The following is a 57671-nucleotide window of genomic DNA, read 5'->3' as shown; positions in this document are numbered from 1 at the left end:
CAGGAGGCCGACCGGCTCGGATACGCCGTGTGCTGGGCCGCCGAGGCCTACGGCTCCGACGCGGCCACCGTGCTGACCTGGGTCGCCGCCCAGACCGAGCGCATCGACGTGGGCTCGGCGATCTTCCAGATCCCGGCCCGCCAGCCCGCGATGACCGCGATGACCGCCGCCACCCTGGACTCCCTGTCCAAGGGCCGCTTCCGCCTCGGCCTCGGCGTGTCGGGACCGCAGGTCTCCGAGGGCTGGTACGGCGTCAAGTTCGACAAGCCGCTCGCCCGCACCCGCGAGTACGTCGAGATCGTCCGCAAGGCGATGACCCGGGAACGGCTGTCCTACGAAGGACAGCACTGGACGCTGCCGCTGCCCGGCGGCCCCGGCAAGCCGATCAAGCTGACCGTGCACCCGCAGCGCGAGCACATCCCGCTGTACGTCGCGGCCATCGGCCCGAAGAACCTGGAGCAGACCGGCGAGATCGCCGACGGCGCCCTGCTCATCTTCCCCTCCGCCGACCACCTGGAGGAGACCGCGGTCAAGCACCTGCGCGCCGGACGCGAGAAGGCGGGCAAGACCCTCGACGGGTTCGACATCTGCCCGACGCTGCCGCTCGCCCTGGGTGAAGACAAGGACGTCACCGCACTCGCCGACACCTTCCGGCCGTACACCGCGCTCTACGTCGGCGGCATGGGCAGCCGCAAGCAGAACTTCTACAACCAGCTCGCCCAGCGCATGGGCTACGAGCGGGCGGCCGCCGACATCCAGGACAAGTACCTCTCCGGCGACAAGCAGGGCGCCGCCGAGGCCGTACCGCACGAGCTGATCGACCGGACGACGCTGCTCGGCTCCGTCGACCGCATCGCCGACCGGATGAAGGCCTACGCCGCGGCCGGTGTCACCACCCTGACCCTCGCCCCCGCGGGCTTCACCCTGGACGAGCGGCTCGCCGCCCTGCGCGCCGGCACCGAGGCCCTGGAGCGCGCCGGACTGGCGTAGCACCGCGGAGAAGTTCTGCGGCCGTGGTGGGGGCTCGGGGGTCTTCCCCGCCACGGCCGTCACGAAGAACAACGCGCCCACGCGCGCGTGGTTACGCCCCCGCGCGCGCCCGGCGTCCTTCGTTCGGCGGAGCCGTCCACCGCACCTGTTGCCGCGCCCCCTGCCCCGCAGTTGACTCGTGCATCGCGGAGTGTGCGGAACCTGCGGACCACGCAGCGGCAGAGAGGTGCCCCCCGATGCTTTCGGCCAAGAGCCTTTTCCAGGAGATCCTCGACAACGACGAGTCGTTCCGGCTCTTCTGCTCCATCGCGGCCAGCGGCGAGTCCCAGGGAGGCTGGGAGAACGCGCGCATCGCGGAACTGGTGCCCGAGAGCGAACGCGACCTCGCCCCCAAGATCACCCGGCACGGCGCCGACGAGGACAAGCACGGCCGGATCTTCAACGCCCTGCTCAAAAAGCGCGGCCTCGAACCCGTCGACGTACCGCCCCAGACCGACTACACCGCCCTCCTGGAGCGGCACGGCATCGGCCTCGCCCACGAGAAGCTCAGGGCCGACCGGCCCCTCACCGTGCGGGACGTCATCACCTACCTCGCCCACAGCAGGGTCACCGAGCAGCGCGCCGCCGAGCAGATGGCGATGCTCCTCAGGCACTTCGCCGACCACCCGGACCTGGGCCGTGCGATCCGGATGATCTCGGCCGACGAGGACAACCACCTCGCCTACTCCCACGAGGAACTGCTGCGCTACGCCGCCGCCGGACACGGCCCGTACATCCGGCGGACGCTGCGCGAGTGCGCGCACGCCGAGATCCGCGTCCACCGCGACGTCAGCCTCGCGGTGATGGCCCGCATGGGGCGCATCCTCGGCTGGTCTCGCCCCCGGTCGGTGCTGCTCGCGGCGGGCATCCACGCGATGTACGCCGCGGAGCGGCTGGCCGGCTGGCGCCGCATGGTGACCCTGCGGGCACCCGAACGGCGCGACGCGCTCGGCGGACCCCCCGCCGTGGCCCCCGAGGTCGCCTGACCCGCCCGGCCCGTCGGCCCTACAACCAGCCGCGGCGCTTGAACTGCCGGTACAGCAGCACCTCCAGGACGGCCATCAGCGCGATCACCGCCGGGTAGCCCCCCACCCAGTGCAACTCCGGCATGTGGTCGAAGTTCATGCCGTAGACCCCCGCGAGCATCGTGGGGACCGCCGCCATCGCCGCCCACGCGGAGATCTTCCGCATGTCGTCGTTCTGCCGGACACTCGTCTGCGCCAGATGCGCCGACAGGATGTCCGACACCAGCCGGTCCAGGCCCTCCACCGACTCGTTCACGCGCGTCAGGTGGTCGCTCACGTCCCGGAAGAACGGCCGCGCCCTGTCGTTCACGAACGGCACCGTGCCCCCGTACGCCCCCGTCCCGGCCAGCCGGGCCAGCGGCGGCGCCAGCGGGCCGGTCGCCCGGCGGAACTCCAGTACCTGCCGCTTGAAGGTGTAGATGCGGGACGCGGTGTGCCGGGACCCGCCGCCCTCCGGCGAGAAGACCTCGGCCTCCAGCTCCTCCAGGTCGGTCTGCAGTTCGACCGCCACCTCCAGATAGTGGTCGACGGCGGCGTCGGCGATCGCGTACAGCACCGCCGTGGGGCCCTTGCCGAGCAGTTCGGGCTCGTGCTCCAGACGCCGCCGTACGGCCTTGAGCGGGGCCCCCTCCCCGTGCCGGACGACGACCGCGAACGCGTCACCCAGGAAGATCATGAGTTCGCCGGTGGAGACGGCGTCGCTGTCCGGCTCGTACACGACCGGCTTGAGGACGGCGAAGAGCGAGTCGTCGTACACCTCCAGCTTGGGCCGCTGGTGCGCCTTGAGGGCGTCCTCCACCGCCAGCGGGTGCAGCGCGAACTCCTGGCTGACCAGCGCGAACTCCTCCTCCGTCGGCTCGTGCAGGCCGATCCAGACGAAGCCGCCCGCCCCCCGGGCCTCACCGAGCGCGTCGGAGAGGTCCTCGGGCCCGTCCGTGCGGTGCCCGTCCCGGTAGATGGCGCAGTCGACGATCACCGAACCCATTCTCCCCTCGTCCCGGCGCCCCGGCGCCGCGCCGTACGCCTACCCTGGCCGCATGCCCACGCTGATCCTGGTTAGGCACGGACGTTCCACCGCCAACACCGAGGGGCTGCTCGCCGGCTGGACGCCCGGCGTCGCCCTCGACGAACGCGGGGCCGCGCAGGCCGCCGCGCTCCCCGGGCGGCTCGCCGGCCTGCCACTCTCCGAGATCGTCACCAGCCCCCTGCAGCGCTGCCAGGAGACCCTCCGGCCGCTGCTCGACGCCCGGCCCGAACTGCGGGTACACACCGACGAACGGATCGGGGAGTGCCACTACGGCGACTGGTCCGGCCGCAAACTCGCCGAACTCCAGGACGAACCCCTGATGCAGGTCGTCCAGGCGCACCCGTCCGCCGCGGCCTTCCCCGGCGGCGAGTCGATGCGCGCCATGCAGACCCGCGCCGCCGAGGCGGTACGCGAGTGGAACGCGCGCGTGGAGCGCGACCACGGCGCCGACGCCGTCTACCTCATGTGCTCCCACGGCGACATCATCAAGTCCCTCGTCGCCGAGGCACTCGGCCTCCACCTCGACCTCTTCCAGCGGATCTCCGTCGAGCCCTGCTCCGTCACCGCCATCCGCTACACCCGGCTGCGCCCCTTCCTCGTCCGCCTCGGCGACACCGGCGACTTCGCCTCCCTCGCCCCGCGCGAGGAGCCGCACGGCGACGAAGCCCCGGTCGGGGGTGGTGCGGGCGCACCGTGATCGTCCGCCGCAGTAGGGTGAACCGGTCGCGGCAGCACTGCCCCCGATCTTCCGCCTTCCCCGACTCCCATGGAGACAGGACGTGTCCCGTCAGGTGTTCCTCTACGACCAACCGGAACGTTTCGTGGCCGGTACGGTCGGGCTGCCCGGGCGCCGTACGTTCTTCCTCCAGGCCATCGCCGGCTCCCGGGTGACCAGCGTGGCCCTGGAGAAGACCCAGGTCGCCGCCCTCGCCGAGCGCATGGACGAGCTTCTGGACGAAGTCGTACGGCGCAGCGGCGGCAGCACCGTCGTCCCCGCCGCCGCGCCCACCGGACCCGCCGACACGGCGCCGCTCGACACCCCCGTCGAGGAGGAGTTCCGGGTCGGCACCATGGCACTGGCCTGGGACGGCGAGGACCAGCGCATGATCGTCGAGGCGCAGGCCCTCGTGGAGCTGGACGCCGAGTCCGAGGAGGACCTGGCCGAGGCCGAGGAGAAGCTCCTCCAGGACGAGGAGAACGGCCCGCCCATGCTCCGGGTCCGCCTCACCGGCGCGCAGGCCAGGGCCTTCGCCAAGCGCGCCCTCGACGTCGTCAACGCCGGGCGGCCGCCGTGCCCGCTGTGCAGCCTCCCGCTCGACCCGGAAGGACACGTATGTCCGCGCCAGAACGGATACCGCCGCGGAGCGTGACCACCGACGCGGCGTCCGCCGAACTGCTCGCCCGGGGCGAGCTGACCGTGCGCGGGCGCATCCGTGACGCCTCCAACGCCGCCCTGTACTGCGCGGTGACCCACGAGGGACGCGAGGCGGCCTGCGTCTACAAGCCGGTCGCCGGGGAGCGGCCCCTGTGGGACTTCCCCGACGGCACCCTCGCCCAGCGCGAGGTCGCCGCCTACGAGGTCTCCGAGGCCACCGGCTGGGGCCTGGTCCCGCCCACCGTGCTGCGCGACGGCCCGTACGGCGAGGGCATGGTCCAGCTGTGGATCGAGACGGTCCCGGAGACGGAACTCCTCGCCCTGGTCGACGAGGAGGAGCCCGGTCCCGGCTGGAAGGGGATCGCGCTCGCCGAGGTCGGCGAGGGCCGCACCGCGCTGCTCGTGCACGCCGACGACGAACGGCTGCGCCGGCTCGCCGTCCTGGACGCCGTGATCAACAACGCCGACCGCAAGGGCGGCCACCTGCTGCCCGCGGCGGGGGAGCGGCTCTACGGCATCGACCACGGCGTCACCTTCAACGCCGAGAACAAGCTCCGCACCCTCCTGTGGGGCTGGGCGGGCGACCCCCTCACCGGGGAGGCCCTGGCGGTGCTCGACGCCCTCAAGGAGGGCCTCGAGGACGGCGGCGCCCTGGCGATCCGGCTCGCCGCGCTCATCACCCCCGCCGAACTCGACGCCACGCGCGCGCGGGTCGGCGCCCTGCTCACCTCCGGGAAGCACCCCGAACCGAGCGGCGAGTGGCCGGCCATCCCCTGGCCGCCCGTGTAGCCGCGCCCCCGCACAGCGGCCGGTGTCGCGCAAGAGCGCCTTACCGGCCATCCGGACCGGTCCGGTTCGTGTACGGAACACCCGTCCGGTTAGGCTCATGACATGCATGCCTGGCCCGCTTCCGAGGTCCCCGCCCTGCCTGGTCAGGGCCGCGACCTGAGGATCCACGACACCGCGACCGGCGGCCCGGTCACCCTCGACCCCGGTCCCGTCGCCCGTATCTACGTCTGCGGCATCACGCCGTACGACGCCACCCACATGGGGCACGCGGCGACCTACAACGCGTTCGACCTCGTGCAGCGCGTGTGGCTCGACACCAAGCGGCAGGTCCACTACGTCCAGAACGTCACCGACGTCGACGACCCGCTCCTCGAGCGCGCCGTGCGCGACGGCGTCGACTGGACCGCCCTCGCCGAGCAGGAGACCGCCCTCTTCCGCGAGGACATGACGGCGCTGCGGATGCTGCCGCCGCGCCACTACATAGGCGCCGTGGAGGCCATACCCGGCATCGTCCCGCTCGTGGAGCGGCTGCGCGACGCCGGCGCGGCCTACGAGCTCGAGGGCGACGTCTACTTCTCCGTCGAGGCGGACCCCCACTTCGGCGGCGTCTCCCACCTCGACGCCGCCACCATGCGGCTGCTCTCCGCCGAACGGGGCGGCGATCCGGACCGGCCCGGCAAGAAGAACCCGCTCGACCCGATGCTGTGGATGGCCGCCCGCGAGGGCGAACCCAGCTGGGACGGCGGCACCCTCGGCCGCGGGCGCCCCGGCTGGCACATCGAGTGCGTCGCCATCGCCCTCGACCACCTCGGCATGGGCTTCGACGTCCAGGGCGGCGGCTCCGACCTCGCCTTCCCGCACCACGAGATGGGCGCCTCGCACGCCCAGGCCCTCACCGGCGAGTTCCCCATGGCCAAGGCGTACGTCCACGCCGGCATGGTCGGTCTCGACGGCGAGAAGATGTCCAAGTCCAAGGGCAACCTCGTCTTCGTCTCCCAGCTGCGCCGCGAAGGCGTCGACCCGGCCGCCATCCGGCTCACCCTCCTCGCGCACCACTACCGCTCCGACTGGGAGTGGACCGACCAGGTGCTCCGGGACGCCCTCGCCCGGCTGGAGCGCTGGCGTGCCGCCGTCTCCCGCCCCGACGGCCCGCCCGCCGAGGCCCTGGTGGAGCAGATCCGCGAAGCCCTCGCGAACGACCTGGACTCACCGGCCGCCCTCGCCGCGGTCGACCGCTGGGCCGCCCTCCAGCAGGAGACCGGCGGCACGGACATCGGCGCCCCGGGCGTCGTCTCGCGGACGGTGGACGCCCTGCTGGGCGTTGCGCTGTAACGGACGCGGACGCCAACGAGCCAGGGGGCGCTTCCCGGGAAGCGCCCCCTGGCTCGTTCGTTCGGCTCGTTCGTTCAGTCCTCCGAGGACTCCTCGTCGTCCCCGCCCGTCTTCGGGGGCTTCGGCGGCCGCGCCCGCCCGCTCGGGTTGTCCCGCAGGAACGGCGTACCGGTCGGCCCGTCACCGCCGTCCGCCGTGGCATGCCCACCAGGTGCCCCGGGCCCGCCCGGCCCCGCCCCGTCCCTCCGCCGCAGATACCGCTCGAACTCGCGCGCGATGGCCTCGCCCGACGCCTCCGGCAGCTCCGCGGTGTCCCGGGCCTCCTCCAGCGACTGGACGTACTCGGCGACCTCGGTGTCCTCGGCGGCCAGCTGGTCCACGCCCACCTGCCAGGCACGTGCGTCCTCGGGCAGCTCGCCCAGCGGGACGCGCACCCCGATCAGGTCCTCCAGCCGGTTCAGCAGGGCCAGCGTGGCCTTCGGGTTGGGCGGCTGCGACACGTAGTGCGGCACCGCGGCCCACAGGGACACGGCCGGTACGCCCGCGTGCGTGCACGCCTCCTGGAGGATGCCGACGATGCCCGTGGGGCCCTCGTACTTGGTCTCCTCCAGGTCCATGCGCCGGGCCAGGTCGGCGTCCGACGTGGTACCGCTCACCGGGACCGGACGGGTGTGCGGGGTGTCGCCCAGCAGGGCGCCCAGGACGACGACCATCTCGACGCCCAGCTCGTGGGCGAAGCCGAGCAGCTCGTTGCAGAACGAGCGCCAGCGCATGGACGGTTCGATGCCCCGGACGAGCACGAGGTCGCGCGGTTTGTCGCCGCCGACCCGGACCACCGAGAGTCTCGTCGTCGGCCACGTGACCTTGCGGACGCCGTCCTCGATGAAGACCGTCGGACGGTTGACCTGGAAGTCGTAGTAGTCCTCGGCGTCCAGCGCCGCGAACACCTCGCCCTTCCACTCCTTGTCCAGATGCGCGACCGCGGTGGAGGCGGCGTCACCGGCATCGTTCCAGCCCTCGAACGCGGCCACCATGACCGGGTCGACCAGCTCGGGAACCCCCTCGAGCTCGATCACCCAGTGCCTCCTTCCGACGTGCCCTCGCGTACCCCCCAACCTTACGGCGTGTCGAAGGGCCGCCCGCAGCCCCCGGGTACGGGGCAGTGAACGGATCACTGCCCCGTACCCGGGGTCCGGACACCCGCCGCGGGCGGGCCCGGTCCTACTTCTTGTCGAGCACGTCCTGGACCCGTGCCCGGACGTCGTCCGTGGCGAGGCCGCGGATCGTCAGCGTCGTACGGCGGCGCAGCACGTCGTCCGCCGTCTCGGCCCACTCGTTGTCCCGCGCCCACACGACCTGCGCCCAGATCTCCGGGGCGTCCGGGTGGACGCGCTGCGCCAGCTCAGGGCTCTCGTTGGCGAGCCGGGCGATGTCGAAGGCCAGCGAACCGTAGTGCGTGGCCAGGTGCCGGGCGGTGTCCGCCGCCATGCGCGGGCCGGGCGCCGGGCCGTCCACCAGCAGCCGGTGGGCGACCGCGCGCGGGTTGGCGACACCGGGCAGCGGCAGCTTCTTCGGCAGCGACGCGATCGGCTCGAAGTCGTCGCCCAGCGGGTGCCCGGGCAGGGCCTCCAGCTTCCTCATGACCGTACGGCCGATGTGGCGGAAGGTCGTCCACTTGCCGCCCGCGACGGACAGCATGCCGCCCCTGCCCTCGGTGACGACCGTCTCGCGCTTGGCCTTCGAGGTGTCGCCGGGGCCACCCGGCAGCACGCGCAGGCCCGCGAAGGAGTACGTGATCAGGTCCCGGTCGAGCTGCTGGTCGCGGATGGAGAACGCGGCCTCGTCGAGGATCTGCGTCATGTCCTTGTCGTTGACCGCGACGTCCGCCGGGTCGCCCTCGAACTCCTCGTCGGTCGTGCCGAGCAGCAGCATGTCCTCCCAGGGGAGGGCGAAGGTGATCCGGTACTTGTCGATCGGCGTGGCCAGCGCCGCCTTCCAGGGCGCGGTGCGCTTGAGCACCAGGTGCGCACCCTTCGACAGGCGGATGGACGGAGCCGCGTCCGGGTTCTCCATGCGGCGCAGGTGGTCGACCCAGGGACCGGTGGCGTTGAGCACCAGGCGGGCGTTCACCCCGAACTCGTCGCCGCTCAGCCGGTCCTTCAGTTCGGCACCGGTCACCCGGCCCTTGGTGAAACGCAGGCCGGTGACCTCGGCGTGGTTGAGGACGACCGCACCGGAGTCGACCGCCGCGCGGACGGTCATCAGGGCCATGCGGGCGTCGTTCATCTGGTCGTCGCCGTACACGGCCACGGCCTTCAGGTTGTCGGTGCGCAGCTCCGGCACGTCCTGCGCGGCCTTGGCCGGGGAGAGCAGGTGGCCGACGCCGTCACCGAAGGCGGACAGCGCCGAGTACGCGAAGACGCCCGCCCCGAGCTTCGCCGCGCCGTGCGGCCCGCCCTTGTACACGGGGAGGTAGAAGGTGAGCGGGTTCGCCAGGTGCGGGGCCACCTGGCGGGAGACCGCACGGCGCTCGAAGTGGTTCTCCGCCACCAGCTTCACCGCGCCGGTCTGCAGGTAGCGCAGTCCGCCGTGGAGCAGCTTGGAGGAGGCGGAGGAGGTGGCGCCGGCGAAGTCGCCGGCGTCGACCACGGCCACCCTGAGACCGGACTGCGCGGCGTGCCAGGCGGTGGAGATGCCCAGGATGCCGCCGCCGATCACGAGAAGGTCGTACGACGCCTTGGAGAGCTGCTCCCGGGTCTCGGCCCGGCTCGGGTTCGAGCCGGAGGCCGGGTGCGTACCCAGGGCAGGCACGGACTGCAGGGTGGACTGAGTGGTCATGGTGTTTCTTACTCCTCGTCCTCGAGCCAGCCCATGGTCCGCTCGACGGCCTTGAGCCAGCTCTTGTACTCACGGTCGCGGATCTCCGCGTCCATGCGGGGGGTCCACTCGGCGGCCCGCCGCCAGTTGGCGCGCAGGTCGTCGGTGCTGTTCCAGAAGCCGACGGCCAGGCCGGCGGCGTAGGCGGCGCCGAGGCAGGTGGTCTCGGCGACCATCGGGCGCACCACGGGGGCGTCCACGAAGTCGGCGAGGGTCTGCATCAGCAGGTTGTTGGAGGTCATGCCGCCGTCGACCTTGAGGGCGGTCAGCTCCACGCCGGAGTCCTTCGTCATGGCGTCCGCGATCTCGCGGGTCTGCCAGGCGGTGGCCTCCAGTACGGCGCGCGCGAGGTGCGCCTTGGTCACGTACCGGGTGAGGCCGGCGATCACACCGCGGGCGTCGGAGCGCCAGTACGGGGCGAACAGGCCCGAGAAGGCCGGCACGAAGTAGGCGCCGCCGTTGTCCTCGACGGTCAGGGCGAGGGTCTCGATCTCGGCGGCGGTGGAGATCAGGCCCATCTGGTCGCGCATCCACTGCACCAGCGAACCGGTGACGGCGATCGAGCCCTCCAGGGCGTAGACCGTGTCCTGGTCGCCGATCTTGTAGCCGACCGTGGTCAGCAGGCCCGAGTAGGAGTTGATCAGCTTGTCACCGGTGTTCATCACCATGAAGGTGCCGGTGCCGTACGTCGACTTGGTCTCGCCCTCGGAGAAGCAGGTCTGGCCGAACAGGGCCGCCTGCTGGTCGCCGAGCGCGGAGGCCACCGGGATGCCGCCGAGCAGCTCGCCGAGGCGGCCGCCGGTGATCTCGCCGTAGACCTCGGCGGAGGAGCGGATCTCGGGCAGCATCTGCGTCGGCACGCCGATGGACTCGGCGATCTTCTCGTCCCACGCCATGGTGTGCAGGTTCATCAGCATGGTGCGGGAGGCGTTGGTGACGTCGGTGACGTGCTTGCCGCCGTTCACCCCACCGGTCAGGTTCCAGATGACCCAGGTGTCCATGGTGCCGAAGAGCAGGTCGCCCGCCTCGGCGCGCTCGCGCACACCGTCGACGTTGTCGAGCAGCCAGCGGGCCTTGGGACCGGCGAAGTAGGACGCGAGGGGGAGGCCGGTCTCGCGGCGGAAGCGGTCCTGGCCGACGTTGCGGCCGAGCTCCTTGCACAGGGCGTCGGTGCGGGTGTCCTGCCAGACGATGGCGTTGTGGACGGGCTCACCGGTGTTCTTGTCCCAGACGAGGGTGGTCTCGCGCTGGTTGGTGATGCCGATGGCCTTGATGTCGTCGCGGGTGATGCCGGCCTTCTCGACGGCCGAGGCGACGACCTCCTGGACGTTGGTCCAGATCTCGGTGGCGTCGTGCTCGACCCAGCCCGGCTTGGGGAAGATCTGCTCGTGCTCCTTCTGGTCGACGGAGACGATGCGGCCGTCGCGGTCGAAGACGATGCAGCGCGAGGAGGTCGTGCCCTGGTCGATCGCGGCGATGAACGGCCCGTGGCCGTGGGAGGCGATGCCTGCGGTGTGGGAGTCGGTCACTGTGTGCTCCTGGGATTCCGTGGTGGGTGGCCGGTGCGTACGGTGCGTGGTCTGCGGCTCGATGATCGCCGAGCGGGGGCCCGCTCAGGCGAACGCGAGGTTGTAGACACCTCCGGCGATCGCACCGCCGATCAGCGGACCGACGACCGGGATCCAGGCGTAGGACCAGTCGGATCCGCCCTTGTTGGGCAGGGGCAGCAGGGCGTGCACGATGCGCGGGCCGAGGTCGCGGACCGGGTTGATCGCGTATCCCGTCGGACCGCCGAGCGACAGGCCGATCGAGACGACCACGAAGCCGGTGATCAGGGCGCCCAGGACGCCGAGGCCGTTGCCCTCGTCGTTCAGGCCCTGGGTCAGGATGGCGAGCAGCAGCACGAAGGTGCCGATGATCTCCGTGGCGAGGTTCTGGACCGTGTGCCGGATCTCGGGACCGGTGGAGAAGACGCCCAGGACGGGGCCCGCACCCTTCTCCTGCGCCTCGACGGACTTGGCCGTCGTGTCCTGTGCGCCGGGACCGCCGACGATCTCCCGATCGGTGAGGTGGGCCTGGAACTGGCCGTAGTAGGCGACCCAGACCAGGACCGCGCCGATCATGGCACCGAGGATCTGGCCCGCGAAGTAGGTCGGGACGTTGCCCCAGTCGCCGTCCTTGATCGCGATGCCGACCGTCACGGCCGGGTTGAGGTGGGCGCCGGAGAGCGGACCCGATATGTAGGCCGCCGTCATGACGGCGAAGCCCCACCCGAAGGCGATGGCGACCCAGCCGGCGTTGCGTGCCTTGGAGGCCTTGAGCGTGACGGCGGCACACACGCCGCCGCCGAGCAGGATGAGCAGGGCGGTACCGATGGTCTCGCCGATGAAGATGTCGGAGCTGGACACCCGCGACTCCTTTGTCCTTCGTCCAGGGAAAGCCGAACCCCCGGGTCCCTCCGGGTGTTCCGGCGCCCTCGGTGTGAGAGCGATGGCGGCCCTTGGCACTGTCACACTCTAACGCGTATTGCCGGTAGGTGTTCGACAATGCCGACCGATGGACGCGAGTCTCGTTCGGCGTCCGGCGCGCGTCAAGAGCTGTGTAATCGAAAACACGATCGTTATTGATCGTCGTGGGTTATCGGTCCGTCCGTCCGTCGGGGCGCGTCGGGGGCCGGGCCCGGGTACGCCGAGGGCCGGGACACCCTCGGTGCCCCGGCCCGTGACCGCTCGTGTCCGCCCGTACGGTCCTAGAACCGCCCGGCGCCCAGGTCCCGCGACACCGCGCGGGCGCAGTCCCGTACCGCCGCGACCAGCTCGGGCCGCAGCTCACCCTCCCGGCGCAGCCGCTCCACGGCCCCGGTGATGCCGACCGCGCCGACCGGCATGCGCCTGCGGTCGTGGATGGGGGCGGCGATGGAGGCGATGCCCTCCCAGGTCTCCTCGACGTCGGCGGCGTAGCCACGTGCGCGCGTGATGTCCAGGATGTGCTCGAACCGGTCCGGTTCGCAGACGGTCCGGTCCGTGAACGCCGTGCGGTCGGCCTCCAGCGCCTCGCTGTGCGCGACCGGGTCGTACGCCGACAGCACCTTGCCCAGCGCCGTCGAGTGCAGCGGCTGCATGGCCCCGATCTCCAGGACCTGCCGGCTGTCGTCGGGCCGGAAGACGTGGTGCACGATCAGGACGCCCTGCTGGTGCAGGACGCCCAGGTGGACGCTCTCGCCGCTGGAGCGGGCCAGGTCGTCCGTCCACACCAGGGCGCGGGCCCGCAACTCGTGCACGTCCAGGTAGGTCGTGCCCAGGCGCAGCAGCTCGGCGCCCAGCTGGTAGCGCCCGGAGGTGTCGTCCTGCTCGACGAAGCCCTCCTGCTGGAGGGTGCGCAGGATGCCGTGCGCGGTGCCTTTGGCCAGACCCAGCGACGAGGCGATGTCCGACAGGCCGAGCCGCCGCTCGCCGCCCGCGAGCAGGCGCAGCATCGCGGCCGCCCGCTCGAGCGACTGGATGTTCCGTGCCATCGACGTACTGCCTCCGTCCCCTTCGACTGCCGACCTCGGCGTCGCTGACGTCGTTCGGCAATGCCGAACACTACCGGTCCATGCCGACCTCCCGCCAATGGTCGGCGGGCAACTGTTGCACTTCGGCCACGTCGGGTGACCGCGGCCGCCCTCCGCGACCCGCCCGGGAACGGGCACGCACGGCCGCCTCCCAAGAGCGCGGGCTCATCCGTTCGGCGGGTATTCGCCCCGCCATACTCGTCCGTCTCGTGGACGCCCTGACCATCGGGCCCCGGTCCCGGCTACCCTGGCGGCGTGCGTTCTCCCCGGGGGCGTCCACGACGGACGGCACGGGGCGAGGCGCAAAGCCGACAGCCGTCGCATCCTAGGGAGCCCTTACATGGCCTCGTCGCCATCCACCCCGCCCGCCGACACCCGTACCCGCGTGTCCGCCCTCCGAGAGGCCCTGGCCACCCGCGTGGTGGTCGCCGACGGCGCCATGGGCACCATGCTCCAGGCCCAGAACCCCTCGCTGGACGACTTCCAGCAGCTGGAGGGGTGCAACGAGGTCCTCAACCTCACCCGGCCCGACATCGTCCGCTCGGTCCACGAGGAGTACTTCGCCGTCGGCGTCGACGCCGTCGAGACCAACACCTTCGGCGCCAACCACTCCGCCCTCGGCGAGTACGACATCCCCGAGCGCGTCCACGAACTGTCCGAGGCCGGCGCGCGCGTCGCCCGCGAGGTGGCCGACGAGTTCGCCGCCCGCGACGGCCGGCAGCGCTGGGTGCTGGGCTCCATGGGCCCCGGCACCAAGCTCCCCACCCTCGGCCACGCCCCGTACCCCGTCCTGCGCGACGCCTACCAGCGCAACGCCGAGGGCCTGGTCGCCGGCGGCGCCGACGCCCTGCTCGTGGAGACCACTCAGGACCTGCTCCAGACCAAGGCCTCCGTGCTCGGCGCCCGGCGTGCCCTGGACGCCCTGGGCCTGGACCTCCCCGTCATCGTGTCCGTCACCGTCGAGACCACCGGCACCATGCTCCTCGGCTCCGAGATCGGCGCCGCGCTCACCGCGCTGGAGCCCCTCGGCATCGACATGATCGGCCTGAACTGCGCCACCGGCCCGGCCGAGATGAGCGAGCACCTGCGCTACCTCGCCCGCCACTCCCGCGTCCCGCTGTCCTGCATGCCCAACGCCGGTCTGCCCGTCCTCGGCAAGGACGGCGCCCACTACCCGCTCACCGCGCCCGAGCTGGCCGACGCGCAGGAGACCTTCGTCCGCGAGTACGGCCTGTCCCTGGTCGGCGGCTGCTGCGGCACCACCCCCGAGCACCTGCGCCAGGTCGTCGAGCGCGTCCGGGGCGCCGCCCCCACCGAGCGGCACCCGCGGCCCGAGCCCGGCGCCGCCTCGCTCTACCAGACGGTGCCCTTCCGCCAGGACACCTCCTACCTGGCCATCGGCGAGCGGACCAACGCCAACGGCTCCAAGAAGTTCCGCGAGGCCATGCTGGACGGCCGCTGGGACGACTGCGTCGAGATGGCCCGCGACCAGATCCGCGAGGGCGCGCACATGCTCGACCTGTGCGTGGACTACGTCGGCCGGGACGGCGTCGCCGACATGGAGGAACTGGCCGGCCGGTTCGCCACCGCCTCCACGCTGCCGATCGTGCTGGACTCCACCGAGGTCGACGTTCTCCAGGCCGGCCTGGAGAAGCTCGGCGGCCGCGCGGTCATCAACTCGGTGAACTACGAGGACGGCGCCGGCCCCGAGTCCCGGTTCGCGCGCGTCACGAAGCTCGCCCGGGAGCACGGCGCCGCGCTGATCGCCCTGACCATCGACGAGGTGGGCCAGGCGCGCACCGCCGAGAAGAAGGTCGAGATCGCCGAACGGCTCATCGACGACCTCACCGGCAACTGGGGCATCCACGAGTCCGACATCCTAGTCGACTGCCTGACCTTCACCATCTGCACCGGCCAGGAGGAGTCCCGCAAGGACGGCCTGGCCACCATCGAGGGCATCCGCGAGCTGAAGCGGCGCCACCCCGACGTGCAGACCACCCTCGGCCTGTCCAACATCTCCTTCGGCCTCAACCCGGCCGCCCGCATCCTGCTCAACTCCGTCTTCCTCGACGAGTGCGTCAAGGCGGGCCTGGACTCGGCGATCGTGCACGCCAGCAAGATCCTGCCGATCGCCCGCTTCGACGAGGAGCAGGTCACCACCGCCCTCGACCTGATCCACGACCGCCGCCGCGAGGGCTACGACCCGCTGCAGAAGCTGATGGCGCTCTTCGAGGGCGCCACCGCCAAGTCGCTGCGGGCCTCCAAGGCCGAGGAACTCGCCGCCCTCCCGCTGGAGGAGCGCCTCAAGCGACGCATCATCGACGGCGAGAAGAACGGCCTGGAACGGGATCTGGACGACGCCCTCCAGGAGCGCCCCGCCCTCGACATCGTCAACGAGACCCTGCTCGACGGCATGAAGGTCGTCGGCGAACTGTTCGGCTCCGGTCAGATGCAGCTGCCGTTCGTGCTCCAGTCCGCCGAGGTCATGAAGACCGCGGTGGCCCACCTCGAACCGCACATGGAGAAGACCGACGACGCGGGCAAGGGCACCATCGTGCTGGCCACCGTCCGCGGCGACGTCCACGACATCGGCAAGAACCTCGTCGACATCATCCTGTCCAACAACGGCTACACCGTCGTCAACCTCGGCATCAAGCAGCCGGTCTCCGCGATCCTGGAGGCGGCCGACGAGCACAGGGCCGACGTCATCGGCATGTCCGGGCTCCTGGTCAAGTCCACGGTGATCATGAAGGAGAACCTGGAGGAGCTGAACCAGCGGGGGCTGGCGGCCGACTACCCCGTCATCCTCGGCGGCGCCGCCCTCACCAGGGCCTACGTCGAACAGGACCTCCACGAGGTCTACGACGGCGAGGTCCGCTACGCCCGCGACGCCTTCGAGGGTCTGCGCCTCATGGACGCCCTCATCGGCATCAAGCGCGGCGTGCCCGGCGCCAAGCTGCCCGAGCTGAAGCAGCGCCGGGTGCGGGCCGCCACCGTCGAGATCGACGAGCGGCCCGAGGAGGGCAGCGTCCGCTCCGACGTCGCCACCGACAACCCCGTCCCCGAGCCCCCCTTCCGCGGCACCCGCGTCGTCAAGGGCATCCAGCTCAAGGAGTACGCCTCCTGGCTCGACGAGGGCGCCCTCTTCAAGGGCCAGTGGGGCCTCAAGCAGGCCCGCACCGGCGAGGGACCCTCCTACGAGGAACTCGTCGAGTCCGAGGGACGGCCGCGGCTGCGGGGCCTGCTCGACCGGCTCCAGACGGAGAACCTGCTGGAGGCGGCCGTCGTCTACGGCTACTTCCCCTGCGTCTCCAAGGACGACGACCTGATCGTCCTCGACGACGACGGCAACGAGCGCACCCGGTTCACCTTCCCCCGCCAGCGCCGCGGCCGGCGCCTGTGCCTGGCCGACTTCTTCCGCCCGGAGGAGTCCGGCGAGAGGGACGTCGTCGGCTTCCAGGTCGTCACCGTCGGCTCCCGCATCGGCGAGGAGACGGCCCGCATGTTCGAGGCCAACGCCTACCGCGACTACCTCGAACTGCACGGCCTGTCCGTCCAGCTCGCCGAGGCCCTCGCCGAGTACTGGCACGCGCGCGTGCGCTCCGAACTCGGCTTCGCCGGAGAGGACCCGGCCGGGATGGAGGACATGTTCGCCCTCAAGTACCGGGGCGCCCGCTTCTCCCTCGGCTACGGCGCCTGCCCCGACCTGGAGGACCGCGCCAAGATCGCCGCCCTCCTGGAGCCGGAGCGCATCGGCGTCCACCTCTCCGAGGAGTTCCAGCTCCACCCCGAGCAGTCCACCGACGCCATCGTCATCCACCACCCGGAGGCGAAGTACTTCAACGCCCGCTGAGGCCCCGCACCGCCTCCGGGGCCACACCAGGCGTTCGCGTCCCGCACGACGTACACTGGTCGGTCCACCGCAGGCCGGCTCCCTTCGTGGGAGCCGGCCTGATCGTCCCTCAAGGAGGTACGTGGATGACCAGTACGGTCCCCGCACTCGGAACCCGTACGGCCGAAGGCTCCGCCCTGCAGGCCGTGCTGCTCGACATGGACGGCACCCTGGTGGACACCGAGGGCTTCTGGTGGGACGTCGAGACGGAGGTCTTCGCCTCCCTCGGCCACACCCTCGACGACTCCTGGCGCCACGTGGTGGTCGGCGGCCCCATGACCCGCAGCGCGGGCTTCCTGATCGAGGCCACCGGCGCCGACATCACCCTCGCCGAACTCAGCGTCCTGCTCAACGACGGCTTCGAGCAGCGCATCGGCCGCGACCTGCCGCTCATGCCCGGCGCCGCCCGGCTGCTCGCGGAGCTGTCCGCGCACGAGATCCCCACGGCCCTGGTCTCCGCCTCGCACCGGCGCATCATCGACCGCGTGCTGAAGACGCTGGGCCCCCAGAACTTCGCCCTCACCGTCGCGGGCGACGAGGTGCCCCGCACCAAGCCCCACCCCGACCCGTACCTGGCCGCCGCGGCCGGACTCGGCGCGGACCCGGCCCGCTGCGCCGTCGTCGAGGACACCGCGACCGGCGTCGCCGCCGCCGAGTCGGCCGGCTGCCACGTCGTGGCGGTCCCCTCGGTCGCCCCCATCACCCCGGCCGCCCGGCGCACGGTGGTCGCCTCTCTGGAAGAAGTCGACCTGACATTTCTGCGCGGCCTGATGACACAAATGCGCTAGGCGTTCACCGAGCGTGCGGCGGCCTTACCACGGCAATTCCGGGAAGGGCCGCGCAGAGTGCACCGAAGGGCTGCCACACGCCGTTTTCCGCCACCTCGAACAGTCGATTTCCAGGACGCCCGACCGGAGACCAACTGTGACGTTCACCACGCCCCGAGGGGTCGACAGGGGGGTACGGGTGTGCTGCCCGCCGCCTGGCGAACGTTGTCGGGGAGTCCTTGTGTCCTGATTGGTGAAACCCTGCACTAATCCTTCCACTGTCGGGTTTTCGGTGTGTCCACACCCGGTTTCACTCCGTGATGAGCCCTCAACTCCGGTGGCTGCGAGAGCCCGTGCGGACGCGGACTAATCTCGTCGCGAGAACATCGGCCACTACCCCCGTGATCCGCCGCGACACCCCTGCATGCCGGATACACGGACCAACAGCTCTGGAGAAACTCGAGCATGAACCGCAAGACTTTGGTGCTGCCGGCCGTCGTCGGCGTGCTCGCGCCGGTGCTCGCCGCCTGCGGCGGCTCGGACAGCGGCAGCGGCGGAGACGCGATCGTCGTCGGCACCACGGACCGGTTCAGCGTCTCGAAGGAGGCGCCCGCACCGCTCGACCCGGCATACGCCTACGACGTCGGCCTCTGGAACGTCCTGCGCCAGACCCAGCAGACCCTCATGGTGCAGCCCCGCGGCGACGGCGAGCCGGTGCCCGAGGCCGCCGAGAAGTGCGGCTTCACGGACACCGGAAACGAACGGTACGCGTGCACCCTGCGGGACGGTCTGAAGTTCGCCAACGGTGACCCGATCACCGCGGAGGACGTCAAGTACTCCATCGAGCGTGCCCTGGCCATCAAGGCCGACACCGAGGTCGCCTCGCTGCTCAGCACCGTGGACACCGTCGAGACGCAGGGCGACCGCGAGGTCATCTTCCACCTCAAGACGGCCGACGCCACCTTCCCCTTCAAGCTGTCGACCCCCGTCGCGGGCATCGTCAACCCCGACGACTACCCCAAGGACAAGCTGCGCGACGGCTGGGAACTGGACGGCTCCGGCCCGTACACCATGAAGGCCGAGGTCAAGGACGACATACTGACCAAGGCCGTGTTCACCAAGAACCCCAACTACAAGGGGAGCCTCAAGGTGAACAACGACAAGGTGGAGATGGTCTTCTTCGACGACGCGGAGACCATGGGCGCCGCGATCGACAAGGGCGACATCGACGTGATGACCCGCGCGATGACGCCCGAACAGGTCCAGAAGCTCTCCCGTGCCACGGACGGGGACGTCAACCTGGTCGAGGTCTCCGGCCTCGAGATCCGCTACCTGGCCTTCAACACGGAAGCGTCGACGGTGAAGGACAAGGCCGTCCGCCAGGCGATGGCCCAGCTCATCAACCGCAACGAGCTGGTCTCCGCGGTCTACGGCTCGCAGGCCCAGCCGCTGTACTCGATGGTTCCGGCCGGCATCACCGGCCACTCCAACTCGTTCTTCAACAAGTACGGCGACGCGAGCGTCGACAAGGCGAAGGCCATGCTGGAGGACGCGGACATCACCACGCCGGTCAAGCTGACGCTGAACTACACGACCGACCACTACGGCGCCGCGACCAAGCAGGAGTTCGAGCAGCTTCAGAAGCAGCTGAACGACAGCGGCCTGTTCAAGGTGGACATCAAGGGCACGCCCTGGGAGAAGTTCCAACCGGCGGAGCGCAACCGCGAGTACGACGTCTTCGGCATGGGCTGGTTCCCCGACTTCCCCGACGCCGACAGCTTCATCGCGCCGTTCCTCGACACGAACAACACCCTCAAGATGCCGTACGCGAACAAGAACATCATCAACAACCTGATCCCGCAGTCCCGCGGCGAGGCCGACCGGCTCTCCGCGGTGGACGTCCTCACCGAGATCCAGGACATCACCGCCGAGGAGGTGCCGCTGCTCCCGCTGTGGCAGGGCAAGCAGTACGTCGCCACCCGCGACGACGTCACGGGCACGGCCTACGTCCTCAACGCCTCCTCGTCACTTCAGCTCTGGGAGCTGGGCCGGGGCGTGAGCGGCTGACGCCGGCACCGCACCACACCCGAAGGGCGCCTTCTCCCAGCTGGGAGAAGGCGCCCTTCGGGTTCGAGGACCGCGGCGAACGCTCTACTGCGCGCCGGGCCGAACGAGGCCGCTCTCGTACGCGTACACCGCCGCCTGCACCCGGTCCCGCAGACCCAGCTTCGTCAGCACGTGCCCGACGTGTGTCTTGACGGTTGTCTCGCTCACGAAGAGGTCCGCGGCGATCTCCGCGTTGGACAGCCCCCGGGCCACCAGCTTCAGCACCTCCACCTCCCGGTCCGTCAGCGTGTGCAGGGTGTCCGGCACCGGCTCCTCGCCCGAGGGCAGATGAGTGGCGTACTTGTCCAGCAGCCGCCTGGTGATGCTCGGCGCGAGCATCGCCTCGCCGCTGGCCACCACCCGGATCGCCTGCACCAGCTCGTTGGCCGGGGCGTCCTTGAGCAGGAAGCCGCTGGCACCCGCCTTCAGCGCCTCCACCACGTACTCGTCGAGATCGAAGGTGGTCAGCACCAGCACCTTCGCCGGGCCGTCCCGCTCGGGACCGGTGATCTGGCGGGTCGCCTCCACACCGTCCATCCGCGGCATGCGGATGTCCATCAGCACCACGTCGGGCTGCAACGCCCGCACCTGGTCGAGGGCCTGGAGGCCGTCACCGGCCTCGCCGACGACCGCGAGGTCCTGCTCGGCCTCCAGAATCATGCGGAACCCCGTGCGCAGCAGCGGCTGGTCGTCGACGAGCAGGACGCGGATGGCCACGTAAGTCTCCTTCGCTAGGGCCTGTCCGGCGGATCAGGTCGCAGGCAGGTCGGAGGCACCTTGTCGGCGCCGGTGAGCGGGCCCGGTGCGTCCGGCCGCAAGGCGGAGAGGGCGTCAACGCGGAGCGTTGGCGACCGAGGACAACACCGCGGACGGTGTGCCGGACCCCGCGTCCGCGGCATGAGCCGCCGGACAGGCCCTACTCCGGCCCCATTCTGCCCTGTTCGGCGCCGCCGGGGTCGGCCGCCCTCACCGGCAGCGGATAGGGCGGGGGAGTGCCGCCGAACTCCGGGCAGTGCGCCTGGTGGTCGCACCAGCCGCACAACTTGGTGGGCCGGGGCCGCCAGTCGCCGGTCTCGGTCGCCAGCCGGATCGCGTCCCACAGCGCCAGCAGCTTGCGCTCCACCCGCTCCAGGTCGGCCACGACCGGGTCGTAGGTGAGTACGTCGCCGCTGCCGAGATAGACCAGCTGCAGCCGGCGCGGGACGACCTTCCTCAGCCGCCACACCACCAACGCGTAGAACTTCATCTGGAACAGCGCGCCCTCGGCGTACTGCGGCCGGGGCGCCTTGCCCGTCTTGTAGTCGACGATCCGCACCTCACCGGTGGGCGCGACGTCGACCCGGTCGATGATGCCGCGCAGCCGCAGCCCGGAGTCCAGCTCGGCCTCGACGAACATCTCCCGCTCGGCGGGCTCCAGCCGGCTCGGGTCCTCCAGGGTGAACCAGCGCTCGACGAGCCGCTCCGCCTCGGTGAGCCACCGCGCCAGCCGCTCGCCCTCCGGGTCGTCCGCGAACAGCTCCTCGACCTCGGGCCTGCTCTCCCGCAGCCGGTCCCACTGGCCCGGGACCAGCGCCTTGGCCCGCGGTGCGGTGCGCTCGGCCGCCGGGGCGTCGAAGAGCCGCTCCAGCACCGCGTGCACCAGGGTCCCCCTGGTCGCCGCCTCGCTGGGCTTCTCCGGCAGCCGGTCGATGACCCGGAACCGGTACAGCAGCGGGCACTGCATGAAGTCACCGGCGCGGGAGGGCGAGAGCGAGGTGGGCGGTCGTATCGCCACGGGCGCGGGCGAGGCGGCCGTGGCCGTCGTGTCCGCCGCCACCGCCGTGGTCTCCGCCGCCGCGTCCGCGTGGTCCGTCACGGTCGCCGCCGGTCGGGCGGGTCCGCGGGTCTCCTCCGCGGCATCCTCGGTACTCGTCTCCATGCCCACAGACCTTACGGCCCGCCACCGACAACGCCCCGGCCCGCCGCCCTCCGCTCCCGTGACGGAAGGGGACCACAGGGGTGCCGGGGCGGAAGGGGCCGGGTGGGACGCATACCATCGACAGGAGACCCTCCCGTCCGGCAGGCGGGAGACGCTTCGAACGAGGGGACACCGTGGACGTGAGCGGCGGGAGCGGGCAGCCGCGGTCCGGCAACGACGAGTCGGCCGAGCCCCAGGCACACCCTCAGGCCCCGGCCGCCGACACCCCACAGCCGGACCCCGAGCCCCCCACGGATCCCGAGACGACCGGTCCCGCCCCACGGGACTCCGAGGAGCCGCCTCTCAGCACACGGACTCCCGGCCCCGAATCGGCGGGCCCCCGGGCCGCGGGGGCTCAGGGGGCGGGTTCCGAGGCGGGGGGTTCCGAGACGCGCGGTTCCGAGGCGCCCAGCCCTCGTACGTCGGTCCCTCGTACGTCGGGCCCTGACACGTCGGGGCCCGGGACCCGGGGCCCGGGGACGGCGGATCCCGAGGCGTCGGGTCGTGAGGCGCCGCGCGCCTCGTCGCCGGGCCCCGAGACGCCAGGCTCTCGTGCGCCGGGTTCCGAGGCGTCGGCTCGTCCGGCGCAGGGCTCCTCGTCGTCCGACGCCGCGGCAGAGGGTCTTCGCACCCCGGGGTCCCGGACGGCGGGCCCTCAGGGGGCGGATTCCCCGACGGGCGGAGCCGAGGCGTCGGATGCCGGTGCGGCGGTGCCCGGGGGGCCGGGGGAGAACCCCGGCGAAGCCTCCGTCGGACGTGGCGGGGGCGAAGCCTCCGCCGGACGCTCCGAGCCCGCCCGGAGCACCCCCGAGGACGCGACCCCGCGCCCGGAGGCGCGCACCGGGGACGGTCCGGGTGCGAACCCGGGCGGCAACCCGGACCCCCAGAACCCAGCCCCCGGGACACCCCCGGCCGGCGACACACCCGGGCACGGCGCGGCGGAGCGGCCCCCGCAGCGACCGGCCACCGGGGCGGACGGACCCGCCCACCGCTCGCCGGGGCGGCCCCCGGCGGCGACCGCGACACGAGTGCCTGGTCGAAGCCGCCCTCGGACGGTGACCGCCCCTCCGACCCGACCGCGGGCCCCCGGCACGCCGCCCACGACACCGGCACCCCGCACCACCGCACCGAGGCCCACACCGACGGAGCGGGCGGGCCGGGACGGCCGCCGCAGCGACGGCCGGAGCCCGGCGGCGGACTGCTGATGGGCCGGCCCTTCGGCGTACCCGTGTACGTCGCCCCCAGCTGGTTCCTGGTCGCCGCCCTGATCACCTGGGTGTTCGGCGGCCAGCTGGATCGGATCCTGCCCGAGCTGGGCGCCGCCCGCTACCTCGTCTCCCTCTTCTTCGCCATCGCCTTCTACGCCTCCGTCCTCGTCCACGAACTCGCCCACACCGTCGCCGCCCTCCGCTTCGAACTCCCCGTCCGCCGCATCCAGCTCCAGTTCTTCGGCGGCGTCTCCGAGATCGAGAAGGAGGCCGAAACCCCCGGCCGGGAATTCGTGCTGGCCTTCGTCGGCCCCCTGCTCTCCCTCGTCCTCGCCGGTGTCTTCTACGCCGCCCTGCTGCCCGTCGAACCCGACAGCGTCCCCGGCGTCCTCCTGGCCGGCCTGATGGCCTCCAACCTCATCGTGGCCGCCTTCAACCTGCTGCCCGGCCTCCCCCTCGACGGCGGCCGCATGCTCCGCGCCGTCGTCTGGAAGCTCACCGGCAAGCCCATGAGCGGAACGGTCGCCGCCGCCTGGGTCGGCCGCGCCCTCGCCATCGCCGTACTGATCGGCCTGCCACTGGCCACCCAGTCCCTCGGCGGCAAGGCCGCCGACGACGTCGGCATGGACACCGTCATGGACGCCCTGCTCGCCGCGATCCTCGCCGCGATCATCTGGACCGGCGCCGGAAACAGCCTCCGCATGGCCCGTCTGCGCGAACACCTCCCCGAACTGCGCGCCCGCGCCCTCACCCGCCGGGCCGTCCCCGTTCCCCCCGACACCCCGCTCTCCGAGGCCCTGCGCCGCGCCAACGCCTCCGGAGCCCGCGCCCTGGTCGTCGTCGACGCGGACGGCAGGCCCGCCTCCCTGGTCCGCGAGGCCGCCATCGTCGGCGTACCCGAGCACCGCCGCCCCTGGGTGCCCGTCAGCACCCTCGCCCAGGACCTCACCGACGGCATGCGCGTCTCCGCCGAACTGTCCGGCGAGGAACTCCTGGACGCCCTGCGCGCCAACCCGGCCACCGAGTACCTGGTCGTCGAGGACACCGGCGAGATCTACGGCGTCCTGTCCGCCGCCGACGTGGAACGCGCCTTCGTCAAGGCCATGGCCCGCCCCTCCTGACCACCGGTCGGCCCCCGGCGTGGTCGGCGGCCCCGCCCGGGACCGGTAGGCTGGTCACATGTCCGAACCGACCGGTGCCGCCCGCAGGCGCGGGCCCTTCAAGGTCGGGGACCAGGTTCAGCTGACCGACCCCAAGGGCCGCCACTACACGTTCACGCTCGAGGCCGGGAAGAACTTCCACACCCACAAGGGTTCCTTCCCCCACGACGAACTGATCGGTGCTCCCGAGGGCAGCGTTGTCCGCACCACCGGGAACGTCGCCTACCTCGCGCTGCGCCCCCTGCTCCCCGACTACGTCCTGTCCATGCCCCGCGGGGCAGCCGTCGTCTACCCGAAGGACGCGGGGCAGATCCTCGCCTTCGCCGACATCTTCCCCGGCGCGCGCGTCGTCGAGGCCGGCGTCGGCTCCGGCTCCCTCAGCAGCTTCCTGCTGCGCGCCATCGGCGACCACGGCATGCTGCACTCCTACGAGCGCCGCGAGGACTTCGCCGAGATCGCCCAGCAGAACGTGCAGCGCTACTTCGGCGGCCCGCACCCCGCCTGGCAGCTCACCGTGGGCGACCTCCAGGACAACCTGTCCGACACCGACGTCGACCGCGTCATCCTCGACATGCTCGCCCCCTGGGAATGCCTGGACGTCGTCAAGAAGGCACTCGTGCCCGGCGGCATCCTGTGCTGCTACGTCGCGACCACGACCCAGCTCGCCCGGACCGTCGAGTCCATCCGCGAGATCGGCTGCTTCAACGAGCCGACCTCCTGGGAGACGATGATCCGCAACTGGCACGTCGAGGGCCTCGCCGTCCGCCCGGACCACCGGATGATCGGCCACACCGGCTTCCTGCTCACCGCCCGCCGCCTCGCCGACGGCGTCGAGCCGCCCATGCGCCGCCGCCGCCCCGCCAAGGGCGCCTACGGCGAGGACTACGACGGCCCCAACGCCGGCGGAGGCTCCGGCCGCTGACACCGTCCCGCGCCGCGCACAACGTACAGACGCCGTGGTGGAGTTCCGGCAGCGTCCCGGAACTCCACCACGGCGTCGTCGCGTTGACGGACACCCACGACGCCGGACGAGGAGGACCGCGGCACGGCGATCCGCACGAGTACCCACCCCGCCGTTCCCCCGCCCTGTGACGTGTGGCACGATGCTGGCCACCCCCACCGGTACAGCCCTCACAGGAGACACTCCTCGTGCAGCACTCCGCCGTTCCGGACCTCTCGCACACGCACACGCGCCCGATCCACTGGGTCGCCACCGCCACGGCCGTCGCCGGGGTGGTCGCCCTGTCCTCGGTCCTCCAGCCCGACCCCGCGACGGCCGCCCAGACCGCCGCCCCCGGGCCGAAGAGCGCGCCCGCGCACCTCGTGCCGCCCGACCCGGCGGCCGTGCCCTTCCCCCTGGACTGCGGCCCGGTCAAGGCCCTGGTGGTGAAGAAGGCCTCCGGCGACCTCGACGGCGACGGACACCCCGAGACAGTGGCCTCCGTGCACTGCGACGCGCCCATGGGCACCCCGCCCGACGGGCTGTACGTCGTCACCCGGGACACCGAAGGCGGCGAGCCCCGGGTCGTGGCCACCCTGGTGGACCCCAAGGACCGCCGCACCGTCACCGAGCTGTCGGTGCGGGACGGCGCCGTACGCGCCACAGTCCTCGGCTACTCGTCGACCGACGTGCCCAGTTGCTGTCCCGACGTCACCGACCATCCGAAGTGGCAGTGGAAGAACGGCGCGTTCGTCAGCGACACGCCGTCGCAGGCACGCACCGTGTGACGCGACCAACAACGGTCACGCAACGTACGCGCGAGGTCACATTTTGGTCACTCTGAGTCCGGGCCGTACATCTCGGCCCTGTCCGAAACGCGACGCACATGGATGCACTCGCCCGGACACTCCTTCGCGGAGTCGACCACATCCGTGAGTAGCGTCAGCGGCACGGGTGTTGTCGCACCCCTGGCCTGCAGAAGCTCGTCGTCCGCGCCCTTGACGTAGGCCAGACCGTCGATGTCCAGCTCGAACACCTCGGGCGCGTACTGGGCGCAGATGCCGTCGCCGGTACACAGGTCCTGATCGATCCAGACCTCCAGAGCCTCACCGTCGACTCCGGCCTCCTGCTGCACGCTCATCTCTCCTGCCGTTCCCAGCGCCGCGCCTTCGGGAATCCGGCCAGCTCTGACGGGTGTTGAACAGTTCGACCCTACCCCCGCCTGGGTTCCCATCACTTCCGGTGGGTATTCCCCTGGCGTGAGGGAGAGCGCAAGGGTGAAGATCGGACACACCCCGACAGTCTTTGTGATCTAGGGGTTTCAATCGACACCCACCCAGGTAGGGTCTGGAAGCGTCCAGCTCCCCTTGGAGGAGGTGAGGACCGTGGCAGCCCACGACGACGACATGAACCGCGGCATCCGCCCGGGACGCGGGTCCGAGGACCCGGCCGGGCAGGTGGCCTACCTTGAGCAGGAGATCGCCGTCCTGCGACGCAAGCTCGCCGAATCTCCGCGACACACGAGAATTCTCGAAGAGCGGATCGTCGAACTGCAGACCAACCTGGCCGGCGTGTCCGCCCAGAACGAACGACTCGCCGGCACACTCCGCGAGGCCCGCGACCAGATCGTGGCCCTCAAGGAAGAGGTCGACCGGCTGGCCCAGCCACCGGCCGGCTTCGGCGTCTTCCTGCAGGCCAACGAGGACGGCACCGCCGACATCTTCACCGGTGGCCGCAAACTCCGGGTGAACGTCAGCCCGAGCGTCGAGCTCGACGAGCTCCGACGCGGCCAGGAAGTGATGCTCAACGAAGCACTCAACGTGGTCGAGGCCATGGAGTACGAGAGCGTCGGCGACATCGTCACCCTCAAGGAGATCCTCGAGGACGGCGAGCGCGCCCTGGTGCTCGGGCACACCGACGAGGAGAGGGTGGTACGCCTCGCCGAGCCCCTGCGCGGCCTCACCATCCGCCCCGGCGACGCCCTCCTGCTCGAACCCCGCTCCGGCTACGTCTACGAGGTCGTCCCCAAGAGCGAGGTCGAAGAACTCGTCCTCGAAGAAGTCCCCGACATCGGCTACGAGCAGATCGGCGGCCTCGGCGGACAGATCGAGGCCATCCGCGACGCGGTCGAGCTCCCCTATCTCTATCCCGACCTGTTCCGGGAACACGAGCTCCGCCCGCCCAAGGGCGTCCTGCTCTACGGGCCCCCCGGATGCGGCAAGACGCTCATCGCCAAGGCGGTCGCCAACTCGCTGGCCAAGAAGGTCGCCGAAGTGACCGGACAGGCCGCCGGCAAGAGCTTCTTCCTCAACATCAAGGGCCCCGAGCTGCTCAACAAGTACGTCGGCGAGACCGAGCGGCAGATCCGCCTGGTCTTCCAGCGTGCCCGCGAGAAGGCCAGCGAGGGCACCCCCGTCATCGTCTTCTTCGACGAGATGGAATCCCTCTTCCGCACCCGCGGCTCCGGCGTCAGCTCGGACGTGGAGAACACCATCGTCCCGCAGCTGCTCGCCGAGATCGACGGCGTCGAAGGACTGCAGAACGTGGTCGTGATCGGCGCCTCCAACCGCGAGGACATGATCGACCCCGCCATCCTGCGGCCCGGCCGGCTCGACGTGAAGATCAAGATCGAGCGTCCGGACGCCGAGGCGGCCAAGGACATCTTCGGCAAGTACCTCACCGAACGCCTCCCCCTCCACTCCGACGACCTCGCGGAGCACGAGAAGGACAAGGCGGTCACCGTCTCCAGCATGATCCAGACGGCGGTGGAACGGATGTACGCCGAATCCGAGGAGAACCGCTTCCTGGAAGTCACCTACGCCAACGGCGACAAGGAAGTCCTCTACTTCAAGGACTTCAATTCCGGCGCCATGATCGAGAACATCGTGGGCCGCGCCAAGAAAATGGCGATCAAGGACTTCCTGGACAAGAACCAGAAGGGCCTCCGCGTCTCCCACCTCCTCCAGGCCTGCGTGGACGAGTTCAAGGAGAACGAGGACCTGCCCAACACCACCAACCCGGACGACTGGGCCCGCATCTCCGGAAAGAAGGGCGAACGGATCGTGTACATCCGTACGCTCGTCACCGGAAAGCAGGGCGCGGACACCGGACGCTCCATCGACACGGTGGCGAACACCGGTCAGTACCTGTAAAACGCGGGGCGGCTGCGGGTGCCCACACCGGGTACCCGCAGCCGACTGTTTTCCGGAGCCCCGGCTGGAGCAAGGCAATGACGCAAATGATCTCCCCGCCAGCGCAAAGGCGTTCTAGGCTCTTCCATACCGCCGAGTCGCGCAGTGCGGGGACGGGCACCGCACACGCATCGGAGCGCCAGCGGTACTTGAGCGGCGCCCACTACGGGCGCCGCCGGGCAAGGAGGGCCGCATGACCGTACGGCGAGTAATGGGCATCGAAACGGAGTACGGAATCTCCGTCCCCGGCCACCCCAACGCCAATGCCATGCTCACCTCGTCCCAGATCGTCAACGCCTACGCGGCGGCGATGCACCGGGCCCGGCGGGCCCGCTGGGACTTCGAGGAGGAGAACCCGCTCCGGGACGCGCGGGGCTTCGACCTCGCCCGCGAGGCCGCCGACAACAGCCAGCTCACCGACGAGGACATCGGCCTCGCCAACGTGATCCTCACCAACGGAGCACGGCTCTACGTCGACCACGCCCACCCCGAGTACAGCGCTCCCGAGGTCACCAACCCGCGCGACGCCGTCCTGTGGGACAAGGCCGGCGAACGCATCATGGCCGAGGCCGCCGAACGGGCCGCCCAGCTCCCCGGCGCCCAGCCGATCCACCTCTACAAGAACAACACCGACAACAAGGGCGCCTCCTACGGCACGCACGAGAACTACCTGATGAAGCGGGAGACCGCCTTCTCCGACATCGTGCGCCACCTGACGCCCTTCTTCGTCTCCCGCCAGGTCTTCACCGGCGCCGGCCGCGTCGGCATCGGCCAGGACGGCCACGAGCACGGCTTCCAGCTCAGCCAGCGCGCCGACTACTTCGAGGTCGAGGTCGGCCTGGAGACGACACTCAAGCGGCCCATCATCAACACCCGCGACGAACCGCACGCCGACGCGGAGAAATGGCGCCGCCTGCACGTCATCATCGGCGACGCGAACCTGTCGGAGATCTCCACGTACCTGAAGCTCGGGACGACGGCCCTGGTCCTGTCCATGATCGAAGACGGCTTCATCGCCGTCGACCTGGCCGTCGACCAGCCGGTGCGCACCCTGCACCAGGTCTCGCACGACCCGACGCTCAAGCACCTCGTCACCCTGCGCAGCGGCCGCACCCTGACCGCCGTACAGCTCCAGATGGAGTACTACGAGCTGGCCCGCAAGTACGTCGAGGAACGGTACGGCGCGGACGCCGACGACCAGACCAAGGACGTCCTCGGCCGCTGGGAGGACACCCTCAACCGGCTCGAGAACGATCCGATGAGCCTCGCCGGCGAGCTGGACTGGGTCGCCAAGCGGGAACTCATGGAGGGCTACCGCCGCCGCGACAACGTCGACTGGGACGCCGCCCGGCTGCACCTCGTCGACCTCCAGTACGCCGACGTACGGCGCGACAAGGGCCTGTACAACCGTCTGGTGGACCGCGGGCGCATCAAGCGCCTGCTGGACGAGGGCGAGGTCGAGCGGGCCCGTACGAAGCCACCGGAGGACACCCGCGCCTACTTCCGCGGACGCTGCCTGGAGCAGTACGCGGACGACGTAGCGGCGGCCTCCTGGGACTCCGTGATCTTCGATCTGCCGGGGAGGGACTCGCTCCAGCGGGTCCCAACCCTGGAACCGCTTCGCGGAACGCGTAATCACGTCAAGGAGCTCCTGGACCGCTGCCGCACCGCGGACGACCTGGTCAGGGTCCTGTCCGGCGGGTGAGCGGTCCGAGCGGGCACCGGGGAGTAGACAGCCGGACAGGGTGGAATATCCCAGGTCCGGGAACCATGGAGATGGTCCCCGTACGTTGGAGGAAGTGCGGGGCCGATGTCGGACCGGACTTGTAGGGTCTGATCTTGACCGAGCAACTGTGTCGGGCGAACCGAGCGGGGTGAGGGTGATGGCGACCAAGGACACCGGCGGCGGGCAGCAGAAGGCCACGCGGTCCACCGAGGAGGTCGAGGAGCAGGCGCAGGACGCGCAGGCCTCCGAGGACCTCAAGGAACGCCAGGAAAAGCTGAACGACGACGTGGACTCCGTCCTGGACGAGATCGACGATGTCTTGGAAGAGAATGCCGAGGACTTCGTGCGCTCCTTTGTTCAGAAGGGTGGAGAGTAATCTACCTTTGATTCGAAGGTTGCGGCGGGGGAGTTGGGATTGGTCGACGAAGACGCGAAACGCTGCTCGCGGTGTAGGCAGTCCAAACCGCGAGCGGCCTTCGCGAGTAACCAGGCGATGAAAGACCGCCTGCAGGCCTACTGCCGGGAGTGCTCTGCGGCGTACTACCGGCAGCGTCAGGATGCCCGTGGCAGGAAGCCGCGCCCGAGGGTGGCAGCACCCGAAGGGCACAAATACTGCCAGCGCTGCGAGGAGATCAAGCCGCACTCCGAGTGGGACCGGAACAGGACGGCTTCCGACGGCCTGTCCACAGCCTGCAAGGCGTGCCGGGCAATCGAAGGGCGGGCCCGACACCTAAAGCGTCACTACGGCCTCACCGAAGCCGAGCGGGACGCGATGGTCGCCTCTCAGATGGGGCTCTGCGTGATTTGTTTGAAGGCTCCGGCCGTACACGTGGATCACTGTCACAAGACGGGTAAGGTCCGTGGCGTACTGTGCTTCAACTGCAATTCGGCCATCGGCAAGTTGGGAGACGATCCCGACGCTGTTCGTCGGGCTGCCGCCTACCTGGAGGGAACTTCGTGGAAGCCAACACTCGTAGCACCGGGCGTCTACCAGCTGCCTTCCTGACGCCCGGGTCCTCTTCTTTCATGGACTTTCTCGGGGAGCACCAGCCGGAGATGCTCCCGGGTAACCGGCAGCTCCCGCCGGTGCAGGGCGTCATCGAGGCACCGCACGGCACCACGATCGTGGCGGTCACGTTCCCCGGGGGAGTCGTGCTCGCCGGTGACCGGCGGGCCACGATGGGCAACATGATCGCCCAGCGGGACATCGAGAAGGTCTTCCCGGCCGACGAGTACTCGGCGGTGGGCATCGCCGGCACTGCGGGCCTGGCCGTGGAGATGGTGAAGCTGTTCCAGCTGGAGCTGGAGCACTTCGAGAAGGTCGAGGGCGCGCAGCTGTCCCTGGAGGGCAAGGCGAACCGCCTGTCGACGATGATCCGGTCCAATCTGGGCATGGCGATGCAGGGGCTGGCCGTGGTGCCGCTGTTCGCCGGTTACGACGTGGACCGGGGCAGGGGCCGCATCTTCTCGTACGACGTGACGGGCGGGCGTTCCGAGGAGCGGAACTACGCGACCACGGGGTCGGGCTCGGTCTTCGCGCGCGGGGCGATGAAGAAGCTGTTCCGAGACGACCTGACCGAGGAGCAGGCCACGACGCTGGTGGTGCAGGCGCTGTACGACGCGGCCGACGACGACTCGGCGACCGGTGGTCCCGATGTCGCCCGCCGGATCTACCCGATCATCACTGTGATCACCGAGGACGGTTTCCGCCGGCTCAGTGAGGACGAGGCCGCGGAGCTGGCCGGCTCGGTGCTGCAGGCCCGGCTCGAGCAGCCCGACGGTCCGCGGGCCGCGCTGCTGTAGCGGGCGCGGGTCTTCGTTGTCAGGTGGTCCAGTGATTTCGACAGAAAGGGACGGATAACCGGTGTCGACGCCGTTCTATGTATCTCCTCAGCAGGCGATGGCCGACCGGGCGGAGTACGCCCGCAAGGGCATTGCCCGTGGTCGCAGCCTGGTCGTGCTGCAGTATGCCGACGGCATCGTGTTCGTCGGCGAGAATCCGTCCCGTGCGCTGCACAAGTTCAGCGAGATCTACGACCGGATCGGTTTCGCGGCCGCCGGCAAGTACAACGAGTACGAGAACCTGCGGATCGGCGGGGTGCGCTACGCCGATCTGCGGGGTTACACCTATGACCGTGACGACGTGACGGCGCGCGGTCTGGCGAACGTGTACGCCCAGACGCTGGGCACGATCTTCTCCAGCCAGGCCGAGAAGCCGTACGAGGTGGAGCTGGTCGTCGCGGAGGTCGGTGACAGTCCCGACCATGACCAGATCTACCGGCTGCCGCACGACGGTTCGATCGTCGACGAGCACGGCTCGGTGGCGGTCGGGGGCAACGCGGAGCAGATCAGCGGGTACCTGGATCAGCGGCACCGGGACGGCATGACGCTGGCCGAGGCGCTGAAGCTGGCGGTGCAGGCGCTGTCCCGTGACACCAACGGCAGTGAGCGGGAGATTCCGGCGGAGCGGCTGGAGGTCGCGGTGCTGGACCGGACGCGTCCGCAGCAGCGCAAGTTCAAGCGCATCGTGGGCGGTCAGCTGTCGCGGCTGCTGGATTCGGGCGCGGGTACGGGTGCGGGTGGAGCGTCGGAGGAGAGTGCGACCGACACCGACACTGACACCGACGCCGAGACCGACTCCGGGGCGGACGAGGAGTAGGCGCTCACCTCATCGGGTCATCGCGGCGCCGCGGTGGACCCCCGTACCACCAGGCTCACCGGCAGGTCCCCCTTCTCGGGGGGCCTGCCTTCCAGTACCGCCAGCAGTGCGCGCATGCCCCGTTCGCCGAAGGCCTCCGCGTCGAGGCGGACGGTGGTGAGTTCGGGGTCGATGGCCGTGGCGAGGCCGAGGTCGTCCAGGCCGGTGACGGACAGGTCGTCGGGGACACGCAGTCCGGCACGCCGGACCGCCTTGTAGGCACCGGCCGCCAGTTTGTCGTCGTCGCAGACCAGAGCCGTGGGCCGGGGTCCGGGCGCGGCGAGGGCGGCCTCCGTGGCGGTGCGGGCGCCCTCGATGGAGATGGGCGCCCGGACGGTGCGCAGTTCGGTGCCCGGGGCGGCGTCGAGTCGCGAGGCCAGTTCGCGGGCGCGTACCTCGAAGGTCCAGGAGGGGATGTCGGCCGCGAGGTGGAGGAAGCGGCGGTGGCCCAGGGCGAGCAGGTGCTCGGTGACCTGGCGGATGCCGTCGGCGATGTCGAGGTTGACCGTGGCCGCGCCGAGGCTGCCCTCCGGGTCGCTGTCGAGCATGACCAGGGGGAGCTGGTCGCCGCGGATGGCGGTGAGCGCGTCGGCGGCCATGGAGGAGGCGATGACGCCGTCCAGTGCGGCCTGTGCGGAGGCGAAGGGGTCGCGGGCCGGGCCCACGCCCTCGGGTGAGGGGTAGAGGACCACTCCGAAGCCGTGCTCGGCGGCGACGCGTGCGGCGCCCGTGTACACCTCGGCGAAGAACTCCGTGGTCAGCGCGGGAACGACGAGCAGGACGGTGCGGGTGCGGCCGAGGCGGAGGTTGCGCGCGGCGAGGTTGGGGCGGTAGCCCAGTTCGTGTGCGGCGTCGCGGACCCGTTGGGCGGTCGGCTCGGAGACCCGGCCGCGCCACTTGTCGCCGAGTACCAGGGAGACGGCTGCCTGGGAGACGCCGGCGGCCTGGGCGACGTCCCTGCTCGTGGGGCGGGTACTGCCTCGTGCCACCGTTCGCCTGCGCTTTCGTCTGGACTCGTGAACTGGCGACATGGTACGTATGGCGGAGGTAGTTATACGTAACACTTCCAGCACTCGCTGGAGTGAGGACAAGGGGGCGCCGCGTGGTCGCCGGATATCTGGACATCCTCCGGGCGCGGCACGCCGTGCGGCTGCTGGCCGGCACGCTGGTCGGGCGGCTGCCCAACGCGACCGCCGCGATCGCGATCGTGCTGTTCGTGCGGGCCGAGGGCGGTTCGTACAGTCTCGCGGGGGCGCTGGCCGCCGTGTACGGCGTCGCGAACGCGGTGGGCCAGCCCGTGCTGGGGCGACTGGTGGATCTGCACGGGCAGCCGCGGGTTCAGTTGCCGGCGGCCGTGCTGTCGGCGGTCGCGATGAGCGTGTTCGCCTTCGCGGGCACCGGGACGTCCTGGCTCGCGTACGCGGCCGTGGGCGCGGCCGGGCTGTTCACGCCGCCGCTGGAGGGCGGTCTGCGGGCGCTGTGGCCGAGTGTGCTGGGCAAGGAGGACCAGGTGCACACGGCGTACGCGATGGACGCCGTGGCGCAGGAGGTCATGTTCACCGTCGGGCCGCTGCTCGTGACGGTGTGCGTGTCGCTCTGGTCGCCGCTGGTGGCGCTGCTGGTGCTGAACGGGCTGGGGGTGCTGGGCGCGCTGTCCGTCGTCGTGTCGCCGCCCTCGCGCGCGTGGCGGTCGGCGTCGCGCGAGGCGCACTGGCTCGGCGCGCTGCGTTCGGGCGGGCTGCTGGCGTTGCTGGGTGCCTTCCTGTTCGTGGGGATGGCGCTCGGATCCATCACCGTCGCGTCCGTGCCCTACGCGGACGAGCACGGGGGTGACGCCGTCTACGGGTGGCTGATGGCGGCGCTGGGGCTGGGCGCGCTGGTCGGGGGAGCCGTCTACGGGTCGCGTCGGTGGGCCGGGGAGCCGGCGCGGCGACTGCGGATGCTGGTGGCGCTGCTGGCGGTCTGTTACCTGCCGCTGATGCTGATGCCGGGGGCGGTGGCCATGGTGCTGCTCACGGTCCTGGCGGGTGTCTTCCTGGCGCCGTGCATCGCCTGCGCGTTCGTCCTCGTCGACGTGCACGCGCCGCGTGGCACGGTGACGGAGGCGTTCTCGTGGCTGGTGACGACCTTCACCGTGGGGGCGTCGGTGGGGACCGGGCTCGCGGGGCCCGTGGTGGAGCACGGCGGGGCCTTGTGGGGCTTCGCCCTGCCCGGGGCGGCGGGGTGCGTCTCCCTGCTCGTGCTGGCGTGCACGGGGCGGGTCCTCGCAGCTCCCGCGTGGGGAGCGGTGGTTGCGGCTTCATCGGAAAATGATCCAAACCGTGCCGTCGAACCCCGTTTCAGTTCGGGTCATCAGGCGTAATGTTCAGTCATGGACCGCCGCATTTTCGGGCTGGAGAACGAGTACGGCGTCACGTGCACGTTCAGGGGACAGCGCCGCCTGTCGCCTGACGAGGTGGCGCGGTACCTCTTCCGCCGTGTCGTGTCATGGGGCCGCAGCAGCAATGTCTTTCTGCGCAACGGTGCCCGCCTGTATCTCGACGTGGGATCACATCCGGAATACGCGACACCCGAGTGTGACAACGTGACTGAGCTCGTCACCCACGACAAGGCGGGCGAGCGCATTCTCGAAGGACTCCTGGTGGACGCCGAACGACGCCTGCACGAGGAGGGAATCGCGGGCGACGTCTACCTCTTCAAGAACAACACCGACTCCGCGGGCAACTCGTACGGTTGTCACGAGAATTACCTCGTGGCCCGGCACGGTGAGTTCTCGCGGCTCGCGGACATCCTCATTCCGTTCCTGGTGACGAGGCAGTTGCTCTGCGGTGCCGGCAAGGTGCTGCAGACGCCGCGCGGCGCGGTGTACTGCGTCAGTCAGCGGGCCGAGCACATCTGGGAGGGCGTCTCCTCGGCGACCACCCGTTCCCGGCCCATCATCAACACGCGTGACGAGCCGCACGCCGACGCCGAGCGCTACCGGCGGCTGCACGTCATCGTGGGCGACTCGAACATGTCCGAGACGACGATGCTGCTGAAGGTCGGCGCCACCGACCTGGTGCTGCGCATGATCGAGGCGGGCACGGTGATGCGCGACCTGACCCTGGAGAACCCGATCCGGGCGATCCGCGAGGTCAGCCACGACATCACCGGGCGGCGCAAGGTGCGCCTGGCCAGCGGCCGGGAGGCGTCCGCGCTGGAGGTGCAGCGGGAGTACTACGAGAAGGCCGTCGACTTCGTCGACCGCCGCGGTATCCGCACCGGCACCGTGGAGCGGGTGCTGGAGCTGTGGGGCCGCACCCTGGAGGCGATCGAGGCCGAGGACCTCGACCGCATCGACACCGAGATCGACTGGGTCATGAAGTACAAGCTCCTGGAGCGGTACCGGGCCAAGCACAACATGACCATGTCGCACCCGCGGGTCGCGCAGATAGACCTCGCCTACCACGACATCCACCGCCGTCGTGGCCTGTACTACCTGCTCGAGAAGAAGGGGCAGGCCGCCCGGGTCGCCAACGACCTGAAGATCTTCGAGGGCAAGTCCGTTCCGCCGCAGACCACTCGGGCCCGGTTGCGCGGCGACTTCATCCGGCGGGCCCAGGAGCAGCGCCGGGACTTCACCGTCGACTGGGTCCACCTCAAGCTCAACGACCAGGCGCAGCGCACCGTGTTGTGCAAGGACCCGTTCCGTTCGGTGGACGACCGGGTGGAGAAGCTGATCGCCGGGATGTGACCCGGACGGGGTGAGAGTCGCGCCTTCCGCACGAAAGGGCGGAACGCCACACGGGCACCGTACGTTAGCCGTACGGTGCCCTTCTCACGCCGTAGAGTTGCGCGCACCCCGTCAGCCAGGACCGACCCACACCGATACGAGGCCCCCACCGTGCGCCGACGCTCACTCCTCATCGCCGTCCCCGCCGGGATGGTCACGCTCGCCGCATGCGGTGACGACGACGACTCCGGTTCGAGCAGCGCGGGCGACAGCGCGTCGCCGGAGGCGTCGGCCACGTCGGCGGCGCCGCCACCGAAGATCGTCGACGGTCCGCTGCCGGCGATCACGGCGGGGACGAAGTTCGGTGAGAAGCCGACCGTCGCCAAGGGCAGCGGCGAGCCCTCCAAGGACCTGGCGGTGAAGACGGTCGTCGCGGGCGGCGGCAAGGCCGTCGCGGAGAACGACTTCATCTCGGCCGACTACCTCGGTCAGATCTGGCAGAGCGCGAAGGTCTTCGACAACTCCTACGACCGCAAGACGCCCATCCTCATCCAGCTCGCCCAGGGCAGCATCATCGACGGCTGGCGCTACGCGCTCACCGGCAAGAAGACCGGCAGCCGGGTCGAGTTCTCCGTCCCGCCCACCTGGGGGTACGGCGAGCAGGGCAACGAGCAGGCGGGTATCAAGGGCGACGACACGCTGGTGTTCGTGGTCGACATCCAGGACACCTTCAACGCCAGGAGCAGCGCCCAGGGCAAGAAGGTCCCCCAGGACGACGCGGCCCTGCCGAAGGTCGGCACCAACACCGACGGCAAGGCGCCCTCCATCGAGGTGCCGAAGACCGACGCGCCGAAGAAGCTCGTCGCGGAGTACGTCCTGGAGGGCGACGGCGCCGAGGTCGGCGCGCAGGACAGCGTGCTCGTGCAGTACAAGGGTGTGCTGTGGGACGGCGGCAAGGAGTTCGACTCCACGTACGCCAGGAAGCAGCTGACGTCGTTCTCGCTGCAGCAGGTCGTCAAGGGCTGGGCGCAGGGTCTGACGGGCAAGAAGGTCGGCAGCCGCGTCCTGATCGTCATCCCGCCGGACCTGGGTTACGGCGACAGCCCGCCGGAGGGCAGCGGCATCCAGAAGGACTCCACGCTCATCTTCTCCGTCGACATCCTCGCGAAGATGTGAGGTGCGGGGGATGACAGACTTGGGCCGTTGCCTTTCCGCAGACAAGCAGGAGCTGAACACGTGAGCATCGACAAGCCCGAGGTCGACTTCCCGGGCGGCGAGCCCCCGGCGGACCTCGAGATCAAGGACATCTGGGAGGGCGACGGCGCGGTTGCCGAGGCCGGTCAGACCGTGACCGTCCACTACGTGGGCGTGACCTTCAGCACGGGCGAGGAGTTCGACGCCAGCTGGAACCGCGGTGCGCCGTTCCGCTTCCCGCTCGGTGGCGGCCGTGTCATCGCGGGCTGGGACCGGGGCGTGCAGGGCATGAAGGTCGGCGGCCGCCGCCAGCTGACCATCCCCGCGCACCTCGCCTACGGCGACCAGAGCCCGACCCCGGCGATCCCGGCGGGCTCGACGCTGATCTTCGTGGTCGATCTGCTCGGAGTCTGACCACCGTCCGAACGGACAGTGATCAGAGCCGGTCATCCGGGGTCCATGCCTGTCCGGGCATGGGCCCTCGGCTTTTGCCGCGCCACCGCGGGGCGGTACGGTCATCCGTCGTAAGCACCATAGGGAGAAGGGCGTCGATGGCCATTGCCAAGGCCGAGCGGCTGATGAACCTGGCGCTGTGTCTGCTCGGGACACGGCGGCCGCTCAGCAAGCGTGAGCTGCGCGAGTCGGTCGAGGCCTATCTCGAGGCGGGCTCCGACGACGCCTTCAACCGCATGTTCGAGCGCGACAAGGACGATCTTCGCGAACTCGGACTGGTCATCGAGACCGTGGAGAGCCTGGACGGAGAGATCGGCTACCTGGCCCGCCGGGACAGCAACCGGCTGCCGCCCATCACCCTGGACGCCGAGGAGGCCGCCGCGCTCGGCCTGGCCGCGAAGGTGTGGCAGCAGGCCCGGCTCGCCGGTGCCGCGAGCGGCGCGCTGCAGAAACTGCGCGCGGCCGGACTGCCCGAGGACGTCGACCCGTACGAGGCGCACGGCGCGCTGGAGCCCCGCATCCCGGTGCACGAGGCCGCCTTCGAGCCGCTGATGCTGGCCTGCCGCGACCGCCGGCCGGTCGTCTTCGACTACCGCAAGGCGAACGCGGCTCAACCCGAGCCGCGGCACGTGGAGCCGTGGGCGCTGGAGTGCTGGCGCGGCCACTGGTACCTGGCCGGATTCGACCGCGACCGCGGTGCCGAGCGGGTATTCCGGCTGTCGCGGATCACGGGGAAGGTCCGTTCGCGCGGCGCGCGGTTCACCGCTCCCGTGCCGGACGTCGTCACCGTCCGGGAGACGGTCGCGAGCTGGGCGGGGGAGACCGCCGACCGCTCCGCGCTGATCCGGCTGCGGACGGGCGCCGGGTACCCCCTTCGGGCGAAGGCCACCGGGGTACGGGAACTCGGCGACGGCTGGGACGAGTTGGAAGTTCCGTACGGGCACGGGCTGGACGCCTGGCTGGTGGAGTTCGGGCCGGACGTGGTGGTGCTGGAGCCCGCGGAGTTGCGTGCGGACGTGGTGGACCGGCTGCGTGCCGTCGCCAAGGGCTGAGGGGGAGCGGACAACACAGTGGCAGGCAAACCGGTCAGGGCAGTGAACGCCATCGACCAGACCCGACGGATGCTCTCCCTGGTGACGTATCTGCGCGAACGCCCCGGGGCCCGGGTCGAGGACGTCGCGCGGGCCTTCGGCATCACGGAGGACGAACTGGTCTCGGACCTCGACGTGCTGCCGATGTGCGGCACCAGTTTCCGCGGCGGCGACCTGCTCGACATCGACACCGACGGCGAGCGCATCTGGTGGCACAACCCGGCGGCCCTCGGCGCGGACGCCGCCGAGCCGCTGCGGCTGGCCGCGGACGAGGCGACCGCGCTGCTGGTGGCCGCCCGTGCCGTCGCGACCCTGCCCGGCCTGCGCGAGAGCGACCGGCAGGCGCTGCTGCGGGCCACCGCCAAGGTGGAGACCTCGGCCGGTGAGGCCGCGGGTGCCAGCTCGCGCCTGTCGGTGACCTTCGAGTCCGAGGGCGGTGTCTTCGCCGACGTCGACCGGGCCATCTCCGAGCGCCGCCGGCTGTGGATCCGCTACTACTCGCCGGCCCGCGACGAACTCACCGAGCGGGAGATCGACCCGATCCGGCTGGTCAGCGTGGGACACACCTACGTGGAGGCCTGGTGCCGCCGCTCCGAGGCCCGGCGCACCTTCCGGCTCGACCGGGTCGCCGAGATCCGCATCCTCGACGAGCCCGCGGCGCCGCCCGAGGTGGAGCTGCGGGACCTGTCGGAGGGGCTGGTGCAGCCCGCCGCCGAGGACCCGGAGGTCGTCGTGGAGGTCGGCCCCGGCGGGCGCTGGGTCGCCGAGTACTACCCGCACGACAGCGCGGAGGAACTCCCCGAAGGCGGCCTGCGCATCACCCTGCGCACCCCCGACCCGGCGTCCCTGCGGCGGCTGGCGCTGCGGCTGGGCCGCGACGGCCGGATCGTGTCCCCACCCGCTCTGGCCGACAGCGCCCGGCAGGCCGCCCGCGAGGCGCTGGCCGCGTACGACGGGATCGAGGCGGCCGGGGAGCACGGCGGGACGGGTACGGCCGGGGACCACGGCGAGGCTCGGACGGCCGGGGCGCAGGACGGGGCCGCGGCGGCCAGGGCGCACGGCGGAAGTCAGGCGGCCGGGGAGCACGGCGGGACCGGGACGGCCGACGGGACCCGGGCAGCCGGGGCGCACGACGGAACCGCGGCGGCCCCCGAGTACGGGTCCGAGACGGTCGCGGGGCGGCGGGACGACAAGCAGGAGCGAGCACGGTGAGCGACCCCCTGGGGCCGGGCGGGCCCGGTATGACGGCGGCGTCCGCGTTCGCCGGCATGCGGCGCGTGTCCCCGGTCGTGTTCAAGGCGGGCTGCCCGGACTGCCGCGGCCGCTTCGAGCTCGCCGCGAGCGCGCTGCGCCTGGCCATCGGTGCCACGAGCCGCACCACCTTCTACTCGTTCACCTGCCCCGAGTGCGGGTCGGCCGTGCGCAAGCCCGCGGGGGAACGGGTCGTGGAGCTGCTGACCGGCGGCGGGGTCAGAACCCTGCGGCTGCACCCCACCGTCTAGGCTCGCCTCATGTTCTGGCCGATGTTCGCCGTTGCCATGGGTTTCCTGGGTCTTGCCGTCCTCGCGGTCTTCGCCGTGAAGGTGTTCGTGGAGGCGCAGCGCCTCGGCCGGCAGGTGACGGACTCCGCCCGGCGGATCAGCCGGGCCGCGGAGGACCTGGAGCGCGCGACCGAGAGCGCGGCCCGTGCCGTGGACGCGTTGTGAAGGACCGGAGCGCACCGCGGTGCGCGGCGCCGCCTCGGGGGCGGCCCCCCACACGTGCCCGAGTCGCGTTTTGCGCCGCTTCGCCCTGTCACCCGGCGGGCACCGGAAGGTACCCTGCTGGTCGCGGCCAGGAAAACGAGGCCCGGTCGCGGAGACGGGAGTACGCACGGGGATTGCCTCACGTTCACCCCTGAGCGTTACGATCGCTGCACAAGACGATCGATCGGACGCGTGTCCGGCCGGTCGGACAGCGTCCCCACCCAGCCGCCTCGGTGAGAAGGTAAAGACTTATGTTCGGAAGGCTCGGCGCCCCCGAGATCATTCTCATCCTCGTCGTCATCATCCTGCTGTTCGGCGCGAAGAAGCTTCCGGACATGGCGCGGTCGCTCGGCAAGTCGGCGCGCATCCTCAAGAGCGAGGCCAAGGCCATGAAGAGCGAGGCCAAGACCGACGAGGCCGCCCCCGCCGACCCGCCGAACCCCGAGCAGTCCGCGGCGCAGCGCACCATCCAGGCCGCCCCCGGCGACGTGACCAGCTCCCGGCCGGTCACCGAGCCGACGGACACGACCAAGCGCTGACGCAGGGCCGGTGACCTCCGGCCCGCCGCACGAGATGGGAACGTGGGTTGCTGAAGTCTGCCCGCAACAAGGAGAAGGATCCCGAGGGGCGGATGCCGCTCGCGGAGCACCTTCGTGAGCTTCGCAACCGGCTCGCGAAGGCGCTGCTGGCCATTGTCGTCGTCACCGTGGTCGCCGCCTTCTTCTACCGAGAGATCATCAACGTCCTCACCGGCCCGATCCTCGAGTCGATCGGCTGCGAGAAGTCGTTCGCGGAGCTGGCCCAGGCGGAGGACGGCTCGAAGCCGTGCGCGCAGATCACCATCAACGGTCTGCTCGGCCCCTTCACGCTGGCTCTGAAGGTGTCCCTGACGGCCGGCATCGTGCTGGCCTCGCCGGTCTGGCTCTACCAGCTGTGGGCGTTCGTCGCCCCGGGCCTGCACCGCAAGGAGAAGAAGTACGCCTACGCGTTCGTCGCCACCGGTGCCCCGCTGTTCCTCGTCGGCGCCTACTTCGCCTACGCGGTGCTGCCCACCTCCGCGAAGGTGCTGATCGAGTTCACCCCGAGCGAGGTCGACAACCTGCTGCCGCTGGACGATCTGCTCGACCTCGTCACACGCATGGTGGTCGTCTTCGGTCTCTCCTTCGAGCTGCCCCTGCTGCTGGTGATGCTCAACTTCACCGGCGTGCTGTCCGGCAAGCGGATGCTCGGCTGGTGGCGGGCGATGATCATGGGGATCACGCTGTTCGCCGCCATCGCCACGCCCAGCACGGACCCGCTGACCATGATCATGCTGGCCGGGCCGATCTGGGTGCTGTACTTCGCCGCGGTCACCGTCTCCCTGCTGAACGACCGCCGCAAGAGCCGCCGCGAGGCACTGGAGCCGGACGACGACGAGGCGTCCGACCTGGACCTGACGCCCGAGGACATCGGCGAGGTCGAGGCCGTGACCACCGCCCGCGCCCTGCCCGAGCAGGCCACCAGGGACCGGGTCAACGGCTTCGACGACGTGACCTGAGGACCGCCGGGGCGGTGACCGCAGGCGTCGCCGCCCCCACGGAACCCCCACACGGCCGATCCCGATAATGATCGTCCTGTTGTCAGTGCGGCCCGGTACGCTCGAAAGCACGATGACAGAGGATCTCTCACCGGCCGAGCGGTACGCGGCAGCCCGTCAGCGCGCCGTCGAGCAGGCCACCGCGCTCGCCTCCTTCCGCGAGATGTACGACTTCGGCCTCGACCCCTTCCAGATCGAGGCCTGTCAGGCGCTCGAGGCGGGCAAGGGCGTGCTGGTGGCCGCGCCCACCGGCTCCGGCAAGACGATCGTCGGCGAGTTCGCCGTCCACCTCGCCCTCCAGCAGGGCAAGAAGTGCTTCTACACGACACCCATCAAGGCGTTGTCGAACCAGAAGTACGCCGACCTGTGCCGCCGCTACGGCGCGGACAGAGTGGGCCTGCTCACCGGCGACAACAGCGTGAACTCCGAGGCCCCGGTGGTCGTCATGACCACCGAGGTCCTGCGGAACATGCTGTACGCGGGCTCCCAGACCCTCCTGGGCCTCGGCTACGTGGTCATGGACGAGGTGCACTACCTCTCCGACCGCTTCCGCGGCGCCGTGTGGGAGGAGGTGATCATCCACCTCCCCGAGTCCGTGACCCTCGTCTCACTGTCGGCGACCGTGTCCAACGCGGAGGAGTTCGGCGACTGGCTCGACACCGTGCGCGGCGACACCCAGGTGATCGTCTCCGAACACCGGCCCGTGCCGCTGTTCCAGCACGTGCTGGCCGGGCGCCGGATGTACGACCTGTTCGAGGAGGCCGAGGGCCACAAGAGGGCCGTCAACCCCGACCTCACCCGCATGGCGCGTCTGGAGGCGAGCCGCCCGTCCTACCAGGACCGCAGGCGCGGCCGCGCCATGAAGGAGGCCGACCGGGAGCGGGAGCGCAGACAGCGCTCGCGGGTGTGGACGCCGAGCCGCCCCGAGGTCATCGAGCGGCTCGACTCCGAGGGCCTGCTGCCCGCGATCACCTTCATCTTCAGCCGGGCCGGCTGCGAGGCCGCCGTCCAGCAGTGCCTGTTCGCCGGTCTCCGGCTCAACGACGAGGACGCGCGGGAGCGGGTCCGGGCCCTGGTCGAGGAGCGCACCGCCTCCATCCCGACCGAGGACCTGCACGTCCTGGGCTACTACGAGTGGCTGGAGGGCCTGGAGCGCGGCATCGCCGCCCACCACGCGGGCATGCTGCCCACGTTCAAGGAGGTCGTCGAGGAGCTGTTCGTCCGCGGACTGGTGAAGGCGGTCTTCGCGACCGAGACCCTCGCCCTCGGCATCAACATGCCCGCCCGCTCGGTCGTGCTGGAGAAGCTCGTCAAGTGGAACGGTGAGCAGCACGCCGACATCACCCCCGGCGAGTTCACCCAGCTCACCGGCCGGGCCGGACGGCGCGGCATCGACGTCGAGGGCCACGCCGTGGTGCTGTGGCAGCGCGGCATGAACCCCGAGCACCTCGCGGGGCTGGCCGGCACCCGCACGTATCCGCTGCGTTCCAGCTTCCGGCCGTCGTACAACATGGCGGTCAACCTGGTCGACCAGTTCGGCCGGCACCGTTCGCGGGAGCTGCTGGAGACGTCCTTCGCGCAGTTCCAGGCGGACAAGTCCGTCGTCGGTATCTCCCGGCAGGTGCAGCGCAACGAGGAGGGTCTGGAGGGCTACAAGGCCTCCATGACCTGCCACCTCGGCGACTTCGACGAATACGCCCGGCTGCGCCGCGAGCTGAAGGACCGGGAGAACGAACTGGCCCGGCAGGGCGCCAACCAGCGCCGCGCGGAGGCCGCCGTGGCGCTGGAGAAGCTGAAGCCCGGCGACGTCATCCACGTGCCCACGGGCAAGTACGCCGGCCTCGCCCTCGTCCTCGACCCGGGGCTGCCCGCCGGGCGGTCCAACGGCCACCGCGGCTTCGAGCACCACGACGGGCCGCGCCCGCTGGTGCTGACCGCCGAGCGGCAGGTCAAGCGGCTGGCGTCGATGGACTTCCCGGTGCCCGTCGAGGCGCTGGACCGGATGCGGATCCCGAAGTCCTTCAACCCGCGCTCCCCGCAGTCCCGCCGCGACCTCGCCTCCGCGCTGCGGACCAAGGCCGGGCACATCCCGCCCGAGCGGGCCCGCAAGAAGCGCTCCCAGGCGGCGGACGACCGGGAGATCTCCCGGCTGCGCAAGGCGATCCGCGCCCACCCCTGCCACGGCTGCGACGACCGCGAGGACCACGCCCGCTGGGCCGAGCGCTATCACCGGCTGTCGCGCGACACCTCGCAGCTGGAACGCCGGATCGAGGGCCGGACGAACACCATCGCCCGCACCTTCGACCGCATCGTCGCGCTCCTGACGGAGCTGGACTACCTGCGCGGCGACGAGGTCACCGAGCACGGCAAGCGCCTCGCCCGGCTCTACGGCGAGCTGGACCTGCTGGCCAGCGAGTGCCTGCGCGAGGGCGTGTGGGAGGGGCTCTCCCCGGCCGAGCTGGCCGCCTGTGTCTCGGCGCTGGTCTTCGAGTCCCGGGTCGCCGACGACGCGACGGCGCCGAAGGTGCCCTCCGGCAGGGCGAAGGCGGCGCTCGGCGAGACGGTCCGCATCTGGGGCCGGCTCGACGCCCTGGAGGAGGACTTCCGGATCAGCCAGACCGAGGGCGTCGGCCAGCGCGAGCCCGACCTCGGCTTCGCCTGGGCGGCGTACATGTGGGCCTCCGGCAAGGGCCTCGACGAGGTGCTGCGCGAGGTGGAGATGCCGGCCGGCGACTTCGTGCGCTGGTGCAAGCAGGTCATCGACGTCCTCGGCCAGATCTCTGCCGCCGCCCCGGGCGCGGGCTCCACCGTCCCGAAGAACGCGCGCAAGGCGGTCGACGAACTGCTGCGCGGGGTGGTCGCCTACTCGTCCGTGGGCTGACCCCCGGCACACCGGCACACCTTCGAAGGCCCGGCGGGAACCACCGCCGGGCCTTCGCGTGTTCCCGACGTCCGACACGCCCCTCCCTCATCACGGTGAGTGAGTTTCGGGCACCCATCGGCCCTTACTCCATGTGTTCGAATGATTCCCCGGCGTGTAAATGGGGTCGACACTACTCCGGCCCCCGGGCCCGTTTCAGGCGGTTGCCGAATATGACCCGGCGATGATCCGCTCGGACTAAGCTCGCCCGCAGCGCACCGAGTTGAGGTGTAATCGCGCGCTTGTTCCCAATGCGCCGAAGATCCCGACAACTCCCGGACATACCCCGCCGCAAGCTCCCCCATCCCCAGCCGATCCATTTCAGAGGGCCTACATGGTGAGTGTTGATTCCCCTCCAGGTCGCCGCGAACTTCCCTACGCGCGAACCCTGTTGCTGCCGGCCATACTGATGGCCGCGGCCACCGGGGCCGCCGTCGCCCTGGTGACGGAACCGGCCCGGCTCGCCGTCGGCCTGTGCGGTGCCGTTGCCACCCTCCTGGTGATCACCGCGGGCGCCGAAGTCGTACGCCGCGGCCGCACGCTGCGCGCCCTGCGTGCCGAGCACGCCCGTCACAGCGCGTATCTGGACCGCCGGGCCGCGAGCCACCACGAGGAGATGGTCCGCCTCGGCGGCGAGGTCATCCCCACCGTCCTGGCCGCCATGCGCTCGGGCAGCACCCCCGAGGAGGTGGTGCGCCGCATCGGCGAGGTGGACCCCTCCTACACCGAACTCGGCGAGCCCCAGCGCCGGCTGATCCGCTTGGTCTGCGAGATCGTCGACCACCAGGACTCCATGCGCGAGTCCGCCGAGCGCTCCTTCGTCGACATCGCCCGCCGCGTCCAGGCGATCGTCCACCAGCAGAACAAGGAACTGCGCGAGATGGAGGAGGACCACGGGCGCAACCCCGAGGTCTTCGACGACCTCCTGCGCATCGACCACGGCACCTCGCTCATCGGCCGCCTCGCCGACTCCATCTCCGTGATCGGCGGCGGCAGGCCCGGACGCCAGTGGCCCGAGCCGGTCGCCCTCTACAGCGTGCTGCGCGGCGCCATGTCCCGGATCCTGGAGTACCGCCGGATCAACCTGGCCTCCATCGCCAAGGTCAACATCAAGGGCACGGCGGTCGAACCCGTCATCCACGCCGCGGCCGAACTCCTCGACAACGCCACCCGCTACTCGCCGCCCGGGGCCAAGGTGCACGTCACCGCGACCGAGGTGCAGAGCGGTGTCTGCATCGAGATCGAGGACGCGGGTGTCAGCCTCAGCGAGGAGTCCCGCGCCCGTATCGAGGGCCTTCTCGAGCAGGCCAAGCGCGGCACCGACGTGCAGGACCTCGCCCACCACCCGCGCCTGGGACTGTCCGTCGTCGGCCGGCTGTGCACCCAGTTCGGCATGGACGTCTCGCTGCGCGCCTCCGCGTACGGCGGCGTCCGCGCCATCCTCATCGTGCCCAGCAAGATGATGACCACCGAGCCCGGCGTCGGACTCGCCCACGGCATCGGCGCGACCTCGATCCCGACCCCGGGCCCGGACGCCCTGCCCGGACCGCAGCGCAAGCCCAAGAAGCGCCGTCCCACCAGCCCCCGCATCCCTGCCACGGTCTCCCTGGAGGACGAGGTTCCGGAGGTGACCGAGTGGACGGCGGGCGGTCTCCCGCAACGCCGCAGCCGGGTCAAGATGCCCCTCAGCCAGCGCCTCGCCGAACAGGCGGTCTGGGAGCGCGAGGACGCCGAGCGCGAGGCCCGTCAGGCCGCCGAGCGGGCCCGCAACGGCATCCCCGCCCCCTCGGCGCCCGAACCCGAGCCGGAGAAGGACCAGGGGCTCCCGCCGGGGCACTTCATCGGGGCCTTCTGGGAGGGACTCAAGCAGCACCCGGGCACCACCCAGCACCAGCAGTCCAGCAGCAACGAGCCGGCCCACGCCCCGGCAGACGACGAGGGGAACCTCAAGTGATCGAGCAGCAAGGCAAGTTCGACTGGATGCTCCGTGATCTCTACGACGGTGTCCCGGGCATCGAGATGATCGTGGTGCTCTCCGCCGACGGCCTGCGCATCGCCCGCTACTCCGGCGACCCGGACGCCGCCGACCGCGTCGCCGCCGCCTGCGCCGGCCTGCAGAGCCTGGCGAGCGCCGTCAGCCAGGAGATCCCCACCAGCGACGGCGACATGAAGATGGTGCTCATCGAGATGAACGGCGGCTACTTCTACCTGATGGCGGCCGGCCCCAACGCCTACCTCGCGGTGCTCTCCGACGTGCGCTGCGAGCCCGGCCGGATGGGCCTGAGCATGGCCGACCTGGTCGCCCGCATCGGCCCCCACCTGACCAGTCCCGCCCGGCGCAACGGGCAGACCGTATGACTCCTCCCCGACGCCGGAGGCGATCGCCCGGACCGGACCGGCCCGCCACCCCACCGTCGTCCGGAGCGTCCGGCACGTCCGGAAAAGAGGGCGAGACCCGCAACCCCGAGCGGCTCTTCGTCATCGGCGGGGAGGGGAACGGGGAGCGCGCCGACATCGACCTCGTCACCCTGATCGTGGCCCGCGCCGACCCCCCGGTGTCCGCCACTCCGGAACAGGCCGCCCTGCTGCGGCTGTGCGCGGCACCCCTGTCCGTGGCGGAGCTGTCGGCCTACCTGAGCCTGCCGTTCAGTGTGGTGACCGTGCTGCTCACCGACCTGCTGGCGACGGAACTGGTGCAGGCCCGCGCCCCCATCGTCCGCCAGAAGGTCGCCGACCGAAACCTCCTCGAAGCGGTGATGCATGGACTTCAAAAGCTCTGACACGATCCCGGGCCCGCGGACCGAGGACCGGCTGCCGCACACGGCCGAGGCCGCCGTGAAGATCGTCATCGTGGGCGGCTTCGGGGTCGGCAAGACCACGATGGTCGGCTCGGTCAGCGAGATCAGACCGCTGACCACCGAGGAGACGATGACCCAGGCCGGTATCGGGGTCGACGACAACTACGGTTCCGCCTCCAAGACCGCCACCACCGTGGCCATGGACTTCGGCCGGATCACCATCACCGACGAACTGGTCCTGTACCTCTTCGGCACACCCGGCCAGGAGCGCTTCTGGTTCCTGTGGAACGGCCTGTTCGAGGGCGCCCTCGGCGCGGTCGTGCTCGTAGACACCCGCCGCCTGGAGGTCAGCTTCGACGTCATGGGGCGCCTGGAGGAACGCGGCGTGCCCTTCGTGGTCGCCGTCAACACCTTCCCCGACGCGCCCCGCTACCCCGTCGCCGAACTGCGGACCGCGCTCGACCTGCCCGAGGAGATCCCCATCCTCGACTGCGACGTGCGCCGCCGCGCGTCCAGCCGGGACGTCCTGATGACCCTGATGCGGTTCCTGCACGCCCTCGCCATGAAGGGCGCGCTCACCTGACCCGCGCGCCCCACCGACACCCCCTTGACGTGACCCACACTTCCCCTGCGGAGCGAGACTGTGACGCCTGAACGCCACTCCCCGACCGGAACGGGCGACCGCCTGCTCGAACCACCGCCCGGCTGCCCCGCGCACGGCGTCGGACCGGGCGGCCTGCACCGGCTGCACGAGGCGGAAGACCTGGAGGAGCTGTACGAGAAGCTGCGCGAGCAGCACGGGCCGGTCGCCCCCGCGCTGCTCCACGACGACGTACCCATGTGGGTGGTGCTCGGACACGCCGAGAACCTGCACATGGTGAGCACCCCCGCCCAGTTCTCCCGGGACAGCCGGATCTGGTCGCCGCTCAACGAGGGCATGGTCAAGCCCGACCACCCGCTGATGCCGCACATCGCCTGGCAGCCCATCTGCTCCCACGCCGAGGGAGAGGAGCACAAGCGGCTGCGCGGCGCGGTCACCAGCGCCATGTCCGGCCTCGACTTCCGGGAGCTGCGCCGGCACATCAAGCGCTACACCCAGCGCATCGTCAACCGGTTCTGCGAGGAGGGCCGCGCCGACCTCGTCGGCCAGTTCGCCGAGCACCTGCCGATGGGCGTGATGTGCCACCTGCTCGGCATGCCCGACGAGTACAGCGACCGCATGGTGGAGGCGGCCCGCGACACCCTCAAGGGCACCGACACCGCGATCGCCAGCCACGCCCACGTCATGGAGGCGCTGGGCCGGCTCACCGAGGCCCGCAGGGCCGACCCGGCCGACGACATCGCCGGCCGTCTGGTCACCCACCCGGCCGGGCTCACCGACGACGAGGTCCGGGAGCACCTGCGGGTGGTCCTGCTGGCCGCCTACGAGGCGACCGTCAACCTCATCGGCAACGTGCTGCGGGTGGTGCTCACCGACCCGGGCTTCCGCGCCCAGCTCAGCGGGGGCCAGATGACGGTGCCCGAGGCGGTCGAGCAGTCCCTGTGGGACGAGCCGCCGTTCAGCACCGTCCTGGCCTACTTCGCCAAGCAGGAGACGGAACTGGGCGGGCAGCGCATCCGCGCCGGCGACGGTCTGCTCCTCGGCATCGCGCCGGGCAACGTGGACCCGCGCATCCGCCCCGACCTGGACGCGAGCATGCAGGGCAACCGGGCGCACCTCGCCTTCGGCGGCGGCCCGCACGAGTGCCCCGGCCAGGACATCGGCCGCGCCATCGCCGACGCCGGCATCGACGCGCTGCTGATGCGGCTGCCCGACGTCCAGCTCGACTGGGACGAGGACGAACTGCGGTGGCGGTCGTCGATCGCCTCCCGGCACCTGGTGGAACTGCCGGTGCGGTTCGAGCCGAAGGCGCAGCAGGACATCATGCAGCAGCCGAGCCACGCCCCCCTCCCGGCCCAGCGCACCCCCTGGCACGTCGGCACCCCGGGGTTGGAACCACGCACGGAACCGCCCCTGCCGTCCCACCCGCCTCGGTCCGAGGCCGCCCCGGTGACGGTCGCGGCGCCCCCGCGGGCGCCCGAACCGGAGAGCCCCCGGCCGCGCGGTGCCTGGCAGCGCTTCCTGCTCTGGTGGCGCGGCTACTGACCGTCGGCCCACTCCTCGTACGCCGTCCACGCCCCGAGGGACCGCCCGCTGCGGAAGCGGTGCTCGCGCCCCGTCACCGGGTCGGTGAACGCCAGCTCCCGTGCGAGCAGTTGCAGCGGACGCCGGAAGTCGCCGGCCGGCACGGGGGCGGCCACCTCGGGGTAGAGGGGGTCGCCCAGGATCGGCACGCCGAGGGAGCTCAGGTGCACGCGCAGCTGGTGGGTCTGGCCGGTGCCGGGAAACAGCCGGTACCGGCCGAGCCCGCGGTCGAGCCGGCGGGCGAGCAGCTCGACGCGGGTCACGGCGTTCGGCTCGCCGTCGACCTCGCGGGCGGCGAGCACCCCGCGCTCCTTGAGGATCCGGCTGCGGACGGTCCGGGGGAGGACGAGCGCGGGATCGTACGGAGCGACGGCCTCGTACTCCTTGCGCACCCGCCGTTCGGCGAACAGGCCCTGGTAGGCGCCGCGTTCCTCGGGACGCACGGTGAACAGGACCAGTCCGGCGGTGAGCCGGTCCAGGCGGTGCGCGGCACCGAGCGCGGGGATGCCCAGCTCCCGGCGCAGCCGTGCCAGCGCGGTCTGGGTGACATGGCCGCCGCGCGGGGTGGTGGCCAGGAAGTGCGGCTTGTCCGCGACGACGAGGTGCTCGTCGCGGTACACGATCTCCAACGGGAACGGCACCGGCACCTCGGCGGGCAGCTCGCGGTGGAACCACACGTACATGCCCGGCTCGTACGGCGTGTCGCCCGCAACGGCACGGCCGTCCGCACCCACGAACAGCCCCGCGTCGAACATGCCGTCGACCACGCCGGCTCCCGCACCCGACAGCCGCTGCGCCAGGTGCTCCCGCACCGTGGACCACGGTCCGCCCGCGGGCAGCCGCAGCCGCACCGCGTCGATGCCGTCGCGCTGCGGCAGGGGCGAGGGCGGGGGAGGGGTACGGCGTCTCATCGTCGCCAGCCTACGAGGCGGGGGGCCGGTGAGGCGGGCCGCGGCGGCGGGGACCGCTCCGGAAAACCGCTGGGCTCCAGGAGGGTCCCGTTGGCAGGATGCCGCCCATGCCCTTCCTGACAGAGCCGGTCCTCGCCGCAGGCGCCCTCTCCCGCACTCCACAACCCACCCTCCGCACCGGTGACGGACTCGTGCTGCGCCCCTGGCGGGCCGAGGACGCCCCCGCCGTGCACGAGGCATTCCAGGACCCGGTGATGCGCCAGTGGCACGCCCGCGCCGCCGACTCGCAGGAGGAGGTGCGGGGCTGGATCGCCGAGTGGCAGGAGGCATGGGAGGGGGAGCGCAAGCCGCAGTGGGCCGTCGCCGACGCGGCGGACGACCGGCTGCTCGGCCGGATCGCCCTGCGGGACGTGGTGCTCGACGACGGGGTGGCCGAGATCGCCTACTGGACCACCGCGAAGGCCCGCGGCCAGGGCGTCGCCGCGCGCGCCACCCGGACGCTCTCCCGCTGGGCCCTGGACGAGATCGGCTTCCAGCGCCTGGAACTCCTGCACGCCGTCGCCAACGGGGCCTCGTGCCGGGTGGCGACGAAGGCGGGCTTCACGGTGGAGGGCACCAAGCGCAGCGCCGTGCTCCACCCGGACGGCTGGCACGACATGCACCTGCACGCGCGCGTACGCGGCGACCGGGGCGACGGCTGAGGCGCCGGGCGCCGCGGGGCCGTAGCGGCGCTCGTTACGCGGCGCTCGTGCCGCCCTCCTGCTCGGCCTCGATCCGGGCGTTCCACTCCCGCTTCGACGCCTGCCAGCCGTCCTCGTTGTGGCCGAGCCGCCAGTAGCCGGAGATGGACAGGTCCTCGCGGGGGATCTCCCGCTCCACCCGCAGGTACCGGCGCAGCTCCTTCACGGACGCCGCCTCGCCGTGGACGAAGGCGTGCACCCGGCCCTCGGGGAAGCGCAGCCCGCGCACGGCCTCGACCAGGGCCCTGCCCACCGGACGGTCGCCGCGGTGCAGCCAGACGACCTCGACGTCGGAGTCGATCTTCTGCTCCTCGTGGGGACCGTCGATCTCCACGAAGGCGAAGGCGCGGGCGCCGTCGGGCAGCGCTTCCAGGGACCGGGCGATGGCGGGCAGCGCACTCTCGTCACCGGCGAGCAGGTGCCAGTCGGCGGCGCTGTCGGGGGCGTAGGCGCCGCCGGGGCCCATGAAGTGGACGGTCTCGCCCGGCCGGACGCGCTTCGCCCAGGGCCCGGCCAGCCCCTCGTCGCCGTGGATGACGAAGTCCAGCGTCATCTCGCGGTGCTCGGCGTCCCAGTGCCGGACGGTGTACGTCCGGGTCACCGGCCACTGCTCGCGGGGGAACTCCTCGCGGATCCGCTCCATGTCGAAGGGCTCCGGATAGGTCGCGCCCTCGGCGGGGAACAGCAGTTTCACGTAGTGGTCGGTGCAGGTGTCCGCGGAGAACGCGGCCAGGCCCTCGCCGCCGAGCACCACGCGCTGCATGTGCGGGGTCAGCCGCTCGGTGCGGACGACCTGTGCGGTGTGCGGCTTGCGCGGCTTGCGTGCCGGACGGTCTGCCATGACGGCCTCCCTGCTCCCTGCGTGCGGATCTCTCACTTAGGTTTACCTAAGCTAGCATCCCCGGCCCGTCCGTGGCTCATGGAGAGCGGTGGCACACGGCGCCGTTCAGCCGGTGAGGGTGGTCAGCAGCCGCCGCAGCGACCCGCCCAGGCCCCAGCGGTCCGCGAGCGCGTCCAGCGCGGCGGCGTCGTGCGGTGCGTGCGGCAGCGCGGTGCCGACGTCCGGCAGCGGTACGTCGTCGGCGACCCGGACGACCTTCGGGGCGAGGGCGAGGTAGGGCGCCGCCTCGGTGAGGCGCTTGCGCTGCGTGGGGGTGAGCCTCGCCTTCGGGTCGTCGACGGCGCTCCGGATCCCCGCCAGGTCCCCGAACTCGGCGAGCAGTTTGGCCGCCGTCTTCTCGCCGATGCCGGGCACGCCGGGCAGGCCGTCGCTCGGGTCGCCCCGCAGCAGTGCCAGATCGGCGTACCCGCGGCCGTCGACGCCGTACTTCTCGCGCAGCGCGGCCTCGTCGACGAGGTTGAGCGTGCCCACGCCCTTGACCGGGTAGAGCACGCGCACGCCCCGGGCGTCGTCGACGAGCTGGTACAGGTCCCGGTCGCCGGTGACGATGTCGACCGGTCCGCCCGCCCGTGCGGTGTAGGTGCCGATGACGTCGTCCGCCTCGTACCCGGCCACGCCGACGCGGGCGATGCCGAGCGCGTCGAGTACGGCCCCGATGACGGGCACCTGCGGCGACAGCGTGTCGGGCACCTCCTCCTCGTCGGGGCCCGAGGGGCGCTCCTCGGCCACGCGGTGCGCCTTGTAGGAGGGGATCAGCTCCACCCGCCACCGCGGGCGCCAGTCGGCGTCCATGCAGGCCACCAGGTGGTCGGGCCGGTGGTCCTTCACCAGGCGGTCGATGAAGTCGAGGAGCCCGCGCACGGCGTTCACCGGCGTGCCGTCGGGCGCCCTCACCGAGTCCGGCACACCGAAGTAGGCGCGGAAGTAGAGGGAGGCGGTGTCGAGAAGCATCAGTCGTCCGGTCACGCCTCGCATCATGCCGCAGGACATGTGGCCGAGCGGTGCAGGGTGTGTGAACTGGGTCACTCGTGTGTTTGGGTCATAAGGATCGGGGCAGGCGCGCAGCCGGGCCGAAGCTGGTTGATGCGTTCAACTGTTAGCGAGTCGTATCAATCAGTCCGCGCGCCCGTGTCCCTGCCCCCGACTCAAGAGGTAAGCGTGTCAGCCAGACTAGAGGCCGAAAGCCTGTACAAGGTCTTCGGCAGGAAACCGGACCAGGCAGTCGAACGACTGCGCCAGGGGGATGTCCGCAAGGACCAGGGGGACGCCCGGGAGGACCAGGGCGACGTCCGCGAGGAACTGCGCGCCGACGGCACCACCGCCGCCGTCATCGACGCGTCCTTCACCGTGGAACCCGGCGAGATCTTCGTGGTGATGGGCCTGTCCGGATCCGGCAAGTCCACGCTGCTGCGCATGCTCAACGGCCTGTCGGAGCCGACCGCCGGGCACGTCCGCTTCGGGGGCCAGGACCTCACCGAACTCAGCGACCGCGAGCTGCGCGAGGTCCGCTCCAGGAAGATCAGCATGGTCTTCCAGCACTTCGCGCTCTTCCCGCACCGCAGCGTCCGTGACAACGCTGCCTACGGTCTCGAAGTGCAGGGCGTGCCCCGCGCCGAGCGCGAACGCCGCGCCGACGAGGCGCTCGCCCTGTGCGGCCTGGCCGGCTGGGAGAAGTCCTGGCCGGACGAGCTGTCCGGCGGCATGCAGCAGCGCGTGGGCCTGGCCCGCGCGCTCGCCACCGACGCCGACCTGCTCCTGATGGACGAGTCGTTCAGCGCCCTCGACCCGCTGATCCGCCGCGACATGCAGGACCAGCTGCTCGACCTGCAGAAGACCCTGAAGAAGACCATCGTCTTCATCACCCACGACCTGAACGAGGCCATGCGCCTGGGCGACCGCATCGCCGTCATGCGGGACGGCCGGATCGTGCAGATAGGCACCGCGCAGGACATCCTGATACGTCCCGCCAACGACTACGTCGCCTCCTTCACCAAGGACGTCGACCGTTCCCGCGTCCTGACCGCCGGTGCCGTCATGGAGACCGACGTGCGCGGCGACGAGGCCGACTGCGACTGCGAGACCGCCACGCCCGACACCCCGTTCTCGGAACTGTGCGCGATCAGCGCCCGCGTGCCCCACGCGGTCGCCGTGGTCGACGGCGACCGCCGACTGGTCGGCGTCGTACCGGCCCAGCGGCTCATCGGCTTCCTCGGGGACGACGAGGACGTCGTCCCCGGCGTCTGCGAGAGCCCGCGGGACAAGGGCGGCAAGAAGGTGATCAGCCGTGCCTAGGGTTCCCCTCGGTGACTGGGTCAACAGCACCGTCGACTGGCTGCTCGACAACGTGTCCTGGCTCTTCACCTTCCTCAAGGACATCTTCACCGGCGCCTACGACGGCATCAACGCCGTCCTCCAGGCCCCCGAGCCGCTGCTGCTCGCCGGTATCTTCGCCGTGCTGGCCTTCTGGCTGCGCGGCACCTTCGCCGGTGTCCTCTCCTTCGTCGGCTTCGCCTTCATCGACTCCCTCGGTCTGTGGGAGAACGCGATGGTCACCCTGGCGCTCCTGCTGGTCGCCACGATCATCGCCCTGGTCGTGGCGGTGCCGGTCGGCATCTGGGCGGCCCGCTCGGACCGCGTGAGCGCGTTCGTGAGGCCGATCCTGGACTTCATGCAGACGCTGCCCGCGATGATCTACCTGATCCCGGCGATCCTGTTCTTCGGGACCGGTTCCGCCCCGGGCATCGTGGCCACGCTGATCTTCGCGCTCGCCCCCGGCGTCCGCATGACCGAGCTGGGCATCCGCCAGGTCGACAAGGAACTGGTCGAGGCCGCGGAGGCCTTCGGCACCACCCCCCGCAACACCCTGCTGCGCGTCCAGCTCCCGCTGGCGCTGCCCACGGTGATGGCGGGCGTCAACCAGGTCATCATGCTCGGCCTGTCCATGGCCGCGATCGCCGGCATGGTCGGCACCGGCGGCCTCGGCGGCGACGTCATGGAGTCCATCGGCCAGCTCAACGTCGGCCTCGGCGCCGAGGCCGGTCTCGCCATCGTGATCCTGGCGATCTACCTGGACCGCATGACCAGCGCGCTGGGCACCCACGTCTCCCCGCTGGGCCGTCGCGCCGCCGCCAAGGCACGCGCGGCCAAGGGCCTGAAGATCTGGTCCTACCGCCCCCAGCCGCAGGTCGCCGTGATCGGCATCGTGATCCTCGGCCTGGTGGCCGGCGGCATGGGCATGTTCGGCGGCAGCTCCGACGACGCCGACACGGCCGGCGGCGGCAAGAACGTCGGCAACGGCAAGAAGGTCTCCATCGGCTACATCCCCTGGGACGAGGGCGTCGCCTCCACGTTCCTGTGGAAGGAGATCCTCGAACAGCGCGGCTTCGAGGTCGAGGCCAAGCAGTTCGAGGCCGGCCCGCTCTACACCGCGCTCGCCCAGGGCAACATCGACTTCCAGACCGACTCCTGGCTGCCCACGACCCACGAGCAGTACTGGAAGAAGTATGGCAAGCAGCTCGAGGACCTCGGCTCCTGGTACGACGAGACCTCGCTGGAGCTGACGGTCCCGGCGTACATGAAGGACATCAACTCCCTCGAGGACCTCAAGGGCAAGGCCGACCTCTTCGGCGGGAAGATCACCGGCATCGAGCCCAGCGCCGGTGAGATGAACCTGCTCAAGACCAAGGTGCTCAAGGAGTACGGCCTCGACAAGGAGTACAAGGTCGTCGACAGCTCCACGCCGGCGATGCTGGCCGAGCTGAAGCGGGCCTACAGCAAGCAGGAGCCGATCGTCACGACCCTGTGGTCCCCGCACTGGGCGTACAACGACTACGAGCTGAAGAAGCTGAAGGACCCCAAGGGCGCCTGGGGCAAGGGCGACGGCGTGCACACGCTGTCCCGCAAGGGCTTCTCGGACGACAACCCCGTCGTGACCAAGTGGCTGAGGGACTTCTCCATGACGGAGAAGCAGCTCACCAGCCTCGAGGCCGAGATCAACAAGGCCGGCAAGGGCCAGCAGCAGGACGCCGTCCGCACCTGGCTCAAGGCCAACCCGGACGTCGTCGACAAGCTCGCCCCGGTCGAGGGCGGCGCCGGCGCCACCCCCGCCGAGGCCAAGCGGGCCCTCGACGTGGCCTGGTTCCCGTGGGAGGAGGACGTCGCCGTCACCTACCTGTGGAAGAACGTCCTCGAGCGCCGCGGCTACAAGATGAACCTGAAGCAGATGGACGTCGGCCCGGTCTACACCGGCCTGGCCTCCGGCGGCATCGACCTCAACTTCGACGCATGGCTGCCGCACGCCCAGAGCAACTACTGGAACAAGCACAAGGACAACCTCAACGACCTGGGCACCTGGTACCAGCCGACCTCCCTGGAGATCGCCGTCCCCTCGTACGTGAAGGACGTCAAGTCCCTCGCCGACCTCAAGGGCAAGGCCGACCTCTTCGACGGGAAGATCATCGGCATCGAGCCCGGCACCGGTCAGATGCAGCTGGTCAAGAACGACGTCATGCCGGCCTACGGCCTGGACGACGAGTACGAGGTCGTCGACGGCTCCACGCCCGCCATGCTGGCCGAGCTCAAGCGCGCCCTCGCAAAGAAGGAGCCGGTCGCGGTCACCCTGTGGTCGCCGCACTGGGCCTACAGCGACTACGAGCTGACCAAGCTGAAGGACCCGAAGAAGGCCTTCGGCGAGGGCAACACCATCCGGACCATCTCCAGCAAGAAGTTCCCCGAGCAGTACCCGCAGCTCACCGAGTGGATCAAGAACTTCAAGATGAGCGAGGACGAGCTGG

At 70.9% G+C, this 57671-nt stretch carries 49 protein-coding genes and 1 pseudogene (2 of these 50 only partly in view); 37 read left to right on the top strand and 13 right to left on the bottom strand.

Annotated features, from left to right (window positions below):
* A protein-coding gene (locus BJ961_RS25060; RefSeq protein ID WP_271415046.1) for an LLM class F420-dependent oxidoreductase crosses the window boundary here: on the top strand, positions 1-990 show its 3' portion. It extends 66 nt beyond the left edge of the window; 990 of the gene's 1056 nt are visible here — the last part of the coding sequence; its start codon lies beyond the left edge, outside the window; it ends in the stop codon at positions 988-990.
* Positions 991-1226: 236 nt separating this feature from the next.
* Positions 1227-2015: a ferritin-like domain-containing protein gene (locus tag BJ961_RS25055; RefSeq protein ID WP_271415045.1), complete on the top strand. Its 789-nt coding sequence runs from the start codon at positions 1227-1229 to the stop codon at positions 2013-2015.
* 19 nt (positions 2016-2034) lie between these two features.
* Here BJ961_RS25055 and BJ961_RS25050 read toward each other — a convergent pair whose 3' ends face one another.
* On the bottom strand, positions 2035-3030 hold the full coding sequence (locus tag BJ961_RS25050) for a magnesium and cobalt transport protein CorA (RefSeq protein ID WP_271415044.1): 996 nt from the start codon (positions 3028-3030) through the stop codon (positions 2035-2037).
* 61 nt (positions 3031-3091) lie between these two features.
* On the opposite strand from BJ961_RS25050, the gene BJ961_RS25045 reads away from it, so the two are divergent.
* The 4 genes from BJ961_RS25045 (at position 3092) to mshC (ending at position 6577) form a co-directional block, all read left to right on the top strand.
* Entirely contained in the window at positions 3092-3778 is a 687-nt protein-coding gene (locus tag BJ961_RS25045; RefSeq protein ID WP_271415043.1) for a histidine phosphatase family protein, read from the top strand.
* Between the two features lie 82 nt (positions 3779-3860).
* Positions 3861-4451, top strand: a complete 591-nt coding sequence (locus BJ961_RS25040; RefSeq protein ID WP_271415042.1) for a DUF3090 domain-containing protein — start codon at positions 3861-3863, stop codon at positions 4449-4451.
* Entirely contained in the window at positions 4415-5245 is an 831-nt protein-coding gene (locus BJ961_RS25035) for an SCO1664 family protein (protein WP_271415041.1), read from the top strand. Before BJ961_RS25040 ends, BJ961_RS25035 begins: the two co-directional genes overlap by 37 nt.
* Before the next feature lie 102 nt (positions 5246-5347).
* Positions 5348-6577 carry a cysteine--1-D-myo-inosityl 2-amino-2-deoxy-alpha-D-glucopyranoside ligase gene (mshC, locus tag BJ961_RS25030; protein WP_271415040.1) on the top strand — a complete coding sequence of 410 codons (1230 nt, stop codon included), beginning with the start codon at positions 5348-5350 and terminating at the stop codon, positions 6575-6577.
* Positions 6578-6651: 74 nt separating this feature from the next.
* Here the strand turns inward: mshC and parJ are convergent, their stop codons facing one another.
* The 5 genes from parJ to BJ961_RS25005 all read right to left on the bottom strand — a co-directional run bounded on the left by parJ (position 6652) and on the right by BJ961_RS25005 (position 12968).
* On the bottom strand, positions 6652-7653 hold the full coding sequence (gene parJ / locus BJ961_RS25025) for a filament polymerization regulator ParJ (protein WP_271415039.1): 1002 nt from the start codon (positions 7651-7653) through the stop codon (positions 6652-6654).
* Positions 7654-7798: 145 nt separating this feature from the next.
* Positions 7799-9415, bottom strand: coding sequence for a glycerol-3-phosphate dehydrogenase/oxidase (locus tag BJ961_RS25020; protein WP_271415038.1), 1617 nt, complete (start codon positions 9413-9415; stop codon positions 7799-7801).
* An 8-nt stretch (positions 9416-9423) separates the two neighbouring features.
* A complete protein-coding gene (gene glpK, locus BJ961_RS25015; protein ID WP_271415037.1) occupies positions 9424-10983 on the bottom strand; it encodes a glycerol kinase GlpK in 1560 nt (519 codons plus the stop codon).
* Between the two features lie 84 nt (positions 10984-11067).
* Positions 11068-11862 carry an MIP/aquaporin family protein gene (locus BJ961_RS25010; protein WP_271415036.1) on the bottom strand — a complete coding sequence of 265 codons (795 nt, stop codon included), beginning with the start codon at positions 11860-11862 and terminating at the stop codon, positions 11068-11070.
* A 341-nt stretch (positions 11863-12203) separates the two neighbouring features.
* Entirely contained in the window at positions 12204-12968 is a 765-nt protein-coding gene (locus BJ961_RS25005) for an IclR family transcriptional regulator (RefSeq protein ID WP_271415035.1), read from the bottom strand.
* 379 nt (positions 12969-13347) lie between these two features.
* Between BJ961_RS25005 and metH the strand changes: the two genes are divergently transcribed.
* The 3 genes from metH (at position 13348) to BJ961_RS24990 (ending at position 19733) form a co-directional block, all read left to right on the top strand.
* Positions 13348-16860: a methionine synthase gene (gene metH, locus BJ961_RS25000; RefSeq protein WP_271415034.1), complete on the top strand. Its 3513-nt coding sequence runs from the start codon at positions 13348-13350 to the stop codon at positions 16858-16860.
* A 125-nt stretch (positions 16861-16985) separates the two neighbouring features.
* Positions 16986-17687 (top strand): HAD family hydrolase, encoded by a 702-nt coding sequence (locus tag BJ961_RS24995; RefSeq protein WP_271415033.1) that lies wholly within the window; start codon positions 16986-16988, stop codon positions 17685-17687.
* Between the two features lie 444 nt (positions 17688-18131).
* Positions 18132-19733 carry an ABC transporter substrate-binding protein gene (locus BJ961_RS24990; RefSeq protein ID WP_271415032.1) on the top strand — a complete coding sequence of 534 codons (1602 nt, stop codon included), beginning with the start codon at positions 18132-18134 and terminating at the stop codon, positions 19731-19733.
* Between the two features lie 84 nt (positions 19734-19817).
* On the opposite strand, the gene BJ961_RS24985 is transcribed toward BJ961_RS24990, so the two are convergent.
* Positions 19818-20489: a response regulator gene (locus BJ961_RS24985; RefSeq protein WP_271415031.1), complete on the bottom strand. Its 672-nt coding sequence runs from the start codon at positions 20487-20489 to the stop codon at positions 19818-19820.
* 199 nt (positions 20490-20688) lie between these two features.
* The gene (locus BJ961_RS24980) at positions 20689-21690 is read right to left on the bottom strand and encodes a RecB family exonuclease (RefSeq protein WP_271415030.1); all 1002 of its coding nucleotides are present in this window, start codon (positions 21688-21690) and stop codon (positions 20689-20691) included.
* 749 nt (positions 21691-22439) lie between these two features.
* Between BJ961_RS24980 and BJ961_RS24975 the strand changes: the two are divergent.
* The 3 genes and pseudogenes from BJ961_RS24975 to BJ961_RS24965 all read left to right on the top strand — a co-directional run bounded on the left by BJ961_RS24975 (position 22440) and on the right by BJ961_RS24965 (position 25825).
* A pseudogene (locus tag BJ961_RS24975) lies at positions 22440-24058 on the top strand (site-2 protease family protein).
* A 58-nt stretch (positions 24059-24116) separates the two neighbouring features.
* Positions 24117-25019: a tRNA (adenine-N1)-methyltransferase gene (locus BJ961_RS24970; protein WP_271415029.1), complete on the top strand. Its 903-nt coding sequence runs from the start codon at positions 24117-24119 to the stop codon at positions 25017-25019.
* A gap of 227 nt (positions 25020-25246) precedes the next feature.
* A complete protein-coding gene (locus BJ961_RS24965; RefSeq protein WP_271415028.1) occupies positions 25247-25825 on the top strand; it encodes a hypothetical protein in 579 nt (192 codons plus the stop codon).
* Positions 25826-25872: 47 nt separating this feature from the next.
* Here the strand turns inward: BJ961_RS24965 and BJ961_RS24960 are convergent, their stop codons facing one another.
* Positions 25873-26178 carry a ferredoxin gene (locus BJ961_RS24960; protein WP_271415027.1) on the bottom strand — a complete coding sequence of 102 codons (306 nt, stop codon included), beginning with the start codon at positions 26176-26178 and terminating at the stop codon, positions 25873-25875.
* A gap of 244 nt (positions 26179-26422) precedes the next feature.
* Here BJ961_RS24960 and arc point away from each other — a divergent pair, with 244 nt between their 5' ends.
* The 6 genes from arc to prcA all read left to right on the top strand — a co-directional run bounded on the left by arc (position 26423) and on the right by prcA (position 32613).
* The gene (arc, locus tag BJ961_RS24955) at positions 26423-28189 is read left to right on the top strand and encodes a proteasome ATPase (RefSeq protein WP_271415026.1); all 1767 of its coding nucleotides are present in this window, start codon (positions 26423-26425) and stop codon (positions 28187-28189) included.
* A gap of 232 nt (positions 28190-28421) precedes the next feature.
* Complete coding sequence (dop, locus tag BJ961_RS24950; RefSeq protein ID WP_344503567.1) at positions 28422-29933, top strand: depupylase/deamidase Dop; 1512 nt, start codon at positions 28422-28424, stop codon at positions 29931-29933.
* A 178-nt stretch (positions 29934-30111) separates the two neighbouring features.
* Positions 30112-30330 (top strand): ubiquitin-like protein Pup, encoded by a 219-nt coding sequence (locus BJ961_RS24945; RefSeq protein WP_043374843.1) that lies wholly within the window; start codon positions 30112-30114, stop codon positions 30328-30330.
* Positions 30331-30447: 117 nt separating this feature from the next.
* Complete coding sequence (locus BJ961_RS24940) at positions 30448-30960, top strand: endonuclease VII domain-containing protein (protein ID WP_271415025.1); 513 nt, start codon at positions 30448-30450, stop codon at positions 30958-30960.
* Positions 30912-31757: a proteasome subunit beta gene (gene prcB, locus BJ961_RS24935; RefSeq protein WP_271415024.1), complete on the top strand. Its 846-nt coding sequence runs from the start codon at positions 30912-30914 to the stop codon at positions 31755-31757. The genes BJ961_RS24940 and prcB overlap by 49 nt, the downstream gene beginning before the upstream one ends.
* A gap of 61 nt (positions 31758-31818) precedes the next feature.
* On the top strand, positions 31819-32613 hold the full coding sequence (prcA, locus tag BJ961_RS24930) for a proteasome subunit alpha (RefSeq protein ID WP_271415023.1): 795 nt from the start codon (positions 31819-31821) through the stop codon (positions 32611-32613).
* 17 nt (positions 32614-32630) lie between these two features.
* Here the strand turns inward: prcA and BJ961_RS24925 are convergent, their stop codons facing one another.
* Positions 32631-33641, bottom strand: coding sequence for a LacI family DNA-binding transcriptional regulator (locus tag BJ961_RS24925; protein WP_271415022.1), 1011 nt, complete (start codon positions 33639-33641; stop codon positions 32631-32633).
* A 113-nt stretch (positions 33642-33754) separates the two neighbouring features.
* Here BJ961_RS24925 and BJ961_RS24920 point away from each other — a divergent pair, with 113 nt between their 5' ends.
* The 16 genes from BJ961_RS24920 (at position 33755) to BJ961_RS24845 (ending at position 50287) form a co-directional block, all read left to right on the top strand.
* Positions 33755-35014 (top strand): MFS transporter, encoded by a 1260-nt coding sequence (locus BJ961_RS24920; RefSeq protein WP_271415021.1) that lies wholly within the window; start codon positions 33755-33757, stop codon positions 35012-35014.
* Positions 35015-35023: 9 nt separating this feature from the next.
* Positions 35024-36385, top strand: a complete 1362-nt coding sequence (gene pafA / locus BJ961_RS24915; RefSeq protein WP_061445640.1) for a Pup--protein ligase — start codon at positions 35024-35026, stop codon at positions 36383-36385.
* 150 nt (positions 36386-36535) lie between these two features.
* On the top strand, positions 36536-37540 hold the full coding sequence (locus tag BJ961_RS24910) for an FKBP-type peptidyl-prolyl cis-trans isomerase (protein ID WP_271415020.1): 1005 nt from the start codon (positions 36536-36538) through the stop codon (positions 37538-37540).
* A 60-nt stretch (positions 37541-37600) separates the two neighbouring features.
* A complete protein-coding gene (locus BJ961_RS24905; protein WP_271415019.1) occupies positions 37601-37972 on the top strand; it encodes an FKBP-type peptidyl-prolyl cis-trans isomerase in 372 nt (123 codons plus the stop codon).
* Between the two features lie 137 nt (positions 37973-38109).
* Positions 38110-39063 carry a helix-turn-helix transcriptional regulator gene (locus BJ961_RS24900; RefSeq protein WP_271415018.1) on the top strand — a complete coding sequence of 318 codons (954 nt, stop codon included), beginning with the start codon at positions 38110-38112 and terminating at the stop codon, positions 39061-39063.
* Between the two features lie 18 nt (positions 39064-39081).
* Positions 39082-40314 (top strand): helix-turn-helix transcriptional regulator, encoded by a 1233-nt coding sequence (locus BJ961_RS24895; protein ID WP_271415017.1) that lies wholly within the window; start codon positions 39082-39084, stop codon positions 40312-40314.
* A 29-nt stretch (positions 40315-40343) separates the two neighbouring features.
* Positions 40344-40604, top strand: coding sequence for a hypothetical protein (locus BJ961_RS24890; RefSeq protein ID WP_271417161.1), 261 nt, complete (start codon positions 40344-40346; stop codon positions 40602-40604).
* Positions 40605-40613: 9 nt separating this feature from the next.
* On the top strand, positions 40614-40808 hold the full coding sequence (locus BJ961_RS24885) for a hypothetical protein (protein ID WP_271415016.1): 195 nt from the start codon (positions 40614-40616) through the stop codon (positions 40806-40808).
* Between the two features lie 290 nt (positions 40809-41098).
* Positions 41099-41386, top strand: coding sequence for a Sec-independent protein translocase subunit TatA (gene tatA, locus BJ961_RS24880; RefSeq protein ID WP_271415015.1), 288 nt, complete (start codon positions 41099-41101; stop codon positions 41384-41386).
* 47 nt (positions 41387-41433) lie between these two features.
* Positions 41434-42384: a twin-arginine translocase subunit TatC gene (tatC, locus tag BJ961_RS24875; protein WP_271415014.1), complete on the top strand. Its 951-nt coding sequence runs from the start codon at positions 41434-41436 to the stop codon at positions 42382-42384.
* Positions 42385-42451: 67 nt separating this feature from the next.
* Entirely contained in the window at positions 42452-45304 is a 2853-nt protein-coding gene (locus tag BJ961_RS24870) for a DEAD/DEAH box helicase (protein WP_271415013.1), read from the top strand.
* 373 nt (positions 45305-45677) lie between these two features.
* Positions 45678-47297 carry a sensor histidine kinase gene (locus tag BJ961_RS24865; RefSeq protein WP_271415012.1) on the top strand — a complete coding sequence of 540 codons (1620 nt, stop codon included), beginning with the start codon at positions 45678-45680 and terminating at the stop codon, positions 47295-47297.
* 26 nt (positions 47298-47323) lie between these two features.
* On the top strand, positions 47324-47701 hold the full coding sequence (locus BJ961_RS24860) for a roadblock/LC7 domain-containing protein (RefSeq protein ID WP_167308645.1): 378 nt from the start codon (positions 47324-47326) through the stop codon (positions 47699-47701).
* On the top strand, positions 47698-48123 hold the full coding sequence (locus BJ961_RS24855; RefSeq protein WP_271415011.1) for a DUF742 domain-containing protein: 426 nt from the start codon (positions 47698-47700) through the stop codon (positions 48121-48123). Before BJ961_RS24860 ends, BJ961_RS24855 begins: the two co-directional genes overlap by 4 nt.
* Positions 48104-48724 (top strand): GTP-binding protein, encoded by a 621-nt coding sequence (locus tag BJ961_RS24850; protein ID WP_059299649.1) that lies wholly within the window; start codon positions 48104-48106, stop codon positions 48722-48724. Before BJ961_RS24855 ends, BJ961_RS24850 begins: the two co-directional genes overlap by 20 nt.
* Positions 48725-48784: 60 nt before the next feature.
* Complete coding sequence (locus BJ961_RS24845) at positions 48785-50287, top strand: cytochrome P450 (protein ID WP_271415010.1); 1503 nt, start codon at positions 48785-48787, stop codon at positions 50285-50287.
* Here the strand turns inward: BJ961_RS24845 and BJ961_RS24840 are convergent.
* A complete protein-coding gene (locus BJ961_RS24840) occupies positions 50281-51237 on the bottom strand; it encodes an RluA family pseudouridine synthase (protein ID WP_271415009.1) in 957 nt (318 codons plus the stop codon). The genes BJ961_RS24845 and BJ961_RS24840 overlap by 7 nt on opposite strands.
* Positions 51238-51344: 107 nt before the next feature.
* On the opposite strand from BJ961_RS24840, the gene BJ961_RS24835 reads away from it, so the two are divergent.
* Complete coding sequence (locus BJ961_RS24835; RefSeq protein WP_271415008.1) at positions 51345-51938, top strand: GNAT family N-acetyltransferase; 594 nt, start codon at positions 51345-51347, stop codon at positions 51936-51938.
* A gap of 34 nt (positions 51939-51972) precedes the next feature.
* On the opposite strand, the gene BJ961_RS24830 is transcribed toward BJ961_RS24835, so the two are convergent.
* Positions 51973-52818, bottom strand: a complete 846-nt coding sequence (locus BJ961_RS24830; RefSeq protein WP_271415007.1) for a siderophore-interacting protein — start codon at positions 52816-52818, stop codon at positions 51973-51975.
* Positions 52819-52923: 105 nt separating this feature from the next.
* Positions 52924-53868, bottom strand: coding sequence for a 5'-3' exonuclease (locus tag BJ961_RS24825; protein ID WP_381161336.1), 945 nt, complete (start codon positions 53866-53868; stop codon positions 52924-52926).
* Between the two features lie 168 nt (positions 53869-54036).
* Here BJ961_RS24825 and BJ961_RS24820 point away from each other — a divergent pair, with 168 nt between their 5' ends.
* Positions 54037-55170 (top strand): quaternary amine ABC transporter ATP-binding protein, encoded by a 1134-nt coding sequence (locus tag BJ961_RS24820; protein ID WP_271415006.1) that lies wholly within the window; start codon positions 54037-54039, stop codon positions 55168-55170.
* Positions 55163-57671 carry the 5' portion of an ABC transporter permease/substrate binding protein gene (locus BJ961_RS24815; protein ID WP_271415005.1) on the top strand. 107 nt of this gene lie beyond the right edge of the window, so the window shows 2509 of its 2616 coding nt (coding positions 1-2509); its start codon is at positions 55163-55165; its stop codon lies off the right edge, out of view. The genes BJ961_RS24820 and BJ961_RS24815 overlap by 8 nt, the downstream gene beginning before the upstream one ends.

This window comes from Streptomyces lienomycini (assembly GCF_027947595.1).
Lineage (GTDB): Bacteria > Actinomycetota > Actinomycetes > Streptomycetales > Streptomycetaceae > Streptomyces > Streptomyces lienomycini.
The sequence above is the reverse complement of the archived record's forward strand: the minus strand, read 5'-3'. Positions and strand labels throughout refer to the sequence as shown.

Coding starts and splice junctions, on each gene's coding strand:
- BJ961_RS25055 (WP_271415045.1), top strand. CDS start 1,227: ATGCTTTCGGCCAAGAGCCTTTTCCAGGAGATCCTCGACAACGACGAG.
- BJ961_RS24890 (WP_271417161.1), top strand. CDS start 40,344: ATGACGGCGGCGTCCGCGTTCGCCGGCATGCGGCGCGTGTCCCCGGTC.
- BJ961_RS24990 (WP_271415032.1), top strand. CDS start 18,132: ATGAACCGCAAGACTTTGGTGCTGCCGGCCGTCGTCGGCGTGCTCGCG.
- BJ961_RS25045 (WP_271415043.1), top strand. CDS start 3,092: ATGCCCACGCTGATCCTGGTTAGGCACGGACGTTCCACCGCCAACACC.
- BJ961_RS24960 (WP_271415027.1), bottom strand. CDS start 26,178: ATGAGCGTGCAGCAGGAGGCCGGAGTCGACGGTGAGGCTCTGGAGGTC.
- metH (WP_271415034.1), top strand. CDS start 13,348: ATGGCCTCGTCGCCATCCACCCCGCCCGCCGACACCCGTACCCGCGTG.
- BJ961_RS25005 (WP_271415035.1), bottom strand. CDS start 12,968: ATGGCACGGAACATCCAGTCGCTCGAGCGGGCGGCCGCGATGCTGCGC.
- BJ961_RS25020 (WP_271415038.1), bottom strand. CDS start 9,415: ATGACCACTCAGTCCACCCTGCAGTCCGTGCCTGCCCTGGGTACGCAC.
- BJ961_RS24825 (WP_381161336.1), bottom strand. CDS start 53,868: ATGTCCTGCGGCATGATGCGAGGCGTGACCGGACGACTGATGCTTCTC.
- BJ961_RS24855 (WP_271415011.1), top strand. CDS start 47,698: ATGACTCCTCCCCGACGCCGGAGGCGATCGCCCGGACCGGACCGGCCC.
- BJ961_RS24860 (WP_167308645.1), top strand. CDS start 47,324: ATGCTCCGTGATCTCTACGACGGTGTCCCGGGCATCGAGATGATCGTG.
- BJ961_RS24840 (WP_271415009.1), bottom strand. CDS start 51,237: ATGAGACGCCGTACCCCTCCCCCGCCCTCGCCCCTGCCGCAGCGCGAC.
- BJ961_RS25035 (WP_271415041.1), top strand. CDS start 4,415: ATGTCCGCGCCAGAACGGATACCGCCGCGGAGCGTGACCACCGACGCG.
- BJ961_RS24865 (WP_271415012.1), top strand. CDS start 45,678: ATGGTGAGTGTTGATTCCCCTCCAGGTCGCCGCGAACTTCCCTACGCG.
- BJ961_RS24830 (WP_271415007.1), bottom strand. CDS start 52,818: ATGGCAGACCGTCCGGCACGCAAGCCGCGCAAGCCGCACACCGCACAG.
- tatA (WP_271415015.1), top strand. CDS start 41,099: ATGTTCGGAAGGCTCGGCGCCCCCGAGATCATTCTCATCCTCGTCGTC.
- BJ961_RS24870 (WP_271415013.1), top strand. CDS start 42,452: ATGATCGTCCTGTTGTCAGTGCGGCCCGGTACGCTCGAAAGCACGATG.
- BJ961_RS24900 (WP_271415018.1), top strand. CDS start 38,110: ATGGCCATTGCCAAGGCCGAGCGGCTGATGAACCTGGCGCTGTGTCTG.
- BJ961_RS24835 (WP_271415008.1), top strand. CDS start 51,345: ATGCCCTTCCTGACAGAGCCGGTCCTCGCCGCAGGCGCCCTCTCCCGC.
- BJ961_RS24970 (WP_271415029.1), top strand. CDS start 24,117: ATGTCCGAACCGACCGGTGCCGCCCGCAGGCGCGGGCCCTTCAAGGTC.
- BJ961_RS24885 (WP_271415016.1), top strand. CDS start 40,614: ATGTTCTGGCCGATGTTCGCCGTTGCCATGGGTTTCCTGGGTCTTGCC.
- BJ961_RS24850 (WP_059299649.1), top strand. CDS start 48,104: ATGGACTTCAAAAGCTCTGACACGATCCCGGGCCCGCGGACCGAGGAC.
- BJ961_RS24980 (WP_271415030.1), bottom strand. CDS start 21,690: ATGGAGACGAGTACCGAGGATGCCGCGGAGGAGACCCGCGGACCCGCC.
- BJ961_RS24995 (WP_271415033.1), top strand. CDS start 16,986: ATGACCAGTACGGTCCCCGCACTCGGAACCCGTACGGCCGAAGGCTCC.
- BJ961_RS24945 (WP_043374843.1), top strand. CDS start 30,112: ATGGCGACCAAGGACACCGGCGGCGGGCAGCAGAAGGCCACGCGGTCC.
- pafA (WP_061445640.1), top strand. CDS start 35,024: ATGGACCGCCGCATTTTCGGGCTGGAGAACGAGTACGGCGTCACGTGC.
- mshC (WP_271415040.1), top strand. CDS start 5,348: ATGCATGCCTGGCCCGCTTCCGAGGTCCCCGCCCTGCCTGGTCAGGGC.
- BJ961_RS24940 (WP_271415025.1), top strand. CDS start 30,448: ATGAAAGACCGCCTGCAGGCCTACTGCCGGGAGTGCTCTGCGGCGTAC.
- dop (WP_344503567.1), top strand. CDS start 28,422: ATGACCGTACGGCGAGTAATGGGCATCGAAACGGAGTACGGAATCTCC.